This window comes from Nocardia sp. NPDC004340, from assembly GCF_053602575.1.
The window spans coordinates 226,439-284,109 of record NZ_JBSGDW010000006.1; the positions used below are offsets into that span (position 1 = coordinate 226,439).

Annotated in this window: 46 protein-coding genes, 1 tRNA gene, 2 pseudogenes and 2 riboswitches (2 of these 51 running past the window's edge); of the genes and pseudogenes, 31 read left to right on the forward strand and 18 right to left on the reverse strand. The window is 69.3% G+C overall.

Annotated features, from left to right (window positions below):
* Window positions 1–447: the beginning of a fatty acid desaturase gene (locus tag ACWEOI_RS25000; RefSeq protein ID WP_433671581.1), read on the reverse strand. It extends 702 nt beyond the left edge of the window; the window shows 447 of its 1,149 coding nt (coding positions 1–447); it begins with the start codon at window positions 445–447; the stop codon falls past the left edge of the window.
* An 11-nt stretch (window positions 448–458) separates the two neighbouring features.
* Window positions 459–1,523, reverse strand: coding sequence for an FAD-binding oxidoreductase (locus tag ACWEOI_RS25005; RefSeq protein ID WP_433671580.1), 1,065 nt, complete (start codon window positions 1,521–1,523; stop codon window positions 459–461).
* Between the two features lie 223 nt (window positions 1,524–1,746).
* On the opposite strand from ACWEOI_RS25005, the gene ACWEOI_RS25010 reads away from it, so the two are divergent.
* Window positions 1,747–2,355 (forward strand): TetR family transcriptional regulator, encoded by a 609-nt coding sequence (locus ACWEOI_RS25010; protein ID WP_433671579.1) that lies wholly within the window; start codon window positions 1,747–1,749, stop codon window positions 2,353–2,355.
* Window positions 2,356–2,376: 21 nt separating this feature from the next.
* Here the strand turns inward: ACWEOI_RS25010 and ACWEOI_RS25015 are convergent, their stop codons facing one another.
* Both ACWEOI_RS25015 and ACWEOI_RS25020 read right to left on the reverse strand, forming a co-directional pair.
* The gene (locus tag ACWEOI_RS25015; protein WP_357090405.1) at window positions 2,377–3,711 is read right to left on the reverse strand and encodes an MFS transporter; all 1,335 of its coding nucleotides are present in this window, start codon (window positions 3,709–3,711) and stop codon (window positions 2,377–2,379) included.
* Window positions 3,712–3,769: 58 nt separating this feature from the next.
* Entirely contained in the window at window positions 3,770–4,732 is a 963-nt protein-coding gene (locus ACWEOI_RS25020) for a helix-turn-helix transcriptional regulator (RefSeq protein ID WP_452361182.1), read from the reverse strand.
* A gap of 102 nt (window positions 4,733–4,834) precedes the next feature.
* Here ACWEOI_RS25020 and ACWEOI_RS25025 point away from each other — a divergent pair, with 102 nt between their 5' ends.
* Entirely contained in the window at window positions 4,835–6,271 is a 1,437-nt protein-coding gene (locus ACWEOI_RS25025) for an MFS transporter (protein ID WP_452361183.1), read from the forward strand.
* Between the two features lie 498 nt (window positions 6,272–6,769).
* Here the strand turns inward: ACWEOI_RS25025 and ACWEOI_RS25030 are convergent, their stop codons facing one another.
* Window positions 6,770–7,630: a class I SAM-dependent methyltransferase gene (locus tag ACWEOI_RS25030; RefSeq protein ID WP_452361184.1), complete on the reverse strand. Its 861-nt coding sequence runs from the start codon at window positions 7,628–7,630 to the stop codon at window positions 6,770–6,772.
* 155 nt (window positions 7,631–7,785) lie between these two features.
* On the opposite strand from ACWEOI_RS25030, the gene ACWEOI_RS25035 reads away from it, so the two are divergent.
* The gene (locus ACWEOI_RS25035; protein WP_452361185.1) at window positions 7,786–8,223 is read left to right on the forward strand and encodes a flavodoxin family protein; all 438 of its coding nucleotides are present in this window, start codon (window positions 7,786–7,788) and stop codon (window positions 8,221–8,223) included.
* Window positions 8,224–8,404: 181 nt separating this feature from the next.
* Here the strand turns inward: ACWEOI_RS25035 and ACWEOI_RS25040 are convergent, their stop codons facing one another.
* From ACWEOI_RS25040 to ACWEOI_RS25055, 4 genes are all read right to left on the reverse strand, one after another.
* Window positions 8,405–8,878, reverse strand: a complete 474-nt coding sequence (locus ACWEOI_RS25040) for an excisionase family DNA-binding protein (RefSeq protein ID WP_452361186.1) — start codon at window positions 8,876–8,878, stop codon at window positions 8,405–8,407.
* An 82-nt stretch (window positions 8,879–8,960) separates the two neighbouring features.
* Window positions 8,961–11,201, reverse strand: a complete 2,241-nt coding sequence (locus tag ACWEOI_RS25045; protein WP_452361187.1) for a caspase family protein — start codon at window positions 11,199–11,201, stop codon at window positions 8,961–8,963.
* A 6-nt stretch (window positions 11,202–11,207) separates the two neighbouring features.
* Window positions 11,208–11,621, reverse strand: a complete 414-nt coding sequence (locus ACWEOI_RS25050) for an effector-associated constant component EACC1 (RefSeq protein WP_452361188.1) — start codon at window positions 11,619–11,621, stop codon at window positions 11,208–11,210.
* A gap of 197 nt (window positions 11,622–11,818) precedes the next feature.
* Window positions 11,819–12,763 carry a hypothetical protein gene (locus tag ACWEOI_RS25055; RefSeq protein WP_452361189.1) on the reverse strand — a complete coding sequence of 315 codons (945 nt, stop codon included), beginning with the start codon at window positions 12,761–12,763 and terminating at the stop codon, window positions 11,819–11,821.
* 173 nt (window positions 12,764–12,936) lie between these two features.
* Here ACWEOI_RS25055 and ACWEOI_RS25060 point away from each other — a divergent pair, with 173 nt between their 5' ends.
* The 6 genes from ACWEOI_RS25060 to lysA all read left to right on the forward strand — a co-directional run bounded on the left by ACWEOI_RS25060 (window position 12,937) and on the right by lysA (window position 19,060).
* Window positions 12,937–13,515 carry a helix-turn-helix transcriptional regulator gene (locus tag ACWEOI_RS25060; RefSeq protein ID WP_433671568.1) on the forward strand — a complete coding sequence of 193 codons (579 nt, stop codon included), beginning with the start codon at window positions 12,937–12,939 and terminating at the stop codon, window positions 13,513–13,515.
* Window positions 13,512–15,539 (forward strand): oxidoreductase, encoded by a 2,028-nt coding sequence (locus ACWEOI_RS25065; protein ID WP_433671567.1) that lies wholly within the window; start codon window positions 13,512–13,514, stop codon window positions 15,537–15,539. Before ACWEOI_RS25060 ends, ACWEOI_RS25065 begins: the two co-directional genes overlap by 4 nt.
* Window positions 15,539–16,123: a VOC family protein gene (locus tag ACWEOI_RS25070; RefSeq protein ID WP_452361190.1), complete on the forward strand. Its 585-nt coding sequence runs from the start codon at window positions 15,539–15,541 to the stop codon at window positions 16,121–16,123. Before ACWEOI_RS25065 ends, ACWEOI_RS25070 begins: the two co-directional genes overlap by 1 nt.
* Before the next feature lie 97 nt (window positions 16,124–16,220).
* Window positions 16,221–16,652 (forward strand): DUF4189 domain-containing protein, encoded by a 432-nt coding sequence (locus tag ACWEOI_RS25075; RefSeq protein WP_379277241.1) that lies wholly within the window; start codon window positions 16,221–16,223, stop codon window positions 16,650–16,652.
* A gap of 134 nt (window positions 16,653–16,786) precedes the next feature.
* Window positions 16,787–17,581 (forward strand): mycolate reductase, encoded by a 795-nt coding sequence (gene cmrA, locus ACWEOI_RS25080; protein ID WP_357284449.1) that lies wholly within the window; start codon window positions 16,787–16,789, stop codon window positions 17,579–17,581.
* 132 nt (window positions 17,582–17,713) lie between these two features.
* Window positions 17,714–19,060, forward strand: a complete 1,347-nt coding sequence (gene lysA, locus ACWEOI_RS25085) for a diaminopimelate decarboxylase (RefSeq protein WP_452361191.1) — start codon at window positions 17,714–17,716, stop codon at window positions 19,058–19,060.
* Between the two features lie 11 nt (window positions 19,061–19,071).
* On the opposite strand, the gene ACWEOI_RS25090 is transcribed toward lysA, so the two are convergent.
* Window positions 19,072–20,823, reverse strand: coding sequence for a helicase HerA-like domain-containing protein (locus tag ACWEOI_RS25090; protein ID WP_452361192.1), 1,752 nt, complete (start codon window positions 20,821–20,823; stop codon window positions 19,072–19,074).
* Window positions 20,824–21,039: 216 nt separating this feature from the next.
* Between ACWEOI_RS25090 and orn the strand changes: the two genes are divergently transcribed.
* The 5 genes from orn (at window position 21,040) to ACWEOI_RS25115 (ending at window position 25,659) form a co-directional block, all read left to right on the forward strand.
* Window positions 21,040–21,666 carry an oligoribonuclease gene (gene orn / locus ACWEOI_RS25095; protein ID WP_433671560.1) on the forward strand — a complete coding sequence of 209 codons (627 nt, stop codon included), beginning with the start codon at window positions 21,040–21,042 and terminating at the stop codon, window positions 21,664–21,666.
* A gap of 66 nt (window positions 21,667–21,732) precedes the next feature.
* Window positions 21,733–21,805, forward strand: a tRNA-His gene (locus tag ACWEOI_RS25100).
* 201 nt (window positions 21,806–22,006) lie between these two features.
* The gene (locus ACWEOI_RS25105; RefSeq protein WP_452361193.1) at window positions 22,007–23,008 is read left to right on the forward strand and encodes an SGNH/GDSL hydrolase family protein; all 1,002 of its coding nucleotides are present in this window, start codon (window positions 22,007–22,009) and stop codon (window positions 23,006–23,008) included.
* A gap of 12 nt (window positions 23,009–23,020) precedes the next feature.
* Complete coding sequence (locus tag ACWEOI_RS25110; RefSeq protein ID WP_452361194.1) at window positions 23,021–24,580, forward strand: ArnT family glycosyltransferase; 1,560 nt, start codon at window positions 23,021–23,023, stop codon at window positions 24,578–24,580.
* A gap of 86 nt (window positions 24,581–24,666) precedes the next feature.
* Window positions 24,667–25,659: an SGNH/GDSL hydrolase family protein gene (locus ACWEOI_RS25115; RefSeq protein WP_452361195.1), complete on the forward strand. Its 993-nt coding sequence runs from the start codon at window positions 24,667–24,669 to the stop codon at window positions 25,657–25,659.
* Between the two features lie 16 nt (window positions 25,660–25,675).
* Here the strand turns inward: ACWEOI_RS25115 and ACWEOI_RS25120 are convergent, their stop codons facing one another.
* The 3 genes from ACWEOI_RS25120 to prpD are packed head-to-tail and all read right to left on the reverse strand — an operon-like array spanning window position 25,676 to window position 29,219.
* The gene (locus ACWEOI_RS25120; RefSeq protein WP_452361196.1) at window positions 25,676–26,803 is read right to left on the reverse strand and encodes a bifunctional 2-methylcitrate synthase/citrate synthase; all 1,128 of its coding nucleotides are present in this window, start codon (window positions 26,801–26,803) and stop codon (window positions 25,676–25,678) included.
* Window positions 26,803–27,717, reverse strand: a complete 915-nt coding sequence (gene prpB / locus ACWEOI_RS25125; RefSeq protein WP_452361197.1) for a methylisocitrate lyase — start codon at window positions 27,715–27,717, stop codon at window positions 26,803–26,805. Before prpB ends, ACWEOI_RS25120 begins: the two co-directional genes overlap by 1 nt.
* Complete coding sequence (prpD, locus tag ACWEOI_RS25130; protein ID WP_452361198.1) at window positions 27,714–29,219, reverse strand: 2-methylcitrate dehydratase PrpD; 1,506 nt, start codon at window positions 29,217–29,219, stop codon at window positions 27,714–27,716. The genes prpB and prpD overlap by 4 nt, the downstream gene beginning before the upstream one ends.
* 118 nt (window positions 29,220–29,337) lie before the next feature.
* On the opposite strand from prpD, the gene ACWEOI_RS25135 reads away from it, so the two are divergent.
* On the forward strand, window positions 29,338–30,756 hold the full coding sequence (locus tag ACWEOI_RS25135) for a short-chain fatty acyl-CoA regulator family protein (RefSeq protein ID WP_433671547.1): 1,419 nt from the start codon (window positions 29,338–29,340) through the stop codon (window positions 30,754–30,756).
* Between the two features lie 60 nt (window positions 30,757–30,816).
* On the opposite strand, the gene metE is transcribed toward ACWEOI_RS25135, so the two are convergent.
* Window positions 30,817–33,081, reverse strand: a complete 2,265-nt coding sequence (gene metE, locus ACWEOI_RS25140; RefSeq protein ID WP_452361199.1) for a 5-methyltetrahydropteroyltriglutamate--homocysteine S-methyltransferase — start codon at window positions 33,079–33,081, stop codon at window positions 30,817–30,819.
* 155 nt (window positions 33,082–33,236) lie between these two features.
* Window positions 33,237–33,402, reverse strand: a riboswitch (cobalamin riboswitch).
* A 196-nt stretch (window positions 33,403–33,598) separates the two neighbouring features.
* Window positions 33,599–33,725: riboswitch (cobalamin riboswitch) on the forward strand.
* Between the two features lie 40 nt (window positions 33,726–33,765).
* On the opposite strand from metE, the gene ACWEOI_RS25145 reads away from it, so the two are divergent.
* The 5 genes and pseudogenes from ACWEOI_RS25145 to ACWEOI_RS25165 all read left to right on the forward strand — a co-directional run.
* Window positions 33,766–33,981, forward strand: a complete 216-nt coding sequence (locus ACWEOI_RS25145) for a CbtB domain-containing protein (protein ID WP_433671544.1) — start codon at window positions 33,766–33,768, stop codon at window positions 33,979–33,981.
* A 22-nt stretch (window positions 33,982–34,003) separates the two neighbouring features.
* A complete protein-coding gene (locus tag ACWEOI_RS25150) occupies window positions 34,004–34,810 on the forward strand; it encodes a CbtA family protein (protein WP_452361200.1) in 807 nt (268 codons plus the stop codon).
* Complete coding sequence (locus tag ACWEOI_RS25155) at window positions 34,807–35,379, forward strand: histidine phosphatase family protein (RefSeq protein WP_452361201.1); 573 nt, start codon at window positions 34,807–34,809, stop codon at window positions 35,377–35,379. The genes ACWEOI_RS25150 and ACWEOI_RS25155 overlap by 4 nt, the downstream gene beginning before the upstream one ends.
* Before the next feature lie 22 nt (window positions 35,380–35,401).
* Window positions 35,402–36,199: an IclR family transcriptional regulator gene (locus tag ACWEOI_RS25160; protein WP_379279602.1), complete on the forward strand. Its 798-nt coding sequence runs from the start codon at window positions 35,402–35,404 to the stop codon at window positions 36,197–36,199.
* 82 nt (window positions 36,200–36,281) lie between these two features.
* A pseudogene (locus ACWEOI_RS25165) lies at window positions 36,282–39,626 on the forward strand (NAD-glutamate dehydrogenase); the annotation flags it as partial.
* Window positions 39,627–39,652: 26 nt separating this feature from the next.
* Here the strand turns inward: ACWEOI_RS25165 and hutC are convergent.
* Window positions 39,653–40,408: a histidine utilization repressor gene (gene hutC / locus ACWEOI_RS25170; protein ID WP_433673265.1), complete on the reverse strand. Its 756-nt coding sequence runs from the start codon at window positions 40,406–40,408 to the stop codon at window positions 39,653–39,655.
* 197 nt (window positions 40,409–40,605) lie between these two features.
* On the opposite strand from hutC, the gene hutU reads away from it, so the two are divergent.
* The 5 genes from hutU (at window position 40,606) to hutH (ending at window position 47,569) form a co-directional block, all read left to right on the forward strand.
* Window positions 40,606–42,276, forward strand: coding sequence for a urocanate hydratase (hutU, locus tag ACWEOI_RS25175; protein WP_452361202.1), 1,671 nt, complete (start codon window positions 40,606–40,608; stop codon window positions 42,274–42,276).
* Between the two features lie 6 nt (window positions 42,277–42,282).
* Complete coding sequence (gene hutI, locus ACWEOI_RS25180) at window positions 42,283–43,470, forward strand: imidazolonepropionase (protein ID WP_452361203.1); 1,188 nt, start codon at window positions 42,283–42,285, stop codon at window positions 43,468–43,470.
* Window positions 43,467–44,426, forward strand: a complete 960-nt coding sequence (hutG, locus tag ACWEOI_RS25185) for a formimidoylglutamase (RefSeq protein WP_452361204.1) — start codon at window positions 43,467–43,469, stop codon at window positions 44,424–44,426. The genes hutI and hutG overlap by 4 nt, the downstream gene beginning before the upstream one ends.
* 117 nt (window positions 44,427–44,543) lie before the next feature.
* Window positions 44,544–45,956, forward strand: a complete 1,413-nt coding sequence (locus ACWEOI_RS25190; protein WP_433671534.1) for an amino acid permease — start codon at window positions 44,544–44,546, stop codon at window positions 45,954–45,956.
* Between the two features lie 26 nt (window positions 45,957–45,982).
* Entirely contained in the window at window positions 45,983–47,569 is a 1,587-nt protein-coding gene (gene hutH, locus ACWEOI_RS25195; protein ID WP_433671532.1) for a histidine ammonia-lyase, read from the forward strand.
* Between the two features lie 65 nt (window positions 47,570–47,634).
* Here hutH and ACWEOI_RS25200 read toward each other — a convergent pair whose 3' ends face one another.
* Window positions 47,635–48,249: an LppP/LprE family lipoprotein gene (locus ACWEOI_RS25200; protein ID WP_433671530.1), complete on the reverse strand. Its 615-nt coding sequence runs from the start codon at window positions 48,247–48,249 to the stop codon at window positions 47,635–47,637.
* 85 nt (window positions 48,250–48,334) lie between these two features.
* Here ACWEOI_RS25200 and ACWEOI_RS25205 point away from each other — a divergent pair, with 85 nt between their 5' ends.
* The 4 genes from ACWEOI_RS25205 to ACWEOI_RS25220 all read left to right on the forward strand — a co-directional run bounded on the left by ACWEOI_RS25205 (window position 48,335) and on the right by ACWEOI_RS25220 (window position 55,342).
* Entirely contained in the window at window positions 48,335–48,820 is a 486-nt protein-coding gene (locus tag ACWEOI_RS25205) for an Lrp/AsnC family transcriptional regulator (protein ID WP_379277190.1), read from the forward strand.
* Window positions 48,821–48,990: 170 nt separating this feature from the next.
* Complete coding sequence (locus ACWEOI_RS25210; RefSeq protein WP_452361205.1) at window positions 48,991–52,485, forward strand: indolepyruvate ferredoxin oxidoreductase family protein; 3,495 nt, start codon at window positions 48,991–48,993, stop codon at window positions 52,483–52,485.
* A 245-nt stretch (window positions 52,486–52,730) separates the two neighbouring features.
* Window positions 52,731–53,801, forward strand: coding sequence for a Glu/Leu/Phe/Val dehydrogenase dimerization domain-containing protein (locus ACWEOI_RS25215; RefSeq protein WP_452361234.1), 1,071 nt, complete (start codon window positions 52,731–52,733; stop codon window positions 53,799–53,801).
* A gap of 32 nt (window positions 53,802–53,833) precedes the next feature.
* A complete protein-coding gene (locus ACWEOI_RS25220) occupies window positions 53,834–55,342 on the forward strand; it encodes an amino acid permease (protein WP_452361206.1) in 1,509 nt (502 codons plus the stop codon).
* Between the two features lie 11 nt (window positions 55,343–55,353).
* Here the strand turns inward: ACWEOI_RS25220 and ACWEOI_RS25225 are convergent.
* Window positions 55,354–55,587 (reverse strand): annotated as a pseudogene (locus ACWEOI_RS25225) (indolepyruvate ferredoxin oxidoreductase subunit alpha); the annotation flags it as partial.
* A 71-nt stretch (window positions 55,588–55,658) separates the two neighbouring features.
* Here ACWEOI_RS25225 and ACWEOI_RS25230 point away from each other — a divergent pair.
* Entirely contained in the window at window positions 55,659–56,588 is a 930-nt protein-coding gene (locus ACWEOI_RS25230; RefSeq protein ID WP_452361207.1) for a LysR family transcriptional regulator, read from the forward strand.
* Window positions 56,589–56,643: 55 nt separating this feature from the next.
* Here ACWEOI_RS25230 and ACWEOI_RS25235 read toward each other — a convergent pair whose 3' ends face one another.
* Window positions 56,644–56,826: a YegP family protein gene (locus ACWEOI_RS25235; RefSeq protein WP_433671523.1), complete on the reverse strand. Its 183-nt coding sequence runs from the start codon at window positions 56,824–56,826 to the stop codon at window positions 56,644–56,646.
* A 149-nt stretch (window positions 56,827–56,975) separates the two neighbouring features.
* Between ACWEOI_RS25235 and ACWEOI_RS25240 the strand changes: the two genes are divergently transcribed.
* On the forward strand, window positions 56,976–57,671 hold the 5' portion of the coding sequence (locus tag ACWEOI_RS25240; RefSeq protein ID WP_452361208.1) for a thioesterase family protein. The gene runs 159 nt beyond the window's last position; 696 of the gene's 855 nt are visible here — the first part of the coding sequence; it begins with the start codon at window positions 56,976–56,978; its stop codon lies beyond the right edge, outside the window.

Sequence of the window (57,671 nt, forward strand, 5' to 3'; positions counted from 1 at the left end):
CAGGATGCCGTAACCGATGTCGCGGTCCATGTCGTGGATATTGGTGTAGGTGTGGTGCATGTAGTTGTGCGAGTGCCGCCATTGGTCGGCGGGGCACACCGTATCCCATTCGAAGACACGGGAATTCAGGGTCGGCTCACGCATCCAGTCCCACTGGCCGTGCATGACGTTGTGGCCGATCTCCATATTGTCGAGGATCTTCGACACGCTCAGCGCGGCCACGCCCGCCAGCCAGAACGGGGGCAGGAAGCCCAGGTAGAGCAGGCCGCGGCCGGCGATCTCGAAGCCGCGCTGGGCCTTGATCACCTTGTAGATGTAGTCGCGGTCGCGCTCGCCCAGGTCGGCGGTGACGCGGGCGCGCAGCGCGTCGAGTTCGCGGCCGATCTCCTCGACCTGTTCGACGCTGAGGACCAGCGGGCCCTCGGGGGTTTCGGTAAGAATCGCCATGATCTCTCCGTTCACAGAGCGAGGTCGACGTCCCCGACGGGGGCGTTGATGCAGATCTGGATGGGCTGATCCGGGTCGCTGTCGAGCTCCCCGGTGCGCAGATTGCGGGTGCAGCCGCTGCGCTTGACGGCGGTGCAGGAGAAGCAGATGCCCATGCGGCACCCGTACTCCGGGTTCAGGCCCGCGGCTTCGGCCTGTTCGAGCAGGGTTTCACCGGTGTTCTCGGCGACCACACCGCTGCCGGAGAAGGTCACCTTGCCCTCGGCGTCGGACGGGTCGACGACCGCCGTGGTGAGGGTGAACTCCTCACTGTGCAGGCGCGGGCCGAGCTGTTCGGCCTCGTAGACGGTGCGCACGGCGTTCATCAGGCCGGGCGGGCCGCACAGGTAGGTCTGCGCGGTCGGGAACCAGGGCGCCAGCGCCTCCAGCTCGTCGTAGCCGAAATTGGCGTGACGCTGGGTCTCCGGGTAGCGGAACTCGACCCGCACATTGCCGTGCTGCATGGCGATCGCCTCCAGCTCCTCGCGGTGCGGGACGAATTCCGGAGAACGGTTGTAATGCAGGAACAGGATCCGGCCGCGGTAGCCCTCGTTGGCGAGGGTGCGCAGCATGGACAGCACCGGGGTGATGCCGCTGCCGCCGCTGATCAGCACGACCGCCTCCGGGCGGGTGGCGGGCAGATGGAACACGCCCGCGGCGGGCTCCAGATCCACCACCATGCCCGGGATCGCGTTGTCGTGCAGGTAGTTCGAGACCAGCCCCTGAGGGTGGGCTTTGACGGTGAGTTCGATGTGCCGGTCCCGACGTCCGTCGGCATTGACCGGGGAATAGCAGCGGGTGTGGCGCACGCCGTCGATCACGACGCCGATCTGCACGTATTGCCCCGCCACGTGCCCGGTCCACTGCCGGGCGGGCTTGAGGGTGAGAGTGACCGAACCGACCGCGCTGCGCCGCACATGGGTGATCTCCGCGCGCATCGAGCGCCGGGTCAGGGTCGGGCGCACCAGCTCGAGGTAACGATCCAGCGGGTGCGGGGTGGTCATTGTCTTCTGCACCAGGTCGAGTAGTCCGACCATGTGAGCCTCCTGTCGCGTCGCCGGGCTCAGCGACGCCTCTCCACGTTCGACGCGCTGTCCGAGCCGGCGTCGCAGTCCACGCTGACTTCGACGCCATTTCGGTGCACATCTGTACACTGAGATAGTGTGCCCGGTGAAGCCACTCCAGTTCAACCGGCAGTTCGTGTGACCCACACGACATCTCTCGAATGGAACGAATGTGAACGCATGTATGCTCATCGAGATGAGCGAGCAGGCAGCTACCCGAGTCGAGCGCAAGGAACGCACCCGCACGGCCCTGCTCGACGGCACCCTCGCCCTGGCCGCCGACCGCGGTTTCGCCGCGCTCTCCCTGCGTGAGATCGCCCGCTCGGCCGGCATCGTGCCCACCGCCTTCTACCGGCATTTCGCCTCGCTCGACGAACTCGGCACCACACTGGTCGAGGAAGGCGTGCGGCAATTGCGGCTGGCGCTGCGCGAAATGCGGCGCACCCCCAATCCGACGCTCGCCCACACCGTACGATTCGTTTTCGAACAGGTCGACGGCAAGCGCGATCTGTGGGGCTTCCTGATTCGCGAACGGCACGGCGGCTCGGCGCCCCTGCGCGGGGCCATCTCGGTCGAGATGCAACTCATCGAACGGGAACTGGTGGTCGACCTGTCCCGGGTGCGGGCCCTCGACGACTGGTCGCCCGACGATCTCGAACTGGCGGCCGACCTCATCGTGTCCACCGTCGCCGACCGGATCGCCGACTACCTGATGGCCGAACCCCGCGAGAGCGCGCGCACCGTCGACCGCGCCGTGCTCCAGGTGCGGCTCATCGCGCTCGGCATGGGCGCCTGGCGACCCTGAGACCGGACCGTTACGGCGAATTCACTTGTCGTGCAGGTCATCCCCGCGTACCGGCAGCAACAGCATGAGGCCGACGATCAACACCAGTAGCAGTCCGACGATGCCCGCGCGCTCGGCGTCGAACGCCCACACGAAGAATCCGAAAAGGGTTGGGGCGAGGAAGGATACGGCGCGACCCGTGGTCGCGTAGAGACCGAACATCTGCCCCTCGCGCCCCGGCGGGGACACCCGGGCCAGGAACGAACGGGCCGAAGCCTGTGCGGGACCGACGAATACGGTCAGCAGCAGGCCGAAGATCCAGAACATCAGCGGACCCGACAACACCAGCAGGAACGCGCCGCACACGATCATGCCCAGCAGCGAGGCGACGATCACCGCCTTCGGGCCGGTGCGGTCGTCGAACCGGCCGCCGACCAGCGCGCCCAGCGCCGCAACCACATTCGCGGCGATGCCGAACAGCAGCACGTCGGCATCGGCGATGCCGTACACCTTCACCGCCAGGATCGCGCCGAAGGTGAACACGCCAGCCAAGCCATCCCGGAAGATGGCGCTCGCCAACAGGAAACCCACCGTGCGGCGATCGGTGCGCCAGAGCTCCCGCACATCCCGGAACAGCACCCGGTACGACGACAGGAACGCCCGGCCGCGTACCGCCGCACCGGGATCCGCGTCGGTGCGCGGCACCTCCGGGACGAACAGGAACAGCGGCACTGCGAAACCGGCGAACCACACCGCCGCCAGCACCGCGACCAAGCGGATGTTCAGACCGTCCTCGATCGGGACGCCGAGCAGGCCGCGATTGTCGCCCTTGCCGGCGATGAACCCGACATAGCTGATCAGCAGCAGGATGATGCCGCCGAAATAGCCCATGGACCAGCCGAATCCGGACACCCGGCCGACGTTCGCGGGCGTGGACACCTGCCGCAGCATGGCGAAATACGGGACGTGCGACAGCTCGAACGACGCCGAGCCCACAGCCAGCAGCACCAGACCGACCCAGAGGTAGTGGTAGTCGTCCTTCACGAAGAACATGGCCGCCATCAGCAGCACCGTCACCGAGGTCAGAATGCCCAGGGCCAGTTTGCGTCTCGCGGTGGCGTCGAACCACTGGCCCGCCACCGGCGCGGTGAGCGCGACCACCAGGCCCGCCGCGCCCAGCGCCCACCCCAGCCAGGCGCTGGCCGAGATCCCGCCCGGCAGATCCGCACCCACCTTGTCGGTCAGGTACACCGAGAACACGAAGGTCAGGATGACCGCGTTGAACGACGCGCCCGCCCAGTCCCAGAATCCCCACGCCAGTACGGTTCCCCGCCCGGTCGCCTGCCCGACGGTGACTTCACCCGACGCCTCGGTCATCAGCGCAGACTAAGCGACCGAACGCGACTCGCGTGCGACATCCACGCCGGGTGGCGGGTCAGGCCAGAGTGCGGCCGTGCACCTGCTCGACGTGCTCGGCCCACGGGCGGCGGTATTCCTCGGCGGTCATGGCGAGCAGGGCGTGCAGCTGGTCCCAGGCCTCCGGCGTGGACGGAGTCCAGACCTGCATCCACGCGCCCGCGATCGACGGCAGGGACATGCTGGTCATGTACATATCCAGCATGCCGACCGCCAGATTGCGGACGACCCGGGTGCGGCCGATCGGGAGCGCGACATCATTGCGGGCCCACAGTTCCGCGAATTGCGGGCTGTCGGCCACCATGCCGTCGATGAACTCCGTCCATTCCGGGTCACCCAGATTGCGGGCGTACGCGGCCCGCAGGTAGCCGACCATGCGGGCCAGGTGATCCGGCTCCGAGTCCGCCGGGTACGGGGTGCAGCACTCGTCGGCCAGGAAGACCTTGCGCAGCGCATTGCGGTTGCCGATCACGAACAGTGGAAACATCGCCGCGTACGCCGCATTGTGGGCCAGCACATCGTATTTGGAGCTGAACAGGGTGGCCGGCAGCGGATACAGGTGATCGAGAATGGTCTGCACCTCCTCGGGCACCGGCTCCTCGACCACCATGGCCGGCGCCGTCGGCACATTCGCCAACCGGTACAGGTGCGCGTGCTCCGCCCCGTCCAGGCACAACGCCCGGGCGATCGCATCCAGCACCTGCACACTGCAATTGATGTCCCGGCCCTGTTCGAGCCAGGTGTACCAGGTGATCCCCACCCCGGCCAGCTGCGCCACCTCCTCACGCCGCAAACCGGGCGTGCGCCGCCGCACCCCCACCGGCAACCCCACATCCTCCGGCCGAATCCGAGCCCGCCGCGACTTCAGGAACGTCGACAACTCCCCCCGCCGGACCTTGCGCACCGACCGCGGATCACCGGCGCGCGCAACCGCTCCGGCGGTCCGCTCGACGAGGACGTTGTATCCCGCTGCTGACACCATTCCTCCATGGTGGCGGTTTTCGCTAGGGGTATCCAGGTGGTGCCAGTACCCGTATAAGCGGACTCCTGTCAGTGGGATCGGTCGCGGCGCAGGCTGAATCTCATGTCTCAGAGCCTCACCCACACCCCACCCGCGGCTGCCGCGCCGCCGACTGCGCCTTCTCTCGGCGGCGTTCGACGTCCGATCGCGGTCCTCACCGTCATCCTGCTCGGCCAGTTCATGGCGGTCCTGGACGCGTCCATCGTGAACGTCGCCATCCCGTCGATCCGAACCTCTTTGCACGCCACGGGTTCCGGGCTGCAACTCATCGTCTCCGGATACGTCATCGCCTACGCGGTGCTGCTGGTGACCGGCGCACGGCTCGGTGATCGGTTCGGGCAGCGGAGGATGTTCGTCGCGGGGCTCACGCTGTTCACCCTCGCCTCCCTCATCTGCGGGCTGGCGTGGAATCCGGCCTCGCTCATCGCGTTCCGCTTCCTCCAAGGCGTCGGGGCGGCGGCCATGGTGCCGCAGGTCATGAGCCTGATCCAGATCACCGCCACCGGGAACACGCGGGCTCGGGCGCTGTCGGTGTACGCGGCCGTCATCTCCGGGGGCATGGTCGTGGGCCAGATCCTCGGCGGGGTCATCGTGAGCAGCGATATCGCCGGAACCGGCTGGCGCGGAGTGTTTCTCGTGAACGTCCCCATCGGGGTCGCCCTGCTCGCGGTCGCGCCGCGCGTACTGCCCGCCGCCACCCCGCGCGGTGAACGCCGGCTCGATCTGCCCGGGCTGGCGGTCCTCACCGCCTCGGTCCTCGCGCTGTCGGTGCCGCTCGTGCTCGGCCACGAACAGCAGTGGCCCGCCTGGACCCGGATCGCGCTGGGCGCGTCCGCCTTCGGCTTCGCCGCCTTCGCCCTGGTGGAGCGCTGGGTGCACCGCCGCGGCGGGGAACCGCTCTTCGCCGATCGCGTGGTCCGCGCCCCCGGCCTGCTCGCCGCCGCGGCCACCCTCTTCCTGATCATGTGCACCTTCGGCGGCTGGGTCTTCATCCTCACCATCCACCTGCAATCCACCCTCGGCTACTCCCCCGTCCACGCCGGACTCCTGTTCGTCCCCAACGGCATCACCTTCGGCCTGGTCAGCCTGAACTGGACCCGCATCCCCGCCCGCTTGCACCGCGCGATGATCCCCGGCGGCCTGCTCCTCGCCGCCGCCACAACCATCGCCATGGCCCTGTCCCTCCGCGACGGTCACTCCGTCAACCCCCTCGACCTGACGATCCTGGCCGTCATGGGCATCGGCTACGGCCTCGCCTTCAGTCCCCTCATGGCCCGCGCCACCAGCAAGATCCCCGTCACCCTCGCCGCCGACGCCAGCGGCATCCTCGTCACCTGCGTCCAACTCGGCGTAGTCATCGGCGTCGCCACCTTCGGCACCCTCTTCCTCACCCTCGCCACCAGCCCCACCGCCGCCGCCCACGCCGTAGGCACCACCGCCATCGCGGAAGGAGCCACCCTCGCCCTCGCCGCCGCACTCGCCGTCCGTGCCGCCCGGTGAGGGCCCGGCCCCGCACGACTAGGCAGATCTACTCAGGAGGGCGCGTAGCAGGGCTCATCCCGGCTACGCCCGCGATCAGCAGGATCGAGGTGTCGGTTGATTCGTCTATCCGGAGGTCCTGGTCATGAAGCGAGTGCTGCTCGCCACCAGTCAATGCGCGGTCGTCCTCGGCGCGCTGGCGGTGCGACTGGTCGCGCCCGGCTGGTGGGCGGCCATCGTCATCATGACCTTCGGTATGGCGGCGGCTGTAGTGCTCGCGCCTCTGCTGCTCGCGGGACTGATGGGTGTGGTGCTCGCACCCTCACTGCGGCCGCGCACGCTCATCGCGCTCGGCGTGGCTGATCTCGCGGTGCTGGCCTTCGCGCTGACCCTGCCGGACTTCACCGATCAGGCCGATGATCACCTGGTTCCGCTGGCGGCCTTGGTCACCGGGGATGGGAACGTGTCCGGCAGTGCCGCAACCATTTTCGAATCGATCTGCGGGTGGTCGGCTATGGCCTACGTGGTCGCGGCGCTCGGGGTGATCGTCCTCGCGGCGCTGGACCATCGGGGGCGAGTGGCCGTCCATTGCAACCAGCGGGTCGGGGCGTCGAACTGGCCGGATCCGAACCTGTCTCGCAATGCCGCGGCGGCGATCGCGGTCGCGGACTCGACATTCAGGGTCGGGTGACGGTCGATCTCGCCGCGCAGCGGGGTGCCCTGGCAGAATGCCACCGCACCCGTCTCCGCGGTCTGACGGCTCGAACCGTCGATGTACTCGCCGCTGATGTGGTCGAACCCGGCCGCCTCGAGTTCGCTTCGGATGCGGTCGAAGTCGAAGTAGCCGTGCGGGGTTCGGCGGAGGAACTCGAGCGGCTCGTCCGGTGTTGCGGCGCACAGGGCGTCGGTGACGGTCTGGGTGACCGCGCTCGTCTCGATCCGATCCCAGACGGTGAACGCGAACATGCCGCCCGGGCGGAGCACTCGCAGAGCCTCGGCGTAACCGCGCACCTTGTCGGGTAGGAACATCACACCGAACTGACAGACCACGACATCGAACGAGCAATCGGGGAACGGCAGATCCGCGGCATCCGCCACCTGCCATCGGACCCGCTCGGACGGCAGCCGCGCCGCGGCGGCCGCCAGCATGGGTTCGTTCAGATCGGTCGCCACGATGCGGTGACTCCCCAGCTGTGCCAGCGCCCTGGTCAGCACGCCGGTCCCGGCAGCGGTTTCGAGCACGTCGACCCCGTCGGAGGCGGCCACCGTCCGCGCGAGCAGCCGAGCCGGTTCCGCGAAGATCATCGGAACCAGCAGCGAGTCGTACACCTCGGGAATCGACCCGGTGAAACCCGTATCCCCGCGCCCGGCCGTGGTCACCGGTCCGGCCTCGGAACGTCCGACATAGCCGCTGATGCTACCGGCGCCGACCGCATCCCTGTGACGGCCACCACATCGACTCGATGTCACGATCGGGCACGCGGGCGGTGTCCACAAGGATGTCCGGAATCATCGGGGAAGCAGGGAGCGATGTGATGAAGACTCTGATCGTGTGCGTTTCGGTGTCGCACGGCAATACGCGGCGAGTGGCCGAGGCCATGGGTGAAGTCCTCGGAGCCCGGGTCGTTGAGCCCGAAGAGGTTTCACCCGCCGACCTCGCGGAGTACGACCTGGTGGGGTTCGGATCAGGAATCTTCTCCATGGCCTTCCATCCCCGGCTGTGGGAATTCACACGTTCACTGCCCGAGGGGCGGCAGGGGCGCGCATTCGTGTTCGCCACCAGTGGATTTCCCGCCGTCATGGCTCCGATGACGCGCCTGCTCGGACGGAAAGGGTTCGAGGTGGTGGATACCTTCTCGGTGCGGGCGTTCGACACCTTCGCGCCATTGAAGCTGGTCGGGGGAATCCATAAGGGGCGGCCCGACGCCGCGGATCTGGCTGCGGCGCGGGCCTTCGCGGCTGGGCTCGACTGAGGGCCGTCGGTCGCTTCGCCCGTGGCCTGACCCGAACTAGCCGATGGCACCAAGCCGGGCCCGCCACCGACTTCTCAGTTCAGCCGACGCCGGACTTCGGCGGCGAACGCCGGTACCCCGGATCGAATTACCTGCGGCGGGCTACAGGACACAGATATCGAGGAGTATCCGCCGCATCGATTCAGTTCCGTCTCAATGGATTCGGTGGAATATCTTCGTAAAGACCCATGTCCTCGGAGATCCTGGTCAGCTCCGATAGACCCGCCGAGCGCTCGGCTCGTCGGTACTCGCGGTACGCGAGCACGTCGGTGAGGCGGACGCGTCGATGGCGACCGGGGCGCGTGAAGGGGATCGCACCCGAATCGAGCAACTTCGCAAAGGTCGGCCTGCTCATGCCGAGCAGCTCAGCGGCTTCCTGAGTGGTGAGGGTGGTGTGGAGCGGCGCGACAGTGACGGCCTTCCCCTCCGACAGCGCCCGCGCCACCAGTCGCAGAGCCTCGACAACCTCTGCGGGCAACGCGACCACCTCACCATCGGCGGACCTCAGAATGGCGGCTTCGACCGTGGCCGGTACCGAGTCCAGAAATCGGCGCAACTCGGCGATCTGATCCGGGTGTTCTGGTAGCAGCGTGCGCTCGTCCAATGTCTCGGTCATTCGCCCTCCTCGCGTTCACCCCATTGTGCTCGTTTTCGAATAATTCGAAGGGAGATCAGGTCGAGCGAGGGATCCGAAGGGGTTACCCGTACACCTTCTGGAACCAAGCGAGCAACGCTGGTTCGGTGGTGATCGAAACCTCGGGTGCTCCGGCGGAGCTGGCGCAGAACTCGCGCAGGATGTGCGGGTCGTCGAGGATCGAGATCAGACAGGGGTGGTGATCGTCGGGGTGGACCGCATCGCCGGGGGACGCGGCACAGGTGAACCGACCGACCATGACGCTCTTCTGGAACAGGGGACTGTCCTGCCCTGGCCGACCATCACAGGCATGAGTCGCATTCAGGCTCAGTACATTCTGGTACACCACGTTCGCGGCGGCAGCGGTCGGAAATTCCAGGAACGAGGCTCCCGGATAGCTGACCGGTGTGCTACACCCGATTTGCGCGTCCGCGGGTTGCGATGGGTCTTCGTGCCGACAGTTCGAGCGGGTGAAAGCACTGCCGAGATGAGACAGCAGGTTTTTGTCCGCGGCCGTGAACTGGTCCGGGTCCCTCGCCTCGTCCGCTGCCAGGAACTGTCGATTACCCCTAGCCGCCTTGTAGTTTCGCATTTGTTCCGCGACCGGCGAAGTCCAGTCGGCCGGCTGATAGAAGAACTCGGCAATTGCGAGGTCGGGTTCATCGGTCACGATCAGCGCGGGTGCGGCCGTGTCGGTCGTGGTATCGAGGTAACACGTCCGTCGGCCGACAACTCTGTCGAGATTGTCGTAGACGGGCGCATCCGGTCCCGGCGGAGCGCCAGGGCAGCCGTAGGTGTGCTTGATCCGCATGCTGGTTTGGTAGAAGTCGGTGAGTTTGTCGATATTGGCGAACCGGAAGAACACCGCCAGGGGCACTCCGGCCGCCTTGTTGGTTCTACAGACGAATTGCGCGGTCTGGCCCGGGTCCGGGTCCATGTGGAAGCAGGTGTCGCGGTGGTAGCCCGCCGACCCGATCATCCCGAGCAATTCGATGTCGGGACCCCGCAGGGCCTTCTCGTCGCCGATGGCATGCCCGGCAACGCCGTTCGGGGCGAGATACCAGCCCCCCACCACGGCTACGCAGGCCGCCGCCATGGCGGCGGCCGCCATCGGTACCGCCCATTTCCGATCGCGGAGTCTGCGGCGGAGCCGGCCATCGGGGTTTTCGATTGTCTGGTGCTCCGACAGGAGCGGCGACGGTATCGGGTCCGAGGCCGGGTCCGGGGTCGGTGATTCCTGTTGCTGCGCAGCATCATCGGTGCGCTCCGGCGCCGTTGCCGGGAGGGGTTCATCGACGGGGTTGGACTCGAGGTTCGGGGGTGTCGAGTCACCGCTGCCGGGCGGCGTCGTTGCCGGGCCGGTGGGGTGGGTGTCGAGCCAGTGGGCGGCCGCGGCGGCGATGGCGCGGCTGTCGTCGTTCACGAGGTGGGTGACGGCGTCGCGGACTCGGGTCCGGACGATGGCGCCGCCGGTGCGGTAGAGCTGGTCGAGGTCCTCGAGGGCGTTGCGGCGGTCTCGGACCGCGGGGCTGTCGAGGTCGGAGCGGATGTGTTGCGGCACCTGCCAATTGCGGTTGCGGGCCAGGATGGTGCGGCCTTCGACGTTGTCCTGCCTCTTGGGGCGCTGGCGGGGGCGTTCGGCGACGACGTGGTCGTGGACGTAGCTGTAGAGCTCGTCGACGGTGATGTCGCCGTCCTGGTCGAGGTCGGCGCCGCCGTCGCGCAGGCCCGTGACCAGGTGGCGGGTGAACACCGATTGCGGGGCCTGGCCGTGCGGGGTGTCGCCCTCGAAGGCGAACTGGGTGGCGTCGGAGGCGGTGAGCACGGTGCGGCCGCGGCCGCTGAAACTCTCCAGGGCGTGGACCTGGTCGTCGGCCTTGGCGATGGCGCCGACCGGGAACGCGCCGCTGTAGCAGCAGTCCAGGATCAGCACCTGGTGATTGGAGTGGCAGCCGGTCATGGCGTAGTCGACCTGATCCGCGGCCACCGAGGTGAACAGCGGGTTGAGGGTGCGGGTGTCGGTCATCGCGAGGTAGAGCTTGCCCGCGTCGTCCTTGAGACCGTGGCCGCTGAAGTACAGCAGGGTCAGGTCGTCGCGCCGGCGATCGGTGAAGAAGTCACCGACCGCCGCACCGACCACGTGATGCGGCTGGTTGATCAGGGTGGTGACCTCGAACCCGCCGATGGCCGGATCGGCCAGCACCTCGGCGAGCGCCTCGGCATCGTGGGCGGGCGCGGTCAGCTGCCGCAGTCCGGGATCGGAGAAGGTGTAGGTCGCCACTACCAGGGCGAATCGGCCGGCCATGACAACTCACCCCGCCACCGCGCCGTGTCGTCGCAGGAAGGCCTCGAGCAGCGCGTGCTGCTCGGCGTCACTGGCGGCATCGATTTCGATGCTCTCGCCGTCGATGGTGACCGCCACCCGGCGGGAGCCCGGATCGCGCCGCAGCCAGTCGTGCACCGTCTCGATCAGGGTGGTGAACACCCCGCCGGAGGTGCTCAAGGCCAGCACGATCGCGCCGAGGGTGACCGGGTCGGCCACCTTCGAACCCGGTGCGGCCCCGGCGGTGTCGCGCGCCAGGACCGCCGATTCGACGCCGTCCATGGCGGCCAGTTCCGTCCGCAGCATGCGGGTCTGCCGGTCCATGTGCTCGTCGTCGATCCCCGCGGCGGATATCGATACTCGAACTGTCACGCCGCTGTGGTCGTTCTGTGTGGTAGCCATCGGAGCCTCTTTCCCGAATCGACAAGACCGATTCTCATCGCTCGGATCCGAGGTCTCACGGGTACAGAACTACCCGAACCAGGCAAAACGGCCGATGGAGCGCACGCAGGGCCACCCGGGAGGTGAACTCCGCACCGTGGCGTGCGGGTAGTCGACTACCCGCACGCGGCTACCGCGGAGCAATGAGGACGGGCGGCTCAGCTGACGGTGAAGCTCAGGGTGCCCGCCGGCTTCTCGCCCTTGGCGGCGTCGAAGGAGAGGGTGTACGGGCCGGTGCCCGGCGACGGGACCAGGAAGACGATGACGTTGCCGGCCTTGTCGATCGTCTGGTTGCGGCCCAGCAGTTCGATGACGGCGCCGCGGAAGTCGGCCACCTCGGTGGACCCGGCCGGGGTCTTGGCGCTGAAGTCGGTATAGGAGATGTTGGTGCCGCCCGCGGCGATGCCCGCGCCGCCGATGAACTTGACCCGCAGCGCCAGCTCCATCTTCCCGGCCTCGTTCTTGGTGTAGCTGGGAGTCAGTGTGGCGCCGGTGATTTCGACCGTCGTCTGATCCTGGGTGAGCTTGCCGGTGATGTTCAGCGTGCGCGGGGCGACGCTCTCGACCTTGGCGTCGGTCTTTAGCGGGAACTTGGTCTGATTCTCCGCGGCGCTGCCGTAGAGGATGGTGATGGTGTCGAGCAGGTGCTCGGGGGTGTCGTACGACTTCACCGAAGCCGTGATATCGCCGGTGGCGGAACCCTTTCCGGGGACCTCGGGGCTGTTCCACCCGGCGCCGCCGTCGATCGCGCCGCCGATCTGGACGGCGGGCACGACGGCGAGCGTCTTGTTGGCGGTGGTGGTGTTCTTGTAGGTGATGTCGACGCGGATCTTCGCGCCGCCGAATCCGTCGGCGGTGACGGTGGCCTGGTCGATGGTGATTTCGAAGCCCTCGTACCAACCGGTCTTGCCGATGCTGCGCAGGAACGCCCGGGTGTCGACGCCACCGGGCTTGGTGGCGCCCGGCTGCCCGGCCCCCTGCGGCGCGGCGCTGACCGACGTCACCGGGACCGGAGTGCCCGTCTTGTCATTGCACGCGGTCATCAGAACCGCGGATGTCGCGATGAGGACTGCCGCCCCCACCGTGGCGAATGTCGAACGCATATCGGCTCCCCTGAGGTTCATCCCCGCCCGAGCATCTCCCCAGGGGCGAGTGGTTCGCTCAGAAATCAGCCCCGCTACCGGCCGCGTTAACCGACACGCCGACGTCTGCGCGCCACACGCGGGCTCTATGCACTGAATTGCATAGTACGTCTCGTAGCAGTTACCCTGGCGGCATGGCCCTCGAACACGCGCTGCTGGTATCGCTGACCGAACGCGCCAGTTCGGGCTACGACCTGGCCCAGCGGTTCGACAAATCCATCGGCTTCTTCTGGCACGCCACCCACCAGCAGATCTATCGCGTCCTCAAGCGCATGGACGAGCAGGGCTGGGTGATCGCCGAGACCGTGCCGCAGGACGGCCGCCCGGACAAGAAGGTCTACACCGTCTCCGACGCCGGCCGCGACGAATTGATCCGCTGGATCGCCGAGCCCGCCGACCTGGAACCGCTGCGCAGCGACCTCGGCGTCAAGCTGCGCGCCGCCTCCCTCGGCGAACCGAGCGTGATCGTCGGCGAGGTGCAGCGCCACCGCGACCAGCACGCCCACCGCCTCGACCTGTACCGCGCCTTCGAGAAGAAGGACTACCCGGCGCCGGATCAACTCACCGGCCCGAAACTGCACCAGTACCTCGTCCTGCGCGGCGGCATCCGCGTCGAGGAGGGGTTCATCGACTGGTGCGACGAAGTACTCGACGCCCTGAAACGCGACACAGCCCGGTCGCAGGCGTCCGACCCGAAAGGCACTCGCCGATGAGCGCGTACCCGCACCTGTTCGAACCCCTGGACCTCGGCTTCACCACCCTGCGCAACCGGGTGGTCATGGGTTCCATGCACACCGGCCTCGAGGATCGCGCCTGGCATACCAACCGGCTGGCCGCCTACTTCGCCGAACGCGCGAAAGGCGGTGTGGGCCTGATCATCACCGGCGGCTACGCCCCCAACCGCACCGGCTGGCTGCTGCCCTTCGGCGCGAAGCTGACCAACAAGACCGAGGCCTACCGGCACCGCGCCATCACCAAGGCGGTGCACGCCGAGGGCGGCAAGATCGCGCTGCAGATCCTGCACGCCGGCCGCTACTCCTACATGCCGACCAGCGTCTCCGCCTCGGCGATCAAGGCCCCGATCAACCCGTTCAAGCCGCGCGCGCTGTCCGGCAAGGGCGTCGAGAACACCATCGACGATTACGCGCGCACCGCCGCCCTGGCCAAGTTCGCGGGGTACGACGGCGTCGAGATCATGGGCGGTGAAGGCTATTTCATCAACCAGTTCCTCGCCGAGCGCACCAACAAGCGCAAGGACAAGTGGGGCGGCTCGCCGGAGAACCGCCGCCGCATCGCCGGGGAGATCGTGCGCCGGGTCCGCAAGGCGGTAGGCCCGGACTTCATCATCGTGTTCCGGCTCTCCATGGCCGATTTCGTGGAGAAGGGCCAGACCTGGGACGAGATCGCCGCCGTCGCCAAGGATGTGGAGGCCGCCGGCGCCACCATCATCAATACCGATATCGGCTGGCACGAGGCCCGGGTGCCCACCATCGTCACCTCGGTGCCGCGCGCCGCGTTCGTGGAGTGGACCGCGAAGGTCAAAGACCTCGTGGACATTCCGGTGTGCGCGTCCAACCGCATCAATATGCCCGAGACCGCCGAGGAGATCCTCACCCGCGGCGACTCCGACCTGATCTCGCTGGCCCGCCCGCTGCTCGCCGACCCCGACTGGGCCCGCAAGGCGCAGGACGCGCGCACCGACGAGATCAACACCTGCATCGCCTGCAACCAGGCCTGCCTGGATCACGCCTTCCAGGCCAAAACCGTGTCCTGCCTGCTGAATCCGCGCGCCGGGCACGAGACCGAGCTGAAGCTGCTGCCCACCCGCCGCACCCGCAAGTTCGCCGTCGTCGGCGCGGGCCCGGCCGGGCTGTCGGCCGCGGTCAGCCTGGCCCAGCGCGGGCACCACGTGGACCTGTTCGAGGCCGACGACAAGGTCGGCGGGCAGTTCGACATCGCCCGCCGCATCCCGGGCAAGGAAGAGTTCAACGAGACCATCCGCTACTTCACCCGGCAGCTCGAACTCACCGGCGTGCGTGTGCATCTGGAGACCCGCGCCACCGCCGAGCAGCTCATCGCGGGCGGCTACGACGAGGTCATCCTGGCAACCGGCGTGAAGCCGCGCATCCCCAATATCCCCGGCATCGACCACCCGAAGGTGCTCACCTACGCCGAACTGGTGCGCGAGGGCAAGCCGGTCGGCAAGAAGGTGGCCGTGATCGGCGCGGGCGGCATCGGCTTCGACGTCAGCGAATTCCTCACCGTCGAAGGGCATCCCAGCCTCAAGCTCGACGAGTGGAAGGAGGAGTGGGGCGTCTCCGACGACCCGACCGTCCCCGGCTTCGTCACCACCCCCGAGCCCTCCCCCGCCGCCCGGGAAGTGGTGCTGCTGCAGCGTAAGTCGTCCGCCTTCGGCAAGGACCTGGGCAAGACCTCCGGCTGGGTGCACCGGGCCGCGGTCAAGGCCAAGGGCGTCGAGCAGATCGGCGGCGTCAACTACGAGCGCATCGACGACCGCGGCCTGCACGTCAGCTACGGCGAGAAGCGGCAGCGCCCGCAGGTCATCGAATGCGACAACGTGATTCTGTGCGCCGGCCAGGAATCCGTGCGCGACCTGCACGAGCCGCTGCAGAACGCGGGCGTGAAGGTGCACCTCATCGGCGGCGCCGACCTGGCCGCCGAACTCGACGCCAAGCGCGCCATCAACCAGGGCACCCGCCTGGCGGCGAGCCTGTAATGCCGAACCTCACCCGCCTGGGTCTGCCCGGCGACGAGCAGTCCTGGGCGGCACTGGGTTTCACCGTCACCGACGGCCGCTTCCGCGTCGGGCAGGTCGAATGCGTTCTGGGCGAAGCGGCCTGGGGCTTCGACGAAACCCACGCCGACCCCGCGACCCTCGGTGTGCCCTGCCTGGAATCGGCGGAGACCCAGTCCGGTGCGGGACACCCCAACGGCGTGACGATCATCGACCACGTCGTCTACTGGGTTCCCGAATTGGACTCCGCCGTCACCGATCTGACCGCCGTCCTGGGGGTCCCACCGCGCCGCCGCTTCTTCCCCCGCGGCCCGGAGGGGCCCGAGATGGCCTTCTACCGCGTCGGCGAACCCTTCATCGAAGCGGTCACCTCCGGCCGGCCGCCCGCCCTGGTCGGCGTCGCCTTCATGACCGCCGATCTGGACGCCGCCGTCGCCGCCATCCGCGCGGCGGGCGGCTCGATCGGCGACCCCAAACCCGCCGTCCAGGGCGGCCGCATCGCGGGGGTGTGGCGCGGCCACGTGAATTGGGGCATCGCGTTCATGGAGCCGAAACCGCGGAATTGACCTATCCACCAACCGATTCAGATGGTCGGCGGTGTCGGACCTTCCTGACATGATCACGAGGCATTTGCTTCAACGATCTTGGGGGAGAGAAATCTCTATGGCTCTGACTCGCAAGGCCGCCCTCGGCCTGGTGGCTTCGACGACCGCGGCGATGTTCGTCGGCGGTATGGGCACCGCGCACGCCGCGGGCGATCTCTACGGCTCGATGGCGGTCGGCATCGACGGCAACTACTACAGCATCGGCACCACCTGGAACTACGAGGATCAGGGCAGCGCGGACGCCGCCGCACTGGAACAGTGCGGCGTCTCCAACTGCTACGTGAAGATCCGCTGGGTGAACGGCTGCGCCGCTCTCGCCAACCGCGACGGCAACCTCTACACCGGCCTCGGCCGCACCAAGGCCATGGCCGAGGCCAATGCCATCGCCGCCAGCGGCCCGGACCCGAGCCCGCTGCTGGTGAGCCTCGGCAGCTCCGAGCCGAGCAGCGTGCACATCACCGATTCGCAGTGCACCGGGAACGCGGGCTGACCAAGCACCGCCGACGCGAACCGCTGCCCGCGCGTTCGCGCTGAGCCCGCGGCGTCGGGCATCCACCCCGCACGGATGCCCGGCGCTCGCACCGGGCTGTCCGCCACCCGACTCCGTGGGTAGGCTGCCATGTCGTGAGCCTGCCTGCACCCACCGCCGACAATCGTGCCGTCGTGACCGGATCCTCCTCCGGGATCGGGGTCGCCCTCGCCGAAGAGCTTGCCTCGCGGGGCTACTCGCTGATCCTCGTCGCCCGGCGCGGCGATCTGCTGGCCGACCTGGCGCAGCGGCTGACCGAGCGGTACGGCATCACCGCCGAGGTGCGCGCGGTGGATCTGTCCGACCGGGACCAGCGGGCCCCGCTGGCCAAGGAGCTGGCCGCCCGCGATATCGCGATCCTGTGCAACAACGCCGGTGTCGCCACCTTCGGCGCGCTCGCCAAGCTGGATCTGGACTACGAGCGCGACATCATGGAACTGAACGCGGTGGCCGTGCACGACCTCACGCTGGCCGTGCTGCCGGGCATGCTGGAGCGCCGCGCGGGCGGCATCCTGATCACCGGTTCCGCGGCCGGCAATATGCCGATTCCGCACAACACCACCTACTCGGCGAGCAAGGCGTTCACCAACACCTTCTCCGAGTCGCTGCGCGGCGAGCTCAAGGGCTCCGGCGTCAATGTCACCCTGCTGGCCCCCGGCCCGGTCCGCACCGACAACCCGGACCAGGAGGAGATGGGCAGCAAGATCCCGGAGTTCATCTGGGTCACCGCCGCCCACACCGCCAAGATCACCATCGACGCGCTCGCCCGCAACAAGATGCGAGTGGTCCCGGGCCTGATCAGCAAGGGTATGAGCATCGCCGGGCAGTTCGGGCCGCGGTCCATCACCTCGGTGGTGGCGGGCGCCGCCTACAAGAAGCTCGGCGGCTGATCAGCAAAACGTCAAGATCGGACCGGGGCTCGTAAAGGGCACGTACCGGACCGGTTCGACCCCCTCGATCAGGCGTAGTCCTGGTGACGGCCCCGCAGAAGAGAAAGCGGGGAGCTCTCACCAGGAGACGCCTTGACGCTGCTCGAGATCTTCCCGTCGCTGCGGGACGGGGGCCTGGTCCCCCGTCTCGACCCGGCCGTCTGGCCGCGCGACACGCACTACGACGCCGACGGGCGCATCACCGTCGGCGGGGTGGCGCTGGCCGATATCGCCGACCAGTACGGCACCCCCACCTACGTCCTCGACGAGGCCGAGGTGCGGGACCGCTGCCGCGCCTACCGCACCCGATTCCCGGACGCCGAGATCATCTACGCGGGCAAGGCCCTGCTCACCCGCGCGGTCGCCGAATGGATCACCGAGGAGGGCCTGTCCCTGGACGTGTGCTCGGCCGGGGAACTGGCGGTCGCGCTGTCCGGCTGGACCGATCCGGAGCGAATCGTGCTGCACGGCAACGGGAAACCGTTCGCCGAACTGGAGACCGCCGTGGGCTGCGGGGTCGGGCGCATCGTGGTCGACTCGCTTACCGAGATCACCCTGCTGTCCGCGCTGGCCGTGAAACCGCAACGGGTGCTGGTGCGCGTCACCCCCGATATCGACATCGACGGGCATCCGGCGGTCCGGACCGGCGTCACCGATCAGAAGTTCGGCTTCCCGATCGGCGGCACGGCGATCAAGGAGGTGGTGGATCGCATTGTGCGGCAACCTAATCTGGAACTCACCGGCCTGCACTGCCACATCGGTTCACAGATCTACAACACCTTCCCCTACGGCGAGGCGGTGCGGCGGATGGTCGCCGAGATGGCCCGCATCCGCGACGAATTCGGCGTCACCCTCACCGAATTGGATCTCGGCGGCGGGCACGCGGTCGCCTACCGCGGCGGGGACGCGGAACTGAACCTGGCCGAACTGGCCGACATCATCGAGGACGCCCTGGACGCGGCGTGCGCCCGGCACGGCTTCCCGCGCCCGCGCATCGCCCTGGAACCGGGTCGCGCCATCGTCGCGCGGGCGGGCGTCACGCTGTACCGGGTGCTGTCGATCAAGCACGTCGAGAACGGCCACACCTATGTGACCGTGGACGGCGGCATGAGCGACAACCCGCGCGTCGCCCTCTACGGCGCGCGCTACGACGCCGTGGTCGCCAACCGGCATCCCACCGGCCCCCAGATGACCGCCACCATCGCGGGCCGCCACTGCGAGGCCGGCGACATCCTGGCCCGCGACATCCGGCTGCCCGTCGATCTGCGCCCCGGCGAGGTGCTGGCGGTGCCGTGCACCGGCGCGTACCACCACAGCCTGGCCTCGTCCTACAACGGCATCGGGCGGCCGCCGATCGTCGCGGTCCGCGACGGCCGCTCCCGGGAACTGGTCCGCCGCGAAACCATCGACGATCTGCTCAGCCGCGATATCGGGCACTGAGCCCGACCGGCCTACCGCCGCCGGGTGCCGAAGATGCTGCGGCTGATCTCGCGCCCGGCCACGGTGGCCGCCGACCGCAGGAAGTTCTTGAACGCCGGATTGTTGACGATCTTCTCCGCCATCGAATCCTCCTCCGGCGCCGGCTTGGCCGAGCGCGAGCTCTTGGCCGCCGCCTCCTGATCGGCCTGCGCGGCGGCGGCCTGGATCTTCGCGGTCAGGATCTCGTACGCCGATTCCGCGTCGATGGTCTGGCCGTACTTGCCGTACAGCGTGGACTGCTGTGCGCGGGAACGGATCGCGTCGTCGCCGATGGTGTCCATGAGCGAGCGCGGCGGCTGCATGCGCGCCCAGGCGACCGGGGTCGGCGCGCCCTTCTCCGACAGCACCGTCACCACCGCCTCGCCGATGCCCAGCGAGGTGAGCGCCTTCTCCAGGTCGTAGGTGGCGGTCTTCGGGTAGGTGCGCACCGTCTTCGACAGCGCCGCCTGATCCTCGGGCGTGAAGGCGCGCAGCGCGTGCTGGACGCGCGCACCCAGCTGGGAGAGCACCGCATTGGGGATGTCGGTGGGCAGCTGGGTGCAGAAGAAGACGCCGACGCCCTTGGAGCGGATCAGCTTCACCGTCTGCTCGACCTGGTTCAGGAACGCCTTGGACGCGCCGTTGAACAGCAGGTGCGCCTCGTCGAAGATGAACACCAGCTTGGGTTTGTCCATATCGCCGACCTCGGGCAGGGTCTGGAACAGATCGGCCAGCACCCACATCAGGAACGTCGAGAACATCTGCGGCCGCGCGGCCTGCGCGCCCAGCTCGAACAGGGTGATCACGCCCTGCCCGCCCGCGCTGCGCATGAGGTCGGCCGGATTCAGTTCCGGCTCACCGAAGAAGGTGTCGCCGCCGTCGGCCTCCAGGTTCACCAGCGCGCGCAGGATCACGCCCGCGGTCTGCGCGGAGACGCCGCCGATGCCCTTGAGATCCTCCTTGCCCTCCGGGCTGGTGAGGTACTGGATGACCGAGCGCAGGTCCTTGAGGTCCAGCAGCGCCAGGCCCTGCTGGTCCGACCAGTGGAAGATCAGACCGAGGGTCGACTCCTGAGTCTCGTTGAGCCCCAGCGCCTTACTGAGCAGGATCGGCCCGAACGAGGTGATCGTCGCCCGGATGGGCACCCCGATCCCGCCGGTGCCGAGCGAGACGAATTCACACGGGAACCCCTGCGGCTTCCAGTCCGCGTCGCCGGTCTCCTGGGCTCGGGTCAGCAGCTTCTCGTTGGACTGGCCGGGCTGCGCCAGCCCGGACAGGTCGCCCTTGATGTCGGCCACCACGACCGGCACACCGGCCGCCGAGAGCTGCTCGGCGATGCCCTGCACGGTCTTGGTCTTACCGGTACCGGTGGCCCCCGCGATGAGTCCGTGCCGGTTCATGGTCTTCATCGGGATCCGCACCCGCGCGTCGGGATGCACGGTGCCGCCGACGATCACGGTGCCCAGCTCCAGCGCCACCCCCTCCATGGCGTACCCGGCGGCGATCTCCCGGGCGGCGACCTCGTCCTTGCTCGTCGGATCGGCATCGGCGGCAGCCACTTTCGCCGTGCCCGCGGCCTTGCCGTCCGCATCCGCCGCAGGCGCAGCCGCAGCCGCGGTGGCGGCCTCCTGCGCGGCGGCCTCCTGTTCGGCGGCTTCGGCCGCGGCCGCCGCTTCGGCCGCGATCCGCGCCGCCTCCTCGGCGGCCTTCCGAGCCGCCGCTGCCTTCTCCTGCGGGGTGGTCATCGCGCTTCCTCCGTCTGCCGTGCCGACCGCTCAGAAACTGCCCGACCCACACGCCATCCGCTCGCCGCGCGTGAGATTCGACCGCAACGATACTGCTCGATCGCACGTCCGAGCGGCCTCGACGCGGGTTGCCCACGGTTAACCAATCGGGTTCGGGCCGCGCGGACGGTCCGACGCAAACCGGGTGGGGGTCGGGCGAAGAGTTAGTGTTTGGCGGTGACCGACAAGTACGTGGTGTGGATGGACTGCGAGATGACCGGGCTGCGGCTCGACAGCGACAAGCTGATCGAGGTGGCCGCGCTCGTCACGGACAGTGACCTCAATATTCTCGGCGAGGGTGTGGACATCGTGATCCACGCCGACGACGCCGCGCTGGCCGCCATGCCGCCGGTGGTGACCGAGATGCACGCCAAGTCGGGGCTCACCGAGGAGGTGCGGCGGTCGGCCGTCACCCTCGAGGAGGCCGAGCAGCAGGTGCTCGACTACATCAAGCAGTACGTGCCGACGCCGCGGACCGTTCCGCTGGCGGGCAATTCGATCGCCACCGATCGCGGGTTCATCGCGCGCGACATGCCCGCGCTGGACGCGCACCTGCACTACCGCATGATCGATGTCAGCTCGATCAAGGAACTGGCCCGGCGCTGGTACCCGCGGATCTACTTCGGTCAGCCCGAGAAGGGGCTCGCGCACCGCGCGCTGGCCGATATCCAGGAGTCCATCCGTGAGCTCCAGTACTACCGCCGCACCGCGTTCGTTCCGGCTCCCGGCCCCTCCACGGCCGAGATCGCCGCTGTCGCCGCCGAATTGACGCCCCCCGCGCAGCCGCCCGTAAACCCCTCCTGAACAGCCGATTAGGTACTCGCAGCGGCGACACGTTAAGCTCTAGCGCGCCGGAAGTTACCGGCAATGGTGGCTGTAGTTCAGCTGGTAGAGCACCAGGTTGTGATCCTGGGTGTCGCGGGTTCGAGTCCCGTCAGCCACCCTTATCGGCCCAGGCCAGAGAATATTCTCTCGCCTGGGCCGAACTGCGTTGTGGGGTAGATGACGCCCCTTCGCCAGGTGCGAATCGCTTGCTTGCCAACCAAGTGAAATGCAGTTACTTTGCTTTATCTGTCAGTTGCTGTGGGCTGCATCATAATCGTGCCCCGTTCGGCATGGCTGTGGCTCGATGAGGATTTTGCACTTGACCAGTTCCTGGACAACCGGCCGGGCCGTACTCCTACCCCGGCTGGCCGTCGCCATGGGCGTCCTGGCCGCCGCGGTATCCGCCGGCACGGCCGAGGCCGAACCCGCCCCGGCACCCGGCCGCCCGCTCGTGGTGCTCGGCGACTCCTACAGCGCGAACCCGTCCTGTGACGTGGTGCTGACCAAATGCGACAACCCGGACAGCACCGGGCTGCGGGCCTGCCTGCACGGACCCTCCTCATGGCCCGTCCAGCTGAGCGCCCTGATGGGCGTCGAGGCCGCGGACGTCGTGAACAACTCGTGCTCGAGCGCGTCCATCGACACCGGCCCGGTCACCTCCACCGGCGAGCAGGTGCCCGGTCGCGGCGGCTACACGCTGGCGCAGCTGGCCCTCGACGCCGCGCAGAACGGCGCGTTCGGGCCGCGGACCCGGGTGGTGACCATCCAGCTCGGGTTCAACGACTCCTGGCCCAAGGACGCGACCCTCTCCGCGGATGTGAACAGGGTGTTCACCTGTGTGACCGACCTCGTGCACGGCTGTGACGACGCCGCCGTGGCCGAGGGCCGGTGGCCGGACTACACGGCCATCACCGGGACGGCCTACGCCGACCGCGTCCGCAAGGTCGTCGACTACGTGAAGTACTACGCCCCGAACGCGAAGATCGAACTGATCGGTTACCCCGAGATCGCCCCCGAGGGCGCGACCGAGTGGTGCGCGGACATCCTCGGCTTCGTGCACTGGGTCCAGCCGCGGGCCGGAGCCATGGTCGCGTACTGGAACCGGCTGCAGACCGCGCAGCGCGAGGCCGCCGGAATCCTGGGCGTCGACTTCATCGACCTGAAGCCCGCGACCGCGGGACACGGCCTGTGCGCCGCCGACCCGTGGTTCAGCAACTTCCTCGATCCCCGGCAGAGCCCGTCCGCCTTGCCTTTCCACCCGTCGCCGCGCGGCGACACGGCCGTGGCCGCCACCATCCACAGCCACCTCGCGTCGCACTGACCCGGAGAAGCAATGACGCTCACCATCACCCCTGAATCCGAGGCGACGACCGCGCCGCCGCAATTCGCGTGGCGCGGTGTCCTGTTGGTCTCCGGCCTGATCACGCTGGTCTGGTCGGTCTCGGCGTTCCGGTTCCAGCTGGCGGGCGACGAGCTGTACTACCTGGCGTGCGGTCGCCGCCTGGCGGTCAGCTATGTCGACAACGGCCCGCTGATCCCGGTGATCGCGCGGCTGGCCGACGTGCTCGCGCCCGGATCGGTGATCGCGCTGCGGATCCCCGGATTGCTGCTGCTGCTCGCGGTGTCGGTGCTGACCGCCGCGGTCGCCTACGAATGCGGTGCGCGGGAACGGTTCCAGCTCCTCGCCGCCGCGGGCTACGCCGCCTCGCCGTTCATCTTCGCCTACACCGTGCTCGACAGCGTCGCCATCGATGTGGCGTTCCAGGCGTTGATCATCTGGCTGCTGGTCCGCTGGGTGCGCACCCGCCGCGACCGCCTGCTCGTCGCCGCGGGCGTGGCGGCGGCGATCGACGTGCAGGACAAGTGGCTGGTGCTGATGCTCGGCGCCTGCGTCGGCGCCGCGATGCTGGTGGCGGGTCCGCGGGAGATCCTGCGCCGCCCGGCCCTGTGGCTGGGCCTGCTGATCATGGCGGCGGCCATGACCCCCGCCCTGCTGTGGCAGGCCTCCCACGACTGGCCGCAGCTGGCCACCAATGCCGCGATCGCGCACGAGACCGCGCAGAGCGACGGCGGCCAGTGGGGCACGGTGATCGCGATCCTGGTGGTCACCGGCTTCCTCGGCGGCGGTCTGGGCGTGCTGGGCCTGTACGGCCTGGCCCGGGATCCGAAGCTGCGGCCGTACCGCTTCGTGCTGGTCGCGGCGCTGCTGATGGTGGTGCTGGTGGTCGCGAGCCACGGCCGGTCTTATTACGTCGCCGGGATCATTCCCGCGATCTTCGGCGCTGGCGCGATGGTCCTGTCGGGCTTGTTCGACACCGCGGGTCCGCGTCCGGCGGCCGTACTGCGGCGTGTCTTCACCGGATTGACCGTTCTCACAGCGATTTTGATGGCCGCCCTGGCCACGCTCCCCTACCCGAAGAGCTGGATCGACGTCCCCAACACCAGCAAACTGGGCTTCCTGCAGCACTACGGCAACGACGACTGGGCGGACCTGGCCGACGCCGTGGAGAAGGTGGCGGCGGGTCTGCCGCCCGAGGAGCGGGCCGCGACCGCGGTGGTCGCGGAGGCCTACAACGAGGCCGGCGCGCTCGACCACTACGGCAAGTTCCAGTCGATCCCGCCGACCTACAGCCCCAATCGCGGTTTCGCCGTGTGGGGTCCGCCGCCGGACTCGGCCACCACCATCCTGTGGGTCGGCTACAACGACAGTCCGGAGCAGCGGGCGTTCCTCGCGAACTTCGGGCAGAAAACCCAAGCGCTGCACATGGTCGACGAGCTCGGCATCGCGGGCCAGAACCATCACGTGAACATCTGGATCCTGCGCGAGCCGCTGGTCCCGCTGTCGGTGGCCTGGCCGAAGCTGACCTACATGATCGTCCCTCCGGCCTCGTGAGCACTCTGTCGGCCTGGTGAGAACACTGTCGGTCTCATGAGCAACACTGTCGGTCTAGCGCAACGTTTCCGCTGGGGAGGATTTGCATGTTGAGTTTCACGACCAAGGGCGCGTCGCTGCGGCTGGCCGCCGTCGCCGCGGTGCTCGCCGCCGCGGGTTCGGTGGGCATCGCCGGGGCCGACGAACCGGCCCCCGCGCAGGGTCGCACCCTTGTCGTACTCGGTGATTCGTTCGCCGCGAACCCGGCCTGCGACGGGGTCCTGGTCAAATGCGACGGCAACAACGACGCCGCGGCGCACGAGTGCCTGCACCGCGCCACCTCGTGGCCGGTCCAGCTCAGCGCGCTGATGGGCGTCCCCGCAGCCGATTTCGAGAACGCGACCTGCACCAACGCCTCCATCGACAGCGGCCCGGTCACCTCGACCGGCAAGGAGATCCCCGGCCGTGACGGCTACACCCTGTCGCAGCTGGCGATCAAGGCGAGCAAGAACGGCGCGTTCGGCCCGCGCACTCAGGTGGTCGCGATCCAGCTGGGCGCCAACGACTCCTGGCCGCGCGACTCGACCAATGTCGCCGACGCCCCCAGCCAGTTGCGCTGCGCGCTGAACATGAGCCAGGGCTGCGACGCCGACGCCATCGACAAGGAGCACTGGCCCGAGCTCGACACCATCACCGGTGCCGCCTACGCCGACCGCATCCGCAAGGTCGTCGAGTACGTGAAGTACTACGCGCCCAACGCGAAGATCCAGCTCGTCGGCTATCCCGAACTGGCCCCGGCCAATTCGAACACCTGGTGCCTCGACGTCCTCGGGACCTTCCGCTACATCCAGCCCCGCGGCGGCGCCGTCAACGCCTTCTGGAACCGCCTCGACGACGCCGAACGCGATGCGGCCCAGCTCCTCTCGATCGACTTCGTCGATGCCCGCGTCCCCACCGCCGGACACGGCCTGTGCGCCCCCGACCCGTGGGTGCTGGCCGCCCTCGACCCGAAGGTCAACCTGGTCGGCCTCCCCTTCCACCCGACGCCGCGCGGCGACACCGCCGTGGCCGCCGAGGTCTACAGCCACCTCGGCCGCTGACCCGGTAGCGGACGGTTCAGCCCGCCACGACCGATCGTGGCGGGACGCCGACGTATTCGCTCAGCGGCCGGATCAGGGCGTTGGATTCGCTCTGCTCGATGATGTGGGCGGCCCAGCCGGTGACGCGGCTCATCACGAAGATCGGGGTGAACGCCTCGATGTCGAAGCCCAGCAGGTAGTAGGCGGGGCCGGTGGGGAAATCGAGGTTGGGCCGGATGCCGGTGGCCTCGGCCATGGCGTGTTCGAGGGCGTCGTACACGCGGATCCAGGTGTCCCCGCCGGTGGCGGCGGCGATGTCCAGCAGCGCGGCCCGCATGGTCGGCACCCGGGAGTCACCGTTCTTGTAGACGCGGTGGCCGAAGCCCATGACCTTCTCCTTGCCCGCCAGCTTGTTCCGGAGCCAGGTCTCGGCTCGGGCGGGATCGCCGATCTCGAGCATGTCGTGCATGACGGCCTCGTTCGCGCCGCCGTGCAGCGGGCCCTTGAGCGCGCCGATGGCGGCGGTGACCGCGCTGTAGATGTCGGAGCGGGTGGAGGTGACCACGCGGGCGGCGAAGGTGGAGGCGTTGAAGCTGTGCTCGGCGTAGAGGATCAGCGATATCTCGAAGGCCCGCACCAGTTTCGGCGCGGGCGCCGCGCCGAAGCACATGGTCAGGAAGTTCTCGGCGAAGCCCAGGTGCGAGTGCGGCGCGATGGGATCCAGGCCGTGCCGGCGGCGGTGGTCGGCGGCGATGATGGTGGGCAGCACCGCCATCATGCGTAATGCCTTGGCGCGGTTGGCCTTCGGCGAGTTGTCGTCCTCGGCCGGATCCTCCGCGCCGAGGTAGCTGATCGCGGTGCGCACCACGTCCATCGGGTGGCAGTTCTCGGGCAGTTTGTGCACCAGCGCCAGCAGCGACCGGTCCGCCCGGCGGGCCGCGCGCTCCTGTTGCAGGAACCGCTCCAGCTGGGCGTCGGTGGGCAGTTCGCCGTACCACAGCAGGTAGGCGACCTGTTCGAAACCGCAGTGGGCCGCCAGGTCCTGGACCGCGTAGCCGCGGTAGGTCAGCGAGTTGGTTTCCGGCACCACCTTGGAGATCGCGGTGGTGTCGACGACGACGCCGGTGAGCCCCTTGTGGACGGCGCGTATCGCGGTCTCCGTCATCACTGGTTCCTTCCCAAGGTGAAATTGAAGATGTCGGAATCGAATTCGTTGTAGCGCTCGTAGTCGAGGAGCTCGTAGAGGCGGCCGCGGTGCTGCATGCGATCCAGCAGCCCGGACTGGGTGCCGGTGGCGGCGATCTCCCGCAGCCCGGTCTCGGCGGCGAACATGGCCAGCCGCAGCGTGGTCACCGGGTAGATGACGGCGTTGTAGCCGATCGATTCCAGCGTGGACGCCGCGATCAGTTCGGACTTGCCGAACTCGGTCATATTGGCCAGCAAGGGAATCGAGACGGCGGCCCGGAACTTCTCGAAGTCGGCCGGGGTGTGCAGCGCCTCGGTGAAGATCAGGTCCGCGCCGGCCTCGGTGTAGGCCCGGGCCCGGTCGACGGCGGCGTCGAGGCCCTCGATCCCGGCCGCGTCGGTGCGCGCGCAGATCACGAAATTCGGGTCCCGCCGGGCGGATACGGCCGCGCGCAGGCGGCGCACCATCTCCTCGACCGGGACCACCGCCTTGCCGTCGAGGTGGCCGCAGCGCTTCGGATTGACCTGGTCCTCGAGGTGCAGCCCGGCGATTCCGGCGTCCTCCATGACGGTGACGGTGCGGGCGGCGCTCATCGGCTCACCGAATCCGGTGTCGGCGTCGATGAGGACGGGCAGGTCGGTGACCCGAGCGATCTGCTGCCCGCGCCCGGACACCTCGGTCAGGGTGGTCAGCCCGATATCGGGCAGGCCCAGATCGGCGGACAGCACCGCGCCCGAGACGTAGACCCCTTCGAAGCCGATCTCCTGGATCAGCTTGGCCACCAAGGGATTGAACGCCCCGGGGAACCGCTGGATCGTGCCCGATGTCAGGCCCGCCCGGAACGCGGCGCGCTTGTCGGCGGCCGAGGCGGCCGCGGCGATCAGGCCGGTCATCGGAACAGACCCCGCGGCGAGCGGGGCGCGCGGGCCAGCACGTCCGGCGAGACGGTGAAGGTGAGTTCCGGCAGCTCACCGGCGGACAGCTCGCCCGCCCGCTGGACCACCTCGAGGAAGCGGTCCTGCTCGGCGGGTTCCACGACGCCCTCGGCGAGGGTGCGGAATTTCGCGATGTACTGGTCGCGGTCGAAGGGCCGCGCGCCCAGGGGATGCGCGTCGGCGACCGCCAGTTCGTCCACGATGACTTCGCCGCTCTTCAAGGTGATCTCGGCACGCGCCCCGAATGCCTTCTCGCTCGGGTCGGTGGAGTGGTAGCGCCGCGTCCACTCCGGATCCTCGGCGGTGGAGATCTTGTTCCACAGCGCGATGGTGTCCGGGCGTTGCGCGCGCTCGGGCGCGTACGAGCGCTCGTGATGCCAGGCGCCGTCCTGGAGGGCGACCGCGAAGATGTACATGATCGAGTGGTCGAGGGTTTCGCGAGAAGCCCCGGGATCGAACTTCTGCGGATCGCCCGACCCGGTGCCGATCACGTAGTGGGTGTGGTGGCTGGTGTGCAGCACGATCGTGGCGATCCGGTCCAGGTCGCCGATCCGCTCGCGCATCCGGCAGGCCAGGTCGATGGGGGCCTGGCTCTGGTACTCGGCCGAGTGCTCCTTGGTGTAGGTGTCGAGGATGCCGCGCTTGGGTTCGCCGGGTCCGGGCAGCGGCACCGAGTACTCCGCGTCCGGACCGCCCAGCAGCCAGGCGATCACGCCGTCCTCGCCCTCCCAGATCGGCGCCGGCGCGCCCTCGCCGCGCATCGCGCGATCCACCGCTTCCACGGCCATCTTCCCGGCGAAGGCGGGGGCGTAGGCCTTCCAGCTGGAGATCTCGCCCTTGCGGGACTGCCGGGTGGCGGTCGTGGTGTGCAGGGCCTGGCCGACGGCCTGGTAGATGATCTCGGCATCGAGGCCGAGCAGCGTGCCGATCCCGGCGGCGGCAGACGGGCCCAGGTGTGCGACGTGGTCGATCTTGTGCTCGTGCAGGCAGATCGCGCGGACCAGGTCCACCTGGATCTCGTAACCCGTTGCCAGACCGCGGATCAGGTCGCGGCCGCCGCGGCCGGTGTGCTGGGCGACGGCGAGGATCGGCGGGATGTTGTCGCCCGGGTGCGAGTACTCCGCGGCCAGGAAGGTGTCGTGGAAGTCCAGCTCGCGCACCGCGACTCCATTGGCCCAGGCCGCCCATTCCGGCGAGTAGGAACCGGGCGCGCCGAAGACGGTCGCGCCCGGTGTGTACGGATGGGCCAGGGCCTGGGCGCGAGCATTGGCGACGGGTCGCCGGGTGAGGGATGCCGCCGCGACCGCCGCGTTGTCGATGAGCCGATTGACGATCATCCGTTCGACGTCGGGGATGACCTCCACCGGATCGGCGGCGACCTCGGCGATCCGCCAGGCGAGGTGTCCCGCGCGGGGGAAATGCTCCGCGGAGCGGTGGGTGCGGACGGGATGGTTCTTCATATTTCGCACGGTACACAGCGGCTACGGGCCGGGAAATCCCTTGCAAAAGCCTATTTTTGCGGAACAGGAACCCTGAATCGGTGAAAGTTGTGAAAGCTCGGATTGCTAGATTGAGCGCATGCAGAAGATGTACGCGGGCGCGCGCCTGCGCGCCTTGCGGGAGCGCCGGGGCCTGTCGCAGTCCGCGCTGGCCAAGACGCTCGAGCTCTCGGTGAGCTACATCAATCAGCTCGAGCACGACCAGCGCCCGCTGACGGTCCCGGTGCTGCTGCGCCTGAACGCCCGCTTCGACCTGGACATGGGCTTCTTCGCCGCCGACACCGACGCCCGGCTGATCGCCGACCTGCAGGACGTGTTCGCCGAGGATCCCGAGGGCGCCGACATCACCACCGCCGAGATCGACGACCTGGTGGCCCGGGTGCCGGCGGCCGCGCGGGTTCTGGTCGGCCTGCACCGCCGCCTGCGCGGCGCCACCGAGCAGATGGAACGCGTCTCCGCCGGAATCGACGGCGACGCGGGCGAATCCGCCGCGGCCATGCCCTACGAGGACGTCCGCGACTACTTCTACGATCGGCGCAACCACATCCCCGAGCTCGACACCGCGGCCGAGCAGCTGTTCGACCGCAATGGCCTGAGCCTGGGCGGACTCGACCTCCAGCTGACCCGGCTGCTGCGCGAGCAGCACGGCATCGCGGTGCTCATCCGCACCGACGATCCCAGCGATCCGGGCCCCAAACGGGTCTTCGACCCCGACAGCCGCGTGCTGACCCTGGCGCGGCGGCTCACCGCCGGTCAGCGCGCCTTCCAATTGGCCACGCAGCTGGCCTTTCTCACCCAGGCCGAGGTGATCGCCGACCTGATCGACGCGACCGACACCATGCCCGAGAACTCGCGCGGCCTGCTGCGCACCGGGCTCGCCAACTACTTCGCCGGAGCCTTGATCCTGCCCTACACCCGCTTCTGGGACGCGGCCGAATCCCTGCGCTACGACATCGAACTGCTCGCCGCCACCTTCGAGGTCGGCTTCGAGACCGTCTGCCACCGCCTGTCGACCCTGCAGCGGCCCGGCAAGCGCGGGGTGCCGTTCTTCTTCGTCCGCACCGATCGCGCCGGAAACATCTCGAAACGCCAGTCCGCCACCGCCTTCCACTTCTCCCGGGTGGGCGGCAGCTGCCCGCTGTGGGTGGTGCACGACGCCTTCTCCACGCCGGGCAGCATCCGCACCCAGATCGCCCGCATGCCCGACGGCCGCAACTATCTGTGGCTGGCGCGCACCACCGACGAGAAGACGCCCGGATACCTGTCCCCCACCCGGGATTTCGCCATCGGGCTGGGCTGCGACCTGACCTACGCGGACAAGCTGGTGTACTCGCACGGCCTGCCCGTCGACGACCCGCGCACGGCGGTGCCGATCGGCGCGGGCTGCAAGGTCTGCGAGCGGACCGACTGCGCGCAGCGCGCGTTCCCGCAGTTGGGCCGGCCGATCCGGGTGGACGACAACAGTTCCCGGACCATCCCGTACGCGCCGATCACCTGACCGGACGGCCGGGGCGCACCGCGTTCGTTCGCAGCGCATGCGGCACGCCCCGGCCTTCGACTACCGCAGTGCGTGCGCCGCGGCCACGAGATTGCGCAGCGACTCCGTCACCTCGGCGGTGCCGCGCGTCTTGAGCCCGCAGTCCGGGTTGACCCAGAGCCGTTCGGCCGGAACCGCTTTCAGTGCCCGGGCCAGCGCCGCCTCGATCTCCCGGACGCCGGGCACCCGCGGCGAGTGGATGTCGTACACGCCCGGTCCCACGCCCAGGTCGAAGCCCGCCGCGTTGAGGTCGTCGAGCACCTCCATGTGCGAGCGCGCCGCCTCGATCGAGGTGACGTCGGCGTCCAATCCCGCTATCGCGCCGATGATCTCACCGAACTCCGAATAGCAGAGGTGGGTGTGGATCTGGGTGCTGTCGGCGACCCCGGAGGTCGCCAGCCGGAACGCCACCACCGCCCATTCCAGGTATTCGGGCTGGTCGGCGCGGCGCAGGGGCAGCAGCTCCCGCAAGGCCGGTTCGTCCACCTGGATGATGGCGGTCCCGGCGGCCTCCAGGTCCACGGTCTCGTCCCGGATCGCCAGGGCGAGCTGGCGCGCGGTGTCGGCGAGCGGCTGGTCGTCGCGGACGTAGGACCAGGCCAGGATGGTGACCGGCCCGGTGAGCATGCCCTTGACCGGTTTGCCGGTCAGCGACTGCGCGTAGGAGATCCAGTCGACGGTCATGGCCGCCGGTCGGGTCACGTCGCCGAACAGGATCGGCGGGCGCACGCACCGGGTGCCGTAGGACTGCACCCACCCGTGCGCGGTGGCCGCGAAGCCGTCCAGTTGCTCGGCGAAGTACTGCACCATGTCATTGCGCTCGGGCTCGCCGTGCACCAGCACGTCCAGGCCGATCTCCTCCTGCAGCGCGATGACCTCGGCGATCTCGGCGCGCATGCGGGTGTCGTACTCGGCCCGGTCGATCTCGCCGCGGCGCAGGGCGGCGCGTGCCACCCGGATGCGGCCGGTCTGCGGGTAGGAACCGATGGTCGTGGTCGGCAGCGGCGGCAGGTCCAGCCGCTCCCGCTGTGACCGCCGTCGCTCCGCCGCGGGCGCCCGGTGCGCGGCCGTCGCGTCCAGTGCGGCCAGCCGGTCGCGGACCGCCGTGTCGTGCAGTCGCGCGTCGGATCGCCGGTCCAGCACGGCCGTTCGCGCGATCTCCAGCTGCTCGGCGGCCGCGTCCTGCCCCTCATGCAGGACGGTGGCCAGCAGCCGGATCTCGGCGATCTTCTCGGTCCCGAATGCCAGCCAGGACCGCAGGCGCGGCTCCAGGTCAGGCTCGGCGGCGAGGCTGTACGGAACGTGCAGCAGCGAGCAGGAACTCGACACCGCCACCGGCGCACCGGCTGCGGCGAGCGCGGCCAGCCCGGTCAGCGCCCGATCGGGATCGGTGCGCCACACGTTGTAGCCGTCGACGACGCCCGCGACCAGCAGGGTCCCGGAAAGACGCTGCGCCGCGGCGATATCCGCGTCACCGCCCGACACCAGGTCGATGGCGAGGCCCTCGATCCCGGTGTCCGCCAGCGCGGGCAGCGCCGCACCCAATCGTCCGAAGTACGAGGCCACCAGCAGGTCGGGCCGCGCGGAGACCGCGGCCAGCCGCTGATAGGCCGAACGTGCCAGCGCCAGTTCGGTATCCGTCAGATCGGTGACCAGCACCGGCTCGTCGAGCTGCACCCAGCGCGCCCCCGCGGCCGCCAGCAGGCCCAGCAGCCGCTCGTACAGCGGCAGCAGATCGGGCAGCCGATCGAGCAGCGCGCTGCCGTCCACCGACTTGGCCAATTTCAGGAAGGTGACCGGTCCGATGATGACCGGCCGGGCCGGAATGCCCAGCGCCAGTGCCTCTTCCAGTTCCGCGAGCGGTTTGTCCGGGTGCAGGGTGAACCTCGTCGAGGCCGAGAGCTCCGGCACCAGATAGTGGTAGTTGGTGTCGAACCACTTGGTCATCTCGAGCGGCGCGATGTCGGCGGTGCCGCGCGCGGCCGCGAAGTAGCGGTCCAGCTCGTCGGCGACGCCGTGCACCCGTTCGGGCAGCGCACCCAGTAGCACCGCGGTGTCGAGCATCTGGTCGTAGTAGGAGAAGGTGCCCACCGGAACCGAATCGAGTCCGGCGGCGTGCACCGCGAGGAGTTGCGCGGCGCGCAGTCCGCCCGCGAGACCGTGCAGCGCGGCGGCGTCGATGCGCCCCGCCCAGTACGCCTCGATCGCGCGTTTCAGTTCCCGGTTCGGGCCGATGCGCGGCAGGCCCAGCACCGTGGCGGTGAAGGTGTTGTCAGGGTTCAGCATTGATGAACTCCATGGTCAGCAGTCGATGACCGCCGCCCAAACGAGCGTACGCTGACGGAGCCCATGCGGCATGTTTCCGTGCCCGGATCCGATCGGCGTAACGCCCAATCCACGAGGCGACGACCGCCGGATACGGCGTATCCGGCACGACGGGCAGGTCTTCGGACTCATGGGCATCGACCCGACAATCGGGTCGGCCCCGGCACGAGGCCGAGGCCGGACCTACCGGCCGTCGCTTCCCAGGCATGCGCCCAGTGCTTCTGACGGCGTTCGTTCCCATTCACCGCTGCGGGACAGTCCCGGATTCCCACCGGGTTCCCTCTCACCCGGCCGGCGCGCGAGCGCGGGCAGCGGGCTTCGACGCCGTCGAATGGGTCAGGGGCTCCTCGACTCCACCTCCGGCGAACCAGTTGCGTTGGCGAATATAGCCCAGCGCCAGCGCGATCCCCGCACGCGCGGCGGCGTCCCATCAGGTGGTCGACCCGGGCAGGCGGATTGACCAGCGGCGATGCGCTTTCGTATGGTTGATCGACGATGTCATGAGGAATCCGGTGCAATGCCGGAACGGTCGCGCCACTGTGAGCAGCCCGGTCTCCCCGCGAGACGGATGCGAGTCAGACCCTCACATCGTCGGTTCGATCGGCAACGGGGACGCGGAATCCCCCTGACTCAAAGGAGTCCTTCGTGGCTACCTCTTTCGCTCCTCGCTCCGGTGTCGGCAGCGGCGCGCTCTCCATCCCCACCACCGCGCTGTGGCTGGTCGGCACCACCCTGATGGCGCTGCTGGCGATCTACTTCATCGGTATCGATCAGGGTGCGGTGTCGGTGTTCGGCAGCGACATGCACGTGCACGAGTTCGTGCACGACGGCCGGCATTTCCTCGGGTTCCCCTGCCACTAGCACCGGGAATCGAGTAACCACAATGGAAAAGCGAATCATCGGCCGAGGGGTCCTGCTGGGAGCCCTCGGCGGATCGCTGGCGTTCGTGTTCGCCCGGATCCTGTCCGAGCCGATCATCGATCGCGCCATCGACTTCGAAGAGGGCCGCGACCACGCGCAGATGGCGCTGGACAAGGCCGCCGGGAAGCCCATGGACATGGACCACGGGGCCGAGCTGTTCACCCGCGCGCAGCAGCAGAATGTCGGACTGGGCTTCGGGATGATCGTGTTCGGCGCCGCGCTGGGCGCGCTGTTCGCGGTCGTGTACTTCCTGGCGCTGCGCAAGGCGGGCAAGATCTCGCCGCGCAATCTGGCGCTGCTGGTGTCGGGCGGCATGTTCCTGGCGCTGTACGCGGTGCCGTTCCTGAAGTACCCGGCCAACCCGCCGTCCGTCGGGAACCCGGACACGATCGAGGAGCGCACGGCCCTGTACCTGGGCCTGATCGCGATCAGCGCGATCGCGTTGGTCGCGGCGATCTGGTTCGGCCGCAGGCTGACCGCGCGCCTGGACACCTGGACCGCGGGGGTCGCCGCCGCGGCCGGCTTCGTCGTCGTGATGGGCGCGCTGCTGGCGCTGCTGCCGTCGTTCCACGAAGCGCCGGAACCGCTGCGGGACGCGTCGGGCACGATCGTGTTCCCGGGCTTCCCCGCCGACGACCTGTACCACTTCCGGCTGTACGCGTTCGCCGCCCAGCTGCTGGTGTGGGCGGTCATCGGGGTCGGATTCGCCTGGCTGGCGCCACGCCTGCTCGGCGACCGCTCCCCGGCCGCGCCCGCCGTGGCGGCATGAGCGCGGTCACCCGTCTCACCCTGGTGACGCACGCGATCACCGAGGCCGTGCGGTCCGCCCGCTTCCCGGTCGACGAACCGCTCGACCCGCTCGGGTCGCGGTCGGTCGAGCAGGCGGGCGGGCTGCCCGGCCCGGAGCCCGCGATGGTGCTGTTCGCGCCCGAGCTGCGGGCCGAACAGACCTGCCGGGCACTGGGATTCACCGGGACCCCGGAGCCCGAGCTGCGCGACCTGGACCACGGCGACTGGGCCGGTCGGGCGATGGACGATCTCGCGCCCGAGCAGCTGATGGGCTGGCTCACCGACCCGGGCTTCCACGAGCACGGCGGCGAATCGATCACCGGGTTGATCGATCGCGTCGGCGTCTGGCTGCACGGCCTGGCCGGGCGCGGCGACCGGATCGTCGCGGTGACGCATCCCGCGATCGTGCGGGCCGCGGTCCTGCGCACCCTCGACGCTCCCCCGGAGTCGTTCTGGCGCATCGACATTCCACCGTTGAGCGCCACCACCCTGCACCACCGCGGCCCGGCGTGGACGCTGCGCGCGACCGCGCACGAGCTCGCGGACTGACTTCGCTGGCAGAATCCGGGGAATGGCGCAATCCTCGGGTTCGACCACCTCTCCGGCCGTCGGCCGGGCGCTCGACATCCTCGTCCGGCTGGCGCACGGCCCGGGACCGGTCCGGGCGGCGGTGCTGGCCCGCGATCTGGGGCTGCCGCGCTCGTCGGTGTACCACATCCTGTCGGTGCTGGTGGACCGCGGATTCGTGGTCTATGTACCGGGTGACCAGGCCTACGGGCTGGGCGTGACGTCCTTCGAGATCGGCTCGGCCTATCTGCGGCACGAGCCGCTGGAACGGCTGGCGCAGCCGATCCTGCACCAGCTGGCCCGGCAGCTCGGGCAGGCGGTGCATCTGGGCATTCTGCACGGCAACGAGACGGTCTACCTCCTGAAGGAACGTCCCGGCTCGGGTCCCGCGGCGGAGGTCTCGCTGATCACCGATATCGGGGTCCGGCTGCCGTCGCACCTGACCGCGAACGGGCGCGCGATCCTCGCCTCGCTGCCGGACGCGCAGGTGAAGGCGTTGTACGCCAAGCGTTCCGACTTCCTCACCCGCACCGGACGCGGACCGCGGTCGCTGACCGAGCTGCGGCGCGATCTGGACGAGGTGCGTGCCCGCGGCTGGGCCGAGGAGGTGGAGCTGGTGACGGCGGGCCTGCGATCGGTGGGCGCGGCGGTCTTCGATCACAACAGCCGTCCGGTGGCGGCCCTGAGCACCACCTGGCGGACGCTGTCCAACCCCGAGCCGGAGGTGGTGGGGCAGGCGGTGCGGTGGGGCGCCGAGCGCCTGACCTCGCGCATCGCCGGTCAGGTGCCCGTCACGCCCTGACTCGGCGGCACCCTTGTGAGACCACTCACAGGGGTTGTATGTTGTTGTATAGACAACCGCCGCACCGGGGAGATTTCCGACGATGACGCAGGACTGGGACGACGCCCTCCACGCCCGAATGGCAGCCGAAGCACCGGCCACGGCCTACTCCCACGCCCTGCCCGAGTGGTACAAACACGACTTCGGCCCCGACCGCGCCGCCGCCGACATCGCCCGCATCGAAGCGCTGCGACCGGAGTCGTTCGACGTCGCCCTGCACGCGCCCACCGGACGAGCACGCGGACGATTGCGGCTCACCCTCTACATCGCGGGGGCGGCCGTCTCGCTCAGCCGCATCCTGCCGGTCATCCAATCCCTCGGCGTGGAAGTCCTCGACGAACGGACCTACCCGCTCGACGATTCCACCGGGAACCAGTGCTGGATCTACGACTTCGGGCTGGCCTTCGACGGCGAGCCGCCGGCGGGCGCGGAACCGAACGCCCGCTTCACCGCGGCCTTCGCCGCCACCTGGCGCGGCGACGCCGAGAGCGACGCCTTCAACCGCCTGGTCCTGAGCGCGGGCCTGGCCTGGCGTCCGGTGTCCATTCTGCGCGCCTACGCGAAATACCTGCGCCAGAGCGGATTCCCCTACAGCCCGGAACGGATCGCGGAAGTCCTCGCCGCACACCCCGATTCCGCGCGACTGCTGGTCGAGCTGTTCCACGCTCGGTTCGCGCCGGACACGCGCAGCGCAGCCGCCGAAGCCGAACTGACCGATCGCCTGAACGAGGTCATCGGCCGCGTCGTCGGGCTCGAAGCCGACCGCATTCTGCGCGCCCTCACCACCCTCGTCCGAAACACCCTGCGCACCAACTACTTCGTGCGTGACGGCCGTGCTGAGGTGCTGTCGTTCAAACTGGACCCGCAGCACATCGGCGAACTCCCGCAGCCCAGGCCACGATTCGAGATCTTCGTCTACTCACCCCGGGTCGAAGGCGTGCACCTGCGGTTCGGCGCGGTGGCGCGCGGCGGCCTGCGCTGGTCGGACCGCAAGGAGGACCTGCGCACCGAGGTGCTCGGGCTGGTCAAGGCCCAGGCGGTAAAGAACGCCGTCATCGTGCCGGTCGGCGCCAAGGGCGGATTCGTCGTCAAACAGGCCCCGCGCCCCACCTGCGACGACGCGGCCGACCGCGCCGCGCAGCTGGCCGAGGGTATCGCCTGCTACCGGCAGTTCATCGCCGGACTGCTCGACGTCACCGACAATATCGACGCGGCGACGGGTTCGGTTCTCCCGGCCCGCGACGTCGTCCGCCACGACAGCGACGACACCTACCTGGTGGTGGCCGCGGACAAGGGCACCGCGACCTTCTCCGATATCGCCAACGAGGTCGCGGCCGGCTACGGCTTCTGGCTCGGCGACGCGTTCGCCTCGGGCGGGTCGGTCGGCTACGACCACAAGGCGATGGGCATCACCGCCCGCGGCGCGTGGGAGAGCGTCGAGCGCCACTTTCACGAAATGGGCCGCGACACCGGGACCGCCGATTTCACGGTGGCCGGCATCGGCGACATGAGCGGTGACGTCTTCGGCAACGGGATGCTGCTCAGCGAGCACATCCGGCTGGTGGCAGCGTTCGACCACCGGCACATCTTCCTCGACCCGCGACCGGAGGCCGGAGTCTCCCACGCCGAACGCAAGCGCCTGTTCCAGCTGCCCCGCTCGTCCTGGGCGGACTACGACCGCGACCTCATCAGCACCGGCGGCGGGGTCTGGCCACGCACCGCGAAGTCCGTGCCGCTCGGCCCGGCAATCCGTGCGGCACTGGGACTTCCGGATTCGGTCAACGCGGCCGCACCGGACGAGGTGATCCGGGCGATCCTGCGCGCACCGGTCGACCTGCTGTGGAACGGCGGCGTGGGCACCTATGTCAAGGCGACCGCCGAGTCCCAGGCCGACGTCGGCGACAAGGCCAATGACGGCGTGCGGGTGAACGCCGCCGACATGCGGGCCACCGTGGTCGGCGAGGGCGGCAACCTCGGATTCACCGCCCTGGCCCGCGTCGAATTCGCCCGTGGCGGAGGCAGAATCAATACCGATGCCCTGGACAACTCGGCCGGCGTCGACTGCTCCGACCACGAGGTCAATATCAAGATCCTGCTCGACGGCATGATGTCGGCCGGGCGCCTCGACCGCGGCGGACGCGACCGGCTACTGGCGGACATGACCGGCGAGGTCGCCCGGATGGTGCTGCGGGACAACCGTTCCCAGAACCACGTCCTGGGCGTGAGCCGCGCCGACGCGGCCGCCCGGATCGCGGTGCACGCCCGCATGATCGCGCGACTGGAGGCCCGGCGCGGACTGGTCCGCTCCCTGGAGGCGCTGCCCGACGAGACCGAACTCGCCCGGCGCGCCGACAGCGGGCACGGCCTGACCTCCCCGGAATTGGCGACCCTGTTGGCGCACGCGAAACTCGCGATCAAGGAGGAACTGCTCGCGGGCGACCTGCCCGACGACCCCGCCCTGCACGATCACCTGCTCGACTACTTCCCCGAAACCTTGCGAGAACGCTTCGGGGACAGCGTGTCCGAGCATCCGCTGCACCGTGAGATCGTGGCGACCCAGCTCGCCAACGACGTCGTCGACCACGGCGGAATCAGTTTCGTGTTCCGGTTGGGCGAGGACTCGGCGGCCGTGGGCACGGATGTGGTGCGCGCCTACCTGATCGCCACCCGAGCGTTCGGGCTGCACCGCCTCTGGGCCGATATCGCCGACGCCGGTCTCCAGGCGGCAGTGACCAACGGTCTCGTCCGAACCACTCAGCGAGTACTCGACAGAGCAGTGCGGTGGCTGCTGGCCCACCGCCCGCAACCGCTCGACATCGCTTCCGAGACAGCCAGATTCGCACCGCGACTGGCGGCACACGCGCGCCTGGTCCCGGACTGGCTGCGCGACCGCGAACTGGCCGACCTGCACGACCGGATCGCCGGGTCGGTCGATGCCGGGGTGCCCCGCGAATTGGCCACCCGGGCGCACCTGCTGCTCGATCAGTTCGGTCTGCTCGACATCATCGAGGTCGCCGACGCCGGTGGTCACGACCCGGCCGACGTGGCCGGGCTGTACTACGCACTGAGCCAGGACCTGGGCACGGTGCGCCTGCTGCAATCGGTGTCGCGGCTGTCCACCGGGGACCGCTGGAATTCGATGGCCCGGCTGGCCCTGCGCGACGACCTGTACGGGTCCTTGCGCGGTTTGTGCCTGGCGCTCTTGTCCGACCGGACCGATCCCACCGAGCCCGCGGCCGACACCATCGCGCGGTGGGCGGCCCGCAACGCCAACCGGATCGCACGCACCCGATCCACCCTCACCGAGATCTTCCGGAGTCCCACGGCCGATGTCGCCGCCATGTCGGTGGCGGTGCGTCAGATCCGCGGCCTGGTCCACACGGCCTGATCCCGCGCGGACTTCGAAGTAGTCCCTTACGAACCTTGCACGTCGAAGGTTCCCGCGAGCCGGTAGCGGGAACCGGGGTGCAGCAGCCGAGCCGCGCTGACCAGCCGGTCTTCGGACCAGGTCCGGCGGCGGATCAGCAGGCACGGCTCCGTCTCGTCGAGCCCGAGCAGCGCGCACTCGTCGGCGGTCGGCAGCACCGCTTCCACGACATGCTCGCCCCGGCCGAGCGGGGCCACCGTCACCAGATACGTGTTGGGCGTCGTGGTGGTGAAGTCCTGTTCGAGATAGCGGGGCGCGAGTTCGGGATTCACGAAGCGGTCCTCGAGCTGGATGGCCAGGCCGTCCTCGAAATGCACCAGCTTCGAATGGAATACGGTGCTGCCCTCTTCGACCCCGAGCTCCTGAGCGATCGCCGGGTCCGCCGCGCGCTGCTCCAGTGACACCACCTCGGCCCGGTGCCCGTGTCCGCGGTCGTGGATCTCGTCGGCGATATTGCGCACTTCGACCAGCGCCGAGCTGACCTTGCGCCCGGCCACGAAGGTGCCGACGCCGATCAGCCGATCCACCAGCCCGTCGGCGCTCAGTTCACGCAGCGCGCGATTGATCGTCATGCGCGACAGCCCCAGCGCACCGACCAGCTGATTCTCCGAGGGCAGCAGCTCGCCCTCACGCCAGCGGCCCGCCACGATCTGTTCCGCGATCATGTCCTTGACGCGCTGATACGCCGGGGCCGCGCCGTGGCTGCGAGCCGCGTACAGCGCCGCGATATCCACCTCGTCCATGGCCACATTCGTCACCTGTCCCACATCCTGCCCATCGGTGGACACCCGCACGTTCGGGACCGAGTGTATCGGCGCGGATCCGGGCAGCCGCGACCGTCACGTGTCTGAGATCCGAGAATTCTGGCCGCCGACGCTGTTCCAGGCCTCGAATCCGGACTGTTATGGGCATCACCACCAGTCAGTACACAGGAGTCCCGATGACCACCAACACCCCGTCCGGCCCCCGCCCGGTCCGCGCGCCGCGCGGCACCGAACTGAACTGCCTCGGCTGGCAGCAGGAGGGCGCCCTGCGGATGCTGATGAACAACCTCGACCCCGAGGTCGCCGAGCGCCCCGACGATCTGGTCGTCTACGGCGGCACCGGGCGCGCGGCCCGCAGCTGGGACGCCTACGACGCCATCGTGCGGACCCTGAAGACGCTGCGGGACGATGAGACCCTGCTGGTCCAGTCCGGCAAGCCGGTCGGCGTCATGCGGACCAGCGAATGGGCGCCGCGGGTGCTGCTGGCCAACTCCAACCTGGTCGGCGACTGGGCCAACTGGGAGCAGTTCCGCAAGCTCGAGGCCGAGGGCCTGATGATGTACGGCCAGATGACCGCGGGCTCGTGGATCTACATCGGCAGCCAGGGCATCCTGCAGGGCACCTACGAGACCTTCGGCGCGGTGGCGCGCAAGCGTTTCGGCGGCACCCTGGCCGGCACCATCACCCTGACCGCCGGCGTCGGCGGCATGGGCGGCGCGCAGCCGCTCGCGGTGACCATGAACGACGGCGTCGCGATCTGCGTCGACGTCGACGTGACCCGCATCGACCGCCGCATCGCGCACGGCTACCTCGACGTCAAGGCCGAAAGCCTGGAAGCCGCACTGGAATTGGCGATCCAGAAGCGCGACGCGCGGGAACCGCTGTCCATCGGCGTGGTCGGCAATGCCGCGGAGATCTTCCCGCGCCTGCTCGCCATGGGCGCGCCGATCGACATCGTCACCGACCAGACCTCCGCCCACGACCCGCTGTCCTACCTGCCGCTGGGCGTCGACGTCACCGACTGGCACCGGCGCGCCGCCGAGGACCCAGAGTGGTTCACCACCGAGGCCCGCAAGTCCATGGCCGCCCACGTCGAGGCGATGGTCGGGTTCATGGACGCCGGCGCCGAGGTGTTCGACTACGGCAACTCCATCCGCGACGAGGCCCGCAAGGGCGGCTACGACCGCGCCTTCGAATTCCCCGGCTTCGTGCCCGCCTACATCCGGCCGCTGTTCGAGGAGGGCCTGGGCCCGTTCCGCTGGGCCGCGCTGTCGGGCGACCCGAAGGACATCGCCGCCACCGATCAGGCCATTCTCGACCTGTTCCCGGAGAACGAGCACCTCGAGCGCTGGATCACCATGGCGCAGGAGAAGGTGCACTTCGAGGGCCTGCCCGCGCGCATCTGCTGGCTCGGCTACGGCGAACGCCACCGCGCCGGACTGAAGTTCAACGAGATGGTCGCCTCCGGCGAGCTGTCCGCGCCGCTCGCCATCGGCCGCGATCACCTGGACTCCGGTTCGGTGGCCTCCCCCTATCGCGAGACCGAGGCCATGGCCGACGGCTCCGACGCCATCGCCGACTGGCCGCTGCTCAACGCGCTGGTCAACACCGCGTCCGGGGCCTCGTGGGTGTCGATCCACCACGGCGGCGGCGTCGGCATGGGCCGGTCCATCCACGCCGGTCAGGTGTGTATCGCCGATGGCACCGAGCTGGCCGCCCGCAAGCTCGAGCGGGTGCTGAGCAACGACCCCGCCATGGGCGTGATCCGCCACGTCGACGCCGGCTACCAGCACGCCGCCGAGGTGGCCGCGACCCGCGGCGTTCGAATCCCGATGCAGGAGAGCTGAACCCACATGCGACACGAATCCGGGCAGTGGACGGTCGTCGACAATATCGGCGCGCTGGTCACCAATGATCCCGAGCTCGGCGCAGGACCGCTCGGCGTGCTCCGCGATGCCGCGGTGGTGCTCGGCGACGGCCTGATCCAGTGGGTCGGCCCGCGGGCCCGCCTGCCCGAAGGCAGCGCCGGAACGCGGGTGGACCTGGAAGGCCGCGCCGCCCTGCCCGGATTCGTCGACAGTCACGCCCATCTGGTGTTCGGCGGGGAACGGTCGGAGGAGTTCGCGGCCCGCATGACGGGCGCGCCCTACGGCGCGGGCGGCATCCGCACCACCATCGCCGCCACCCGCGCCGCGACCGACGCGACCCTGGACGCGAACATGGCCCGGCTGGTCGCCGAGGCCGCGCGGACCGGCACCACCACGATCGAGTCCAAGTCCGGCTACGGGCAGACCGTTGCCGACGAGTTGCGGAGCCTCGAGGTCATCGCCCGGCACACGCCGGAGACGACCCTGCTGGCCGCGCACGTCACCCCGCCGGAGTTCGCCGGGCGCAGCGACGATTACGTGCGGCTGGTCATCGACGAGATGATCCCGGCGTGCGCGCCGCACGCCAAATGGATCGACGTCTTCTGCGAGGAGGGCGCCTTCGACGCCGACCAGTCCCGGGCGGTGCTCGAGGCGGGCATCGCCGCCGGGCTCACCCCGCGGGTGCACGGCAACCAGCTCAGCTACGGCGCCGGCGTCCGGCTGGCCGCCGAGCTGGGCGCGGCCTCGGTCGATCACGTCACCTACACCACCGACGAGGATGTCGAGGCGCTGGCGGCGAGCAGCACGGTCGCGACCCTGCTGCCGGGAGCCGACTTCTCCACGCGCAACAAGTATCCCGACGCCCGCGCCCTGCTCGACGCGGGCGTGACCGTCGCATTGGCCGCCGACTGCAACCCGGGAACCTGCTACACCACGAGCATTCCGTTCTGTATCGCACTGGCCGTGCGCGAAATGCACATGAGCCCGGACGAAGCCGTGTGGGCGGCCACCGCGGGCGGCGCGGCCGCGTTGCGGCGCAACGACATCGGGCATATCCGGGTCGGTGCGCGCGCCGATCTAATCGCACTGGACGCACCCTCGCACCTGTATCTGGCCTACCGGCCCGGTGTGGCGCTGGTGCGCGAGATCTGGAAGGACGGTCACCGGCTATGACCGCTGTCGATCACCCGCCCGCCCCCTGGTCGGGGCGCGACGACGGCCCGGGTGCCGCCCATCTGCGCTGGCACAGCGCGATCACTCCCTACTCCCCCGAAACCCCTTCCGGAGCAAGCGTTCTGGTCGGCTTCAGCAGCGATGAGGGGGTCCGCCGCAACAAGGGGCGGACCGGAGCTGCCGCCGGACCAGCCGCGCTGCGGCAGGCACTGTCGTCCATGGCGCTCCCCTGCCCGGCAAGCGCCATGGACGCCGGTGACGTGGCGGTCGAGGACGGGGATCTGGAATCCGGCCAGCGGCGCCTGGGCGCGGTGGTGACCGAACTGCTCGACGCCGGGCACTTCGTGACGGTCCTCGGCGGCGGCCACGAAGTCGCCTACGGCAGCTATCTCGGCATCGCCGCCTCGCAGGCCGTCGCATCGGGAGCGCGCCTGGGCGTACTCAACCTCGACGCCCATTTCGACCTGCGCGGCGACTCGACACCCAGCTCGGGCACGCCGTTCCGGCAGATGGCCGAGCGCGAGGCCGAGGCCGGGCGGACGCTGAACTACGCGGTGCTGGGCATCTCCCAGCCGAGCAATACCGTGGCCCTGTTCGAGACCGCCGCGGCCCTGGGCGTGCGATATCGGCTCGATGAGGACTGCACCGCCATGGATCTCCCCGGCGCGCGCGGTTTCATCGAGGAGTTCCTGGCCTCCGTCGATGTCCTGTATATGACCATTGACCTGGATGTCCTGCCCGCGGCGGCCGCCCCGGGTGTCAGCGCGCCCGCCGCGTACGGCGTGCCACTGGAGGTCATCGAACGGGTATGTGACCTGGTCGCGCACAGCGGGAAGCTCGCCTTGCTGGATGTGGCGGAACTGAATCCCGACCTCGATATCGACCATCGAACCGCGCGTACGGCCGCTCGACTGATCCACCGGATCGTGACTCGGCGTGGCAGCACTCTAGATTAGTTGCCGTCGTGTAACTGCACACTCTTGACACAGTTGTATAGACAGCCCTATACATGTGTGAACGCACTCACAATCCCTGTCGAACTGCGTCGTGAACAACATCAGGGAGTCCGATCCGTGAAAGACATCTCCTCGACCCTGACCCGGGGTCTCACCGCCCGCCACATCCGATTCATCGCACTCGGATCCGCGATCGGCACCGGCCTGTTCTACGGCTCGGCCGAAGCGATCAAGAAGGCCGGCCCCTCGGTCCTGCTGGCCTACCTGATCGGCGGCGCGGTCATCTTCATCGTGCTGCGGGCGCTCGGCGAAATGGCCGTCCGCAACCCGGTGTCCGGGTCGTTCGGCGAGTACGCCAGCCAGCACATCGGTCCGCTGGCCGGGTTCCTGACCGGCTGGACCTACGTCTTCGAAATGGTCATCGTGCTGCTGGCCGACACCACCGCCTTCGGCGTCTACATGGGGTTCTGGTACCCCGATGTGCCCCGCTGGATCTGGGTGCTGGCGATCGTCTTCTTCATCGGCGCGATCAACCTGCTCAACGTCAAGGTCTTCGGTGAACTCGAATTCTGGTTCAGCCTGGTCAAGGTGGTCGCCATCATCGCCATGATCGCCGGCGGGATCGCGGTTCTCATCTGGGGATTCGGCATCCACGACACCAGCACCGGCCTGTCCAACCTGAACGCCGGCGGCGGCTTCTTCGCCAACGGGATCGGCGGCTTCCTCGGCTGCTTCGCGATCGTCATGTTCGCCTTCGGAGGCTCGGAGATCATCGGCGTCACCGCCGGCGAGGCGGAGGACCCCGAGCGCACCATCCCGCGCGCGATCAACACCGTGCCCGCCCGCATCATGCTGTTCTACATCCTCACCCTGGCCGTGATCATGGCCGTCACGCCGTGGAACCAGATCGGCGACGAGGGCAGCCCGTTCGTCCAGATCTTCGACAGCCTGGGCCTGAGCTCGGCCGCGACCGTGCTGAACATCGTGGTGATCACCGCCGCGCTGTCGGCCATCAACAGCAATATCTTCGGTGCGGGCCGGATGATGTACGGCATGGCCCTGCGCGGGCAGGCCCCCGCGGTGATGCGGCGGGTCTCCAGCAACGGTGTGCCGTGGATGACCGTGGTCATCATGGTGTCGGCCCTGCTGGTCGGCGTGGTGCTCAACTACCTGATCCCGGACCGGGTCTTCGTGGTCATCGCCTCGATCGCCACCTTCGCCACGGTCTTCGTGTGGCTGATGATCCTGCTGTCGCACTTCCGCTCGCGCAAGCAGATGAGCGCGGAGGAAGCCGCACAGCTGAAGTTCCCGGTGCCGTTCTGGCCGTACCTGCCGGTCGCCGCGATCGCGGGCCTGGCCTTCGTCATCCTCCTGCTCGCCTTCGACGCCGACACCCGGGTGGCGCTGGTCGTCGGAGCCGTCTGGCTGGTCCTGCTCACCGCCGCCTTCCGGCTGTGGGTCCGGCCCGCAACAACCCAACCCGTTCCGGCGGCCCTCACCGATCCGGCCCCGGAAATCGCCCTGCCCTGAACAAGATTCGATAGGACACCATCACGATGAGCGCGAACACTCTCCGACTCTCCGAGGAAAACACCGCAGCCTCCGACGCCGAAGTCGTCGTCGGCGTCGGCGCCCTCACCCCCGAGGACGTGGTCCGGGTCGCCCGCGGCAACGCCGCCGTGCGACTGTCGGAGGACGCGCTCACCGTGATCGCGGCCAGCCGCACCCGCATCGAGGCGCTCGCCGCCGACCCGAAGCCGGTCTACGGCGTATCCACCGGATTCGGCGCCCTGGCCACCCGCCACATTCCGCTGGAACTGCGAACCCAGCTGCAGCGCAGCCTGGTTCGCTCGCACGCGGCCGGCTCGGGCGCGGAGGTCGAGCGTGAGGTGATCCGGGCGCTCATGCTGCTGCGGCTGTCCACGCTGGCGACCGGCCGGACCGGCGTGCGCGTGGAGGTCGCCCAGGCGTATGCCGCCATGCTGTCGGCGGGGATCACGCCGGTGGTGCACGAATACGGCAGCCTCGGCTGTTCCGGCGACCTGGCTCCCCTGTCGCACGTCGCCCTCGCGGTCATGGGCGAGGGCATGGTGCGCGACGCGGAGGGCACGCTGATGCCCGCCGCGCAGGCCCTGGCCGCGGCCGGCCTGGAGCCGATGGTCTTCGCCGAGAAGGAGGGCCTGGCGCTGATCAACGGCACCGACGGCATGCTCGGCATGCTGGTGCTGGCCTGCCACGATCTGCGCCGGCTGCTGCGCCTGGCCGACGTCACCGCGTCGATGAGCGTCGAGGGCCTGCTGGGCACCGACAAGGTGTTCGCCGCCGACCTGCAGGCCCTGCGCCCGCAGCCGGGCCAGGCGCTGGCCGCCTCGAACATGGTTCGGCTGCTGCAGGGTTCGGGCATCGTGGCCAGCCACGCCACCCCCGACTGCACGGTGGTGCAGGACGCGTACTCGCTGCGCTGCGCCCCGCAGGTGGCCGGCGGCGCCCGCGACACCCTCGCGCACGCCGAGCTGATCGCGTCCTACGAATTGGCCAGCGCCGTCGACAATCCGGTGGTCACCCTCGACGGGCGGGTGGAGTCCAACGGCAACTTCCACGGCGCGCCGGTCGCCTACGTGCTCGACTTCCTGGCCATCGTGGTCGCCGACGTGGCCAGCATCAGCGAACGCCGCACCGACCGCTTCCTGGACCGGGCCCGCAACCACGGCCTGCCGCCGTTCCTGGCCGACGATCCCGGCGTGGACAGCGGCCACATGATCGCCCAGTACACGCAGGCCGCGATCGTCTCCGAGCTCAAGCGCCTGGCCGCGCCCGCGAGCGTGGACTCGATCCCCTCCTCGGCCATGCAGGAGGACCACGTTTCCATGGGCTGGTCGGCGGCCCGCAAGCTGCGCCGCGCCATCGACGGCCTGACCCGGGTGCTGGCCATCGAGGCCCTCACCGCGGCCCGCGCCCTGGACCTGCGCGCGCCGCTGGAGCCGTCCCCCGCGACCGCCGCCGTCCGCGACCGGATTCGCGAATCGGTGCAGGGTCCGGGCCCGGACCGCTACCTGGCTCCGGAGATCGAGGCGGTCGTGCGCCTGGCGGCCTCGGGTGAGCTGCTGGCGGGTGCGGAGTCGGTGGTCGGCCCGCTGGCCTGACCCTCGGTCTTGTCGGAGAGAGGCCCGGAACCTGTTGGTTCCGGGCCTCTCTCACGAGCGACAGGTCAGGCGTGCGGCGGGAACTGACCGTCCGCTTTCACTTCGGTGCCGTTGAGCGTGAAGGTGACGACGCTGGGACCGCCTTGGGGACAGCACATCGGATCGCTGTTGTTCAGCCACCGGTAGGTCAGTGAGAGCGAGTTCCGCGTCTTGCCGCTGACCTGCGTGTACATGTACGGATCGGAGGTGGCCGTGCCCAGAAACCTGCCGCCGGTGAAGAACAGCACGTGCGTGTACGGATGATTGGTGTCGGAGTTCACCATCATCCACGACAGCACCCCGTCGCAGCCCGAGTCGAGCGCCACCTCCCCCGCCTGCCCGGTCTTCCAGCCGCCGACCGGCGGCGGATTCAGCTTGGCGATGGCGGCGCGCGCCAGGTCGGAGTTGATGTCGAAGCACAGCCCGTGCCCGCTCCCCGCGGGAGCGGTGCCCGGCTGCCCCGAGGCGGTGGTCGGCGCGGGACTCCCCGCCGCGGTGGTGGCCGGGCCGCCGGGGACGGTCGCCGCCGGACCGGCGGGACTGGTCGTCACCGGGCCCGTCGACGACCCCGGATCGCACGCGGTGGTCACCGCCACCACGGCGGCCGCCATCGCGAACAGAGCCGCTGACCTGGTCTTCATGGGTCCTCCCCGAGCACGCTTCACGCCTCCATCATCGGCCATGTGAGCAGCGGTGTTATCGAGAATCGCTGTGCGAGAATGCGGCATGAGCATCAAGATCGACGCGCTCGATTCCGCGCTGCTCCGGGAACTGGCGGCCGACCCGCGGGTGCCGATCCTGGAATTGGCACAGCGGCTCGGGATCGCGCGGAACACCGTGCAGGCGCGGATGAAACGGCTGGAGGCGGCCGGGGTGGTCCGGGGGTATCCGCCGGACGTGGATCTCGAGGCCATCGGGTTCGCGGTACACGCCTTCCTCGGCATCGAACTGGACCAGAACAAGATGAACGACATCGTGGAGTCGTTGCGCGCGTTCCCGAACGTGCTCGAGGTGCACGCCACCACCGGGCGCGGCGACCTGCTGGTCCGGGTGGCGGCCCGGTCACAGCCGGATCTGCTCGGCGTCATCCAGCGGGTGCACGCCATCACCGGGGTCAAGCACACCGAGACCATGCTGGCGCTGGCGACGCCGATCGAATACCGGTCGCTGCCGCTCGTCGAGCATCTGACGAGTCACCCGGCCCCCGGCTGACCAGAATGCTGCGCACGTCACAGTGTTCCAGATCACTTTTGAGCAGTCTGATCAACTTTTCGCCCGACTGTTGACACAGATCACCCTTCACGGCAGATTTCGCAGCACCGATCGCTTGGTCCCTTCGTTGCAGCTCACAATCTGAGCTGTGGAGAGTGTGGTGACTGTTCATGACCGACGTTGCCTGCGCGCCTGCACCACAGGCCGAACCGGCTACGCCCTACGACCTCGCCGACCGCTACCGGTCGGGCGCGGGTCCGGTCCTCCTCACCGGCGTGCAGGCCATCGCCCGCCTGCTGGTGGAACAGCAGGTGCGGGATATGCGCGCCGGTCACCGGGTCGCGACCTTCGTGTCCGGGTATCAGGGCAGCCCGCTGGGCGGGGTCGACAAGATGCTGCTGGGCATGCCGACCGTGCTGACCGAACACGACATCGCCTTCGTGCCCGGCTTCAACGAGGAGCTCGCGGCCACGGCGGTCTGGGGTAGCCAGGCCGATCTGCCCGCCGGGACGCCGACCCACGACGGCGTGGTCGGCGTCTGGTACGGCAAGGGCCCCGGCGTGGACCGGGCCACCGACGCCATCCGGCACGCGAACATGTACGGGGTGAATCCGCGCGGCGGCGTGCTGCTGCTGGTCGGCGACGACCCGGCCTCGAAGTCCTCGACCGTGCCCGCGGTGAGCGAACGGTCGCTGGCCGCCATGGGTGTGCCCGTGCTGTTCCCGCGCAATGCCCGCGAGATCATCACCATGGGGATGCAGGGCATCGCGTTGTCGCGGGCCTCGGGGTGCGTCGTGGCGCTGAAGATCGTGGCCGATGTCGCCGACGGGGCCTGGACGGTGGACGGCTCGGTCGCGAACCTGCCCATCGCGGTGCCCGAAGTGCGGTGGGAGGGCAGGACTTTCGCCTACCGGCAGCGGCCCATGGCGGCCCCCGCCGACAGCGTGCTCGCCGAGGCCGATCTGTACGGGCCGCGCTGGGCCACCGTGCGCGCCTTCGGCGCCGCCAATGATCTCGACGTCATCGAGGTCGATCCGGTGCACGCGCGGATCGGGATCGCGGCCACCGGCACCACCTTCGACGCGGTCCGGCAGGGCCTGCACGATCTCGGCGTCGACGAGGCGGCCATGCACCGGGCCGGCATCCGTCTGCTGCGCATCGGCATGCCGTATCCCGTCGGCGCACAGCGGGTCACGGAGTTCGCGCGCGGCCTGGAACAGATCATCGTGGTGGAGGACAAGACCGCCTTCGTCGAGACCCAGATCCGCGAGATCCTGTACGGCACCGCCGACGCCCCGCGCATCCTCGGCAAGCTGGACGGGAACGGCCTGCCGCTCATGCCCTTCGACGGCGAGCTCACCGCCGGCCGCCTGCTCGGCCCGCTGCGCCGGGTGCTGCGCGACCACGTCGAGCTGAAGAAGGCTCCGCCCCCGGCGCTGTCGCTGGAGGTGCTGTCGGCCAAGCGCACCCCGTACTTCTGCAGCGGCTGCCCGCACAACCGCTCCACCGCCCTGCCCGAGGGGTCCATCGGCGGTGGCGGCATCGGCTGCCACACCCTGGTCACCCTGTCCGGGCGCAGCGACAGCGCGGTCACCGGCCTCACCCAGATGGGCGGCGAGGGCAGCCAGTGGATCGGGCAGGCCCCGTTCACCGATGTGCCACACCTGTTCCAGAACATCGGCGACGGCACCTTCTTCCACTCCGGCCAGCTGGCCGTGCAGGCGTGCGTGGCGGCAGGGGTGAACATCACCTACAAGCTGCTCTACAACGAGGTCGTCGCCATGACCGGCGCGCAGGACGTGGAAGGCGGGCTGACGGTCGCCGAGCTGACCCACAAGCTGACCGTGGAGGGCGTCCGGCAGATCATCATCTGCGCCGACGATCCCAAGCGGCACAACAGGAGAGCTCTGGCCAAGGGCACGCTGCTGTGGCATCGCGATCGGCTCGACGAGGCGCAGAAGATGCTGCGCGAGGTCAAGGGCGTGACGGTGCTGATCTACGACCAGCACTGTGCCGCCGACGCCCGGCGACAGCGCAAGCGCGGCACACTGCCGGTGCGCAATACCCGCGTGGTGATCAACGAGGCGGTGTGCGAGGGCTGCGGCGACTGCGGCACCAAGTCCAACTGCCTGTCGGTGCAGCCGGTGGAGACCGAGTTCGGGCGCAAGACGCGCATCGACCAGACCTCGTGCAATACCGACTACAGCTGCCTGGACGGGGACTGCCCGTCATTCGTCACGGTGGAACTGCGACCGGATGCCAAGGGCGGCAAGGGCTCCCAGCGCGTCCGCGGCATGCGGCGCAAGCCCACCGAACCGCCCGCCGTGGCCGATCCGGGCCTCGGCGCTCCGCTGGGCACGCAGAACGTGCTCATCGCCGGCATCGGCGGCACCGGCATCGTGACGGTCAACCAGGTGCTGGCCACGGCCGCGCTGCGCGCCGGGTACGCGGTCGAGAGCCTCGATCAGATCGGATTGAGCCAGAAGGCCGGGCCGGTGCTGTCGCATCTGCGGTTCTCCACCACGGAATTGGAGCCGTCGAACCGGCTCACCCCCGGTAGCGCGGACTGCATCATGGCCATCGACCTGCTGACCGCCGCCGACCCCAAGAACCTCCAGTACGGCAACCCGGACGGAACCGTCGTCGTCGCCTCGACCAGCAAGACCCCGACCGGTGACATGGTCTACGACAAGTCGGTCGCCTACCCGGAGACCGGGTCGCTGCTGGATCGGCTGGCGACGGTATCGGATTCGCAGGTCGGCTTCGACGCCCTGGCCGCCGCGCAACACCTGTTCGGCACCACCGCCGCCGCCAACTTCCTGATGGTCGGCGCGGCCTTCCAGACCGGCGGCCTGCGGCTGCCCGCCGCGGCCATCGAGGAGGCGATCGGCATCAACGGTGTCGCGGTGTCGGCCAATGTCGCGGCCTTCCGCTGGGGCCGGGTGGCCATCGCCGATCCGGCCGCGTTCGCCGCGGCCACCGATTCCGGTGCGGCACAGCGTGCTCCGCGGGTCGCGCCCGCCGAACTGCTGGCGGGCACCGGCTTCGACGGCGAGGTCCGGCGGCTGGTGGAACTGCGGGCCGCCGAACTGATCGGCTACCAGAACGTGAAGGTCGCCCGCCGCTACATCGACACCGTCCAGGCCGCGTGGACCGCCGAGCGCGCGGTCACCGAGCGCACCGAGTTCACCGAGGCCGTGGCGCGCGGGCTGTTCAAGTTCACCGCCTACAAGGACGAGTACGAGGTCGCGCGACTGCTGGTCGATCCCGCGTTCCTGGCCGAGGTCGAGGCGCAGGTCCCCGGCGGGGAGAACCTCACCTACAAGCTGCACCCGCCGGTGCTGCGCGCGCTGGGCCGCGAGAAGAAGATCGGTCTCACCCCGAAATCCCATGTGGCCCTGAAGCTGCTCGCCAAAGGCAAGGCGCTGCGCGGCACCAAGCTCGACCCCTTCGGCTACGCCCATGTCCGGAAGGTGGAGCGGGAACTGCTGTCCCAGTACACCGGCATGGTGCGGCGGCTCGCGGCCGGTCTCACCGTCGACGGGTACGCCACCGCCGTCGAGGCGGCGGCCCTGCCCGACCTGGTCCGGGGCTACGAGGACGTGAAGCTCGGCAACGTCGAGCGGTACCGCACCCGCCTGCGCGAACTCGGCCTCGACAGCTGACCGACAGCTCACCACTCAATTCCACACCTACCCACCGTGTTCCGGCAGCGGCCTGGTCCTGCCGCCGGAGCCGGGTGACGCGCGTCGCCGAGACGTCGCGTGGACACCCACACCCGCTCGCCCCGGCGCTACCGCCGCGGCAACCCACTGCTGCCACTCGTCCGGCAGCGCTCGGCCGCCCACCCCGCGGCCACCCACCCCGCCGCCACGAGCGGCGTCCACGAAAGGAATCGACCGTGACCGCAATGCACACCGACGCAGGGGTTTTCGGCCGCTCGCACGAACTGAGCGCCCGGCGACACGAGCAGGTGGTGTTCTGCGAGGACGACCGCAGCGGACTCAAGGCGATCATCGCGATCCACTCGACCACGCTCGGCCCGGCGCTCGGCGGCACCCGGATGTACCCCTACGCCTCCGAGGCGGCCGCGCTGGACGATGTGCTGCGGCTGTCGTGGGGCATGACCTACAAGGCCGCGGCCGCCGGGGTGGATCTGGGCGGCGGCAAGGCCGTCATCATCGGCGATCCGGCGCTGGACAAGAGCGAGGAGTTGTTCGCCGCCTACGCGCGCTTCGTGGAATCCCTCGGCGGGCGGTACATCACGGCTGGTGACGTGGGCACCGACACCGACGATCTGGACGCGATCGGCCGCCATACCAGCTACGTGACCGGGCGCAGCACCGCGGCGGGCGGGTCCGGCGACAGCGCCCGGCTCACCGCCCTCGGCGTGTTCAACGCCATGCGCGCCGGGGCCGAATCCGTGTGGGGCGCACCGACGCTGGCGGGACGCACGGTCGGCGTCGAGGGCGTCGGCAAGGTCGGCCGCGAACTGATCCAGCTGCTGCTGGCCGACGGCGCGGAGGTCTGCGCCACCGACGTGAACACCGCTGCGCTGGAACGCATTTCGACCGATCATCCCTCGGTTCGACTGTTGAGCACCGTGTCCACGGCTCCGGTCGACGTCTACGCCCCCTGCGCCCTCGGCGGCACGCTCACCGCGTCGAGCGCCGAGGCCATCGAGGCGAAACTCGTCTGCGGGGCGGCCAACAACCAGTTGGCCACGCCCGCGGTGGAATACGCCCTGAACGAGCGCGGCATCACCTGGGTCCCGGATTTCGTGGCCAATGCGGGTGGGCTGGTTCAGGTGGCCGGTGAGCTGCGGCACGCGGCGCCGGCCGAGGTCGAAGACGCAGTGAGGGGCATCTTCGACCGCTGCCGCGACATCATCGCGGAATCCCGGGCCGAGGGCATCGGCACCGGTGCGGCGGCGAACAGGTTCGCGGAACGGCGGCTCGACGCCATCCCGCGAGTTCGCTGACACCGCACCGAATTTCGGAAAGGAGACGCACTGTGGCGTTCGTGAGCGGAGTGTTCCGCACCAAATCGGTCGAGCAATCGATCCGGGATACCGATGAACCGGATTCCAAACTGCGCAAGGATCTGACCGCGCGGGATCTGACCATCTTCGGTGTCGCCGTGGTCATCGGGGCGGGCATCTTCACGCTCACCGCCCGGACCGCGGGCACGGTGGCGGGACCCTCGGTCTCGCTGGCCTTCGTGTTCGCGGCCGTCGCGTGCGGGCTGACCGCGTTGTGCTACGCCGAATTCGCCTCGACCGTGCCGGTGGCGGGCAGTGCGTACACGTTCGCGTACGCCACATTCGGCGAGGTCATCGCCTGGATCATCGGCTGGGATCTGATTCTGGAGTTCGCGCTCGCGGTGTCGGTGGTCGCCAAGGGGTGGTCGCAGTATCTCGGCGAGGTGCTGCACGGGGTGGTGAGCCCGGTCGTGCACATCGGGTCCATCACCTTCGACTGGGGCGCGGTGGTGATCATCGCCGTGGTCGGCACGCTGCTGGCGACCGGCACCAAGCTGTCCTCGCGGGTCTCGGCGGTGGCGGTGGCCATCAAGCTGGCCGTGATCGCGCTGGTGCTGGTGGTCGGCGCGACCTACTTCAAGGCCTCCAACCTGACCCCCTACATTCCCCCGGCCCAGCCCTCGGAGCAGGCGGGCGGCGTGCACCAGTCGCTGTTCTCCTTCCTGACCGGTTCCGGCGGAACCAGTTTCGGCTGGTACGGCCTGCTGGCCGCGGCCTCGCTGGTGTTCTTCGCGTTCGTCGGCTTCGACGTGGTGGCCACCACCGCCGAGGAGACCCGCAATCCGCAGCGCGACGTCCCGCGCGGCATCTTCGCCTCGCTGGCCATCGTCACCGTGCTGTACGTCGCGGTCTCGCTGATCCTCACCGGCATGGTCCCCTACACCGAACTGGCGAGCGGGAACGCCACCCTGGCAACCGCTTTCGCCATCCACGGCGCGACCTGGGTGAAGAACATCATCTCCATCGGCGCGCTGGCGGGCCTGTCGACCGTCGTCATGGTCATGTTCCTGGGCCAGACCCGGGTCCTGTTCGCCATGGCCCGCGACGGCCTGCTGCCCCGCGGTCTGGCCCAGACCGGCAAGCACGGCACCCCCGTCCGGCTGACCGTCCTGGTCGGCGTGATCTGCGCTCTCCTGGCCGGTTTCGTCGACTTCGGCACCCTCGAGGAAATGGTCAATATCGGCACCCTGGTCGCGTTCGTCCTGGTCTCCCTGGGCGTCCCGATCCTGCGCCGCACCCGCCCCGACCTGAAGCGCGGCTTCCGCGTCCCGCTGGTCCCGCTCATCCCCGTCCTGGCCGCCCTGGCCTGCCTGTGGCTGATGCTCAACCTGTCCATCGAGACCTGGATCCGGTTCGTCATCTGGATGGCCCTGGGCATCGTCATCTACTTCGCCTACAGCCGTTCCCATTCCGTCCTCGGCCGGCGGAAGGCCCCCGCCGCGGAAGCCATCCCGGACCGAGAACCGGACCCGGTCCCCTAGATCTGCACCCCATCGGTGAAGAACCGGCTGTTCACGAGGACGAACTGCTCCTGCTCCGGGGGCAGGTCGTCCTCGTAGTGGATCGCCTCGACGGGGCAGACCGGTTCGCAGGCCGCGCAGTCGATGCACTCGTCGGGGTTGATGTAGGCCATCCGCTCGCCGACCACGATGCAGTCGATCGGGCATTCCTCGATGCAGGCCTTGTCCAGAACGTCCACGCAGTCCGCGCCGATCACGAAAGTCATGGTGCTGATCCTCCGGCCGTTTCCGGTGGTCAGGTAGCGCCCGAACGCTGATCACGTCATAAGCTGTCCTTATGATCCTGCCGCCCGGTACGCCCGACCTGGACGTGCTGGCCCTGCTGGTCTCGGTCGCGGAACTGGGCAGTCTCGGGGCGGCCGCGCGGCGGCACGGCATCAGCCAGCCCGCCGCCAGTATGCGGATCAGCGCGCTGGAACGGCGGCTCGGGTTACGGCTGCTGGATCGCGGGCGCACGGGATCGGTGCTCACCGATGCCGGGCAGGCGGTGGTCGAGCTGGGCCGTCCGGTGCTCGCGGCCGCGCTGGCGCTGACCGAGGGCATTACCGCCCTGCACCGCGCGGAGCGGCCGAGCCTGCGCCTCATGGCCTCGACGACCATTGCCGACCACCGGATTCCGCACTGGCTGACCGCGCTGCGGAAGATCCATCCGGAGCTGGCGGTGGTCCTGGACGTGGCCAACTCGCGGCAGGTGACGGCGGCGGTCGGCGATCGCGACGCCGAGCTCGGATTCGTCGAAGGACCGCATCCGCCACCGGGATTGGGCAGCCGGGTGCTCGCCGCGGACGAGCTGGTGGTGGTCGTCGCGCCGAGTCACCGATGGGCCACCCGCCGCCGACCGCTGACCGCGCGTGAACTCGCTGACACCCCGCTGCTGTGGCGCGAACGCGGCTCGGGTACCCGGGACACGGTGTGGGAGACCCTCGAGATTCACGGGACACCGGCCCCACCTGCCGCCGAACTCGGTTCCGCTGCGGCGATTCTCGCGACCGCTCGCAGCGGGGCGGCACCGGCGGTGGTGAGCCGGCTGATCGTGGCGCACGAACTGCGGGCGGGCACGCTGCGCGCCGTTCCGCTGGCCGAATCGACGCCGTTGACGAGGAAGTTCCGGGCCATCTGGCATCGGCGCACGCCGCCGACCGGTCCGGCGGCCGAGCTGGTCGATCTGGCCGCCCGCATCGAAGCGGCTCGGACACAGCGGCATTGAGCGCGCGGCGGCCCCGCCGCGGAATCAGCTGCGACGGAGCCTCGCTCGGGTCGGGCTAATCGGTGAGGTCCGCGATGGCCGCGCCCGCGGCATTGGTCTGGACCGAGGCGATGCCCTTCTTCGCCGCGTCCTTGCTCGCGTAGGCCTGGCTCTGCGCGATAACCTCGCCGTTGCCGGCCTTGAGCCGCCACCGGAACTTGTCGGCCGCATCAGCGAACAGCTCGAACTTGCCTGACATGACTACCTCGTTCCACGCCTGGAAAGTGCATCTGACATGCCTCAGGGTATGGGCTCGAATGCCGAACGGTCGGAATGGACATGCGGGGGGTTTGTCGTACACCGTCTAGCGGGTCGGACGTGGGCTGATACGTTGACGGGGTGACCCGAATGCAGGATGCGACATCGGCAGATCAGGCGGCCTCGGAGGACGAGGCCGGGACCAGGGCGTACTTCCTCCCGCTGGAGTCCCAGCGCGACGGATTCGAGCGATACCGAGCCACCGCGTCCACGGTGAGCGTCTGGGCGGCAACCATGCAGCACGGCGCACCGCCCTCGGCACTGCTGGCCCGCGCGGTGGAACGGTGCGCGCCCCGGGAAGGCACCCGCGTCGCTCGGCTGACCATGGAGATCCTCGGCCCGATTCCGGTGGGAGAGATCGAGGTTCGCGCCTGGATCGAACGGCCGGGCAAGCGGGTCGAGCTGGTGGCGGCCGAACTCGTCGCGCCGCAGCCGGACGGCAGCGCCCGCGTGGTGGCCAAGGCCGCGGCCTGGCGGCTCGCCGCCACCGACACCTCCGACATCGCCCACGCCGCTGACGCCCCGCTGCCGCCCGTCCCGGAGCAGGGCGAGGTCAGCTGGCGCCTGCCCCAGGGGTGGGACCTCGGCTACGTGAAGTCGGTGGACCTGCGCGGCGTGGAGAGCGACGACATCACTCGGCGGGTGTGGGTCAAGCCCCTCGTCGAGGTGGTCGAGGGCGAGGAGATCTCACCCCTGGTGCGCGTGTTCTCGGTCGCGGATGTCGCCAATGGCGTTGGCGCACGCCTGGATCCGCGCCACTTCACCTTCCTCAACACCGACCTGACC

Bases quoted from the DNA above. Each gene is read 5' to 3' on its own strand.
- ACWEOI_RS25005 (WP_433671580.1), bottom strand. From the start codon at position 1,523: ATGGTCGGACTACTCGACCTGGTGCAGAAGACAATGACCACCCCGCAC.
- ACWEOI_RS25010 (WP_433671579.1), top strand. From the start codon at position 1,747: ATGAGCGAGCAGGCAGCTACCCGAGTCGAGCGCAAGGAACGCACCCGC.
- ACWEOI_RS25015 (WP_357090405.1), bottom strand. From the start codon at position 3,711: ATGACCGAGGCGTCGGGTGAAGTCACCGTCGGGCAGGCGACCGGGCGG.
- ACWEOI_RS25020 (WP_452361182.1), bottom strand. From the start codon at position 4,732: ATGGTGTCAGCAGCGGGATACAACGTCCTCGTCGAGCGGACCGCCGGA.
- ACWEOI_RS25025 (WP_452361183.1), top strand. From the start codon at position 4,835: ATGTCTCAGAGCCTCACCCACACCCCACCCGCGGCTGCCGCGCCGCCG.
- ACWEOI_RS25035 (WP_452361185.1), top strand. From the start codon at position 7,786: ATGAAGACTCTGATCGTGTGCGTTTCGGTGTCGCACGGCAATACGCGG.
- ACWEOI_RS25040 (WP_452361186.1), bottom strand. From the start codon at position 8,878: ATGACCGAGACATTGGACGAGCGCACGCTGCTACCAGAACACCCGGAT.
- ACWEOI_RS25045 (WP_452361187.1), bottom strand. From the start codon at position 11,201: ATGGCCGGCCGATTCGCCCTGGTAGTGGCGACCTACACCTTCTCCGAT.
- ACWEOI_RS25050 (WP_452361188.1), bottom strand. From the start codon at position 11,621: ATGGCTACCACACAGAACGACCACAGCGGCGTGACAGTTCGAGTATCG.
- ACWEOI_RS25055 (WP_452361189.1), bottom strand. From the start codon at position 12,763: ATGCGTTCGACATTCGCCACGGTGGGGGCGGCAGTCCTCATCGCGACA.
- ACWEOI_RS25060 (WP_433671568.1), top strand. From the start codon at position 12,937: ATGGCCCTCGAACACGCGCTGCTGGTATCGCTGACCGAACGCGCCAGT.
- ACWEOI_RS25065 (WP_433671567.1), top strand. From the start codon at position 13,512: ATGAGCGCGTACCCGCACCTGTTCGAACCCCTGGACCTCGGCTTCACC.
- ACWEOI_RS25070 (WP_452361190.1), top strand. From the start codon at position 15,539: ATGCCGAACCTCACCCGCCTGGGTCTGCCCGGCGACGAGCAGTCCTGG.
- ACWEOI_RS25075 (WP_379277241.1), top strand. From the start codon at position 16,221: ATGGCTCTGACTCGCAAGGCCGCCCTCGGCCTGGTGGCTTCGACGACC.
- ACWEOI_RS25090 (WP_452361192.1), bottom strand. From the start codon at position 20,823: ATGACCACCCCGCAGGAGAAGGCAGCGGCGGCTCGGAAGGCCGCCGAG.
- ACWEOI_RS25110 (WP_452361194.1), top strand. From the start codon at position 23,021: ATGACGCTCACCATCACCCCTGAATCCGAGGCGACGACCGCGCCGCCG.
- ACWEOI_RS25115 (WP_452361195.1), top strand. From the start codon at position 24,667: ATGTTGAGTTTCACGACCAAGGGCGCGTCGCTGCGGCTGGCCGCCGTC.
- ACWEOI_RS25120 (WP_452361196.1), bottom strand. From the start codon at position 26,803: ATGACGGAGACCGCGATACGCGCCGTCCACAAGGGGCTCACCGGCGTC.
- prpB (WP_452361197.1), bottom strand. From the start codon at position 27,717: ATGACCGGCCTGATCGCCGCGGCCGCCTCGGCCGCCGACAAGCGCGCC.
- prpD (WP_452361198.1), bottom strand. From the start codon at position 29,219: ATGAAGAACCATCCCGTCCGCACCCACCGCTCCGCGGAGCATTTCCCC.
- ACWEOI_RS25135 (WP_433671547.1), top strand. From the start codon at position 29,338: ATGCAGAAGATGTACGCGGGCGCGCGCCTGCGCGCCTTGCGGGAGCGC.
- metE (WP_452361199.1), bottom strand. From the start codon at position 33,081: ATGCTGAACCCTGACAACACCTTCACCGCCACGGTGCTGGGCCTGCCG.
- ACWEOI_RS25150 (WP_452361200.1), top strand. From the start codon at position 34,004: ATGGAAAAGCGAATCATCGGCCGAGGGGTCCTGCTGGGAGCCCTCGGC.
- ACWEOI_RS25155 (WP_452361201.1), top strand. From the start codon at position 34,807: ATGAGCGCGGTCACCCGTCTCACCCTGGTGACGCACGCGATCACCGAG.
- ACWEOI_RS25160 (WP_379279602.1), top strand. From the start codon at position 35,402: ATGGCGCAATCCTCGGGTTCGACCACCTCTCCGGCCGTCGGCCGGGCG.
- hutC (WP_433673265.1), bottom strand. From the start codon at position 40,408: ATGGACGAGGTGGATATCGCGGCGCTGTACGCGGCTCGCAGCCACGGC.
- hutU (WP_452361202.1), top strand. From the start codon at position 40,606: ATGACCACCAACACCCCGTCCGGCCCCCGCCCGGTCCGCGCGCCGCGC.
- hutI (WP_452361203.1), top strand. From the start codon at position 42,283: ATGCGACACGAATCCGGGCAGTGGACGGTCGTCGACAATATCGGCGCG.
- hutG (WP_452361204.1), top strand. From the start codon at position 43,467: ATGACCGCTGTCGATCACCCGCCCGCCCCCTGGTCGGGGCGCGACGAC.
- hutH (WP_433671532.1), top strand. From the start codon at position 45,983: ATGAGCGCGAACACTCTCCGACTCTCCGAGGAAAACACCGCAGCCTCC.
- ACWEOI_RS25200 (WP_433671530.1), bottom strand. From the start codon at position 48,249: ATGAAGACCAGGTCAGCGGCTCTGTTCGCGATGGCGGCCGCCGTGGTG.
- ACWEOI_RS25205 (WP_379277190.1), top strand. From the start codon at position 48,335: ATGAGCATCAAGATCGACGCGCTCGATTCCGCGCTGCTCCGGGAACTG.
- ACWEOI_RS25210 (WP_452361205.1), top strand. From the start codon at position 48,991: ATGACCGACGTTGCCTGCGCGCCTGCACCACAGGCCGAACCGGCTACG.
- ACWEOI_RS25215 (WP_452361234.1), top strand. From the start codon at position 52,731: ATGCACACCGACGCAGGGGTTTTCGGCCGCTCGCACGAACTGAGCGCC.
- ACWEOI_RS25230 (WP_452361207.1), top strand. From the start codon at position 55,659: ATGATCCTGCCGCCCGGTACGCCCGACCTGGACGTGCTGGCCCTGCTG.
- ACWEOI_RS25235 (WP_433671523.1), bottom strand. From the start codon at position 56,826: ATGTCAGGCAAGTTCGAGCTGTTCGCTGATGCGGCCGACAAGTTCCGG.